46 protein-coding genes and 1 pseudogene are annotated in these 43,954 nt (G+C 69.1%); 21 read left to right on the top strand and 26 right to left on the bottom strand.

The window, feature by feature from the left end; genetic code table 11:
- A partial coding sequence (locus V6V89_RS31795; protein ID WP_334623236.1) for an ABC transporter permease occupies positions 1-763 on the top strand: 763 nt, incomplete at its 5' end.
- Positions 763-1,782, top strand: a complete 1,020-nt coding sequence (locus tag V6V89_RS31790) for an ABC transporter ATP-binding protein (protein WP_334623235.1) — start codon at positions 763-765, stop codon at positions 1,780-1,782. The genes V6V89_RS31795 and V6V89_RS31790, both read left to right, overlap by 1 nt.
- 41 nt (positions 1,783-1,823) lie before the next feature.
- Here V6V89_RS31790 and V6V89_RS31785 read toward each other — a convergent pair whose 3' ends face one another.
- From V6V89_RS31785 to V6V89_RS31770, 4 genes are all read right to left on the bottom strand, one after another.
- On the bottom strand, positions 1,824-2,114 hold the full coding sequence (locus V6V89_RS31785) for a DUF6582 domain-containing protein (protein ID WP_334623234.1): 291 nt from the start codon (positions 2,112-2,114) through the stop codon (positions 1,824-1,826).
- 89 nt (positions 2,115-2,203) lie between these two features.
- Complete coding sequence (locus V6V89_RS31780) at positions 2,204-2,980, bottom strand: ABC transporter permease subunit (RefSeq protein ID WP_334623233.1); 777 nt, start codon at positions 2,978-2,980, stop codon at positions 2,204-2,206.
- The gene (locus V6V89_RS31775; protein WP_334623232.1) at positions 2,977-4,506 is read right to left on the bottom strand and encodes an ABC transporter permease subunit; all 1,530 of its coding nucleotides are present in this window, start codon (positions 4,504-4,506) and stop codon (positions 2,977-2,979) included. The genes V6V89_RS31780 and V6V89_RS31775 overlap by 4 nt, the downstream gene beginning before the upstream one ends.
- The gene (locus V6V89_RS31770) at positions 4,503-5,438 is read right to left on the bottom strand and encodes an ATP-binding cassette domain-containing protein (protein ID WP_334623231.1); all 936 of its coding nucleotides are present in this window, start codon (positions 5,436-5,438) and stop codon (positions 4,503-4,505) included. Before V6V89_RS31770 ends, V6V89_RS31775 begins: the two co-directional genes overlap by 4 nt.
- Before the next feature lie 183 nt (positions 5,439-5,621).
- On the opposite strand from V6V89_RS31770, the gene V6V89_RS31765 reads away from it, so the two are divergent.
- The 4 genes from V6V89_RS31765 (at position 5,622) to helR (ending at position 10,043) form a co-directional block, all read left to right on the top strand.
- On the top strand, positions 5,622-6,284 hold the full coding sequence (locus V6V89_RS31765; protein ID WP_334623230.1) for a response regulator transcription factor: 663 nt from the start codon (positions 5,622-5,624) through the stop codon (positions 6,282-6,284).
- A complete protein-coding gene (locus V6V89_RS31760; protein ID WP_334623229.1) occupies positions 6,281-7,411 on the top strand; it encodes a sensor histidine kinase in 1,131 nt (376 codons plus the stop codon). Before V6V89_RS31765 ends, V6V89_RS31760 begins: the two co-directional genes overlap by 4 nt.
- Before the next feature lie 324 nt (positions 7,412-7,735).
- Positions 7,736-7,888, top strand: a complete 153-nt coding sequence (locus V6V89_RS31755; RefSeq protein ID WP_334623228.1) for a hypothetical protein — start codon at positions 7,736-7,738, stop codon at positions 7,886-7,888.
- Positions 7,889-7,898: 10 nt separating this feature from the next.
- On the top strand, positions 7,899-10,043 hold the full coding sequence (gene helR, locus V6V89_RS31750) for an RNA polymerase recycling motor ATPase HelR (RefSeq protein WP_334623239.1): 2,145 nt from the start codon (positions 7,899-7,901) through the stop codon (positions 10,041-10,043).
- A 108-nt stretch (positions 10,044-10,151) separates the two neighbouring features.
- Here the strand turns inward: helR and V6V89_RS31745 are convergent, their stop codons facing one another.
- The 6 genes from V6V89_RS31745 to V6V89_RS31720 form a co-directional block, all read right to left on the bottom strand.
- On the bottom strand, positions 10,152-11,756 hold the full coding sequence (locus tag V6V89_RS31745) for a cellulose binding domain-containing protein (RefSeq protein WP_334623227.1): 1,605 nt from the start codon (positions 11,754-11,756) through the stop codon (positions 10,152-10,154).
- Positions 11,757-11,899: 143 nt separating this feature from the next.
- Positions 11,900-12,460 carry a GNAT family N-acetyltransferase gene (locus tag V6V89_RS31740; protein WP_334623226.1) on the bottom strand — a complete coding sequence of 187 codons (561 nt, stop codon included), beginning with the start codon at positions 12,458-12,460 and terminating at the stop codon, positions 11,900-11,902.
- Positions 12,450-14,009, bottom strand: coding sequence for an ABC transporter ATP-binding protein (locus V6V89_RS31735; protein ID WP_334623225.1), 1,560 nt, complete (start codon positions 14,007-14,009; stop codon positions 12,450-12,452). The genes V6V89_RS31740 and V6V89_RS31735 overlap by 11 nt, the downstream gene beginning before the upstream one ends.
- Entirely contained in the window at positions 14,006-14,842 is an 837-nt protein-coding gene (locus V6V89_RS31730) for an ABC transporter permease (RefSeq protein WP_334623224.1), read from the bottom strand. Before V6V89_RS31730 ends, V6V89_RS31735 begins: the two co-directional genes overlap by 4 nt.
- Positions 14,839-15,825: an ABC transporter permease gene (locus V6V89_RS31725; protein ID WP_334623223.1), complete on the bottom strand. Its 987-nt coding sequence runs from the start codon at positions 15,823-15,825 to the stop codon at positions 14,839-14,841. Before V6V89_RS31725 ends, V6V89_RS31730 begins: the two co-directional genes overlap by 4 nt.
- A complete protein-coding gene (locus tag V6V89_RS31720) occupies positions 15,818-17,347 on the bottom strand; it encodes an ABC transporter substrate-binding protein (protein WP_334623222.1) in 1,530 nt (509 codons plus the stop codon). The genes V6V89_RS31725 and V6V89_RS31720 overlap by 8 nt, the downstream gene beginning before the upstream one ends.
- 242 nt (positions 17,348-17,589) lie before the next feature.
- Between V6V89_RS31720 and V6V89_RS31715 the strand changes: the two genes are divergently transcribed.
- Positions 17,590-18,303: an AbfB domain-containing protein gene (locus tag V6V89_RS31715; protein ID WP_334623221.1), complete on the top strand. Its 714-nt coding sequence runs from the start codon at positions 17,590-17,592 to the stop codon at positions 18,301-18,303.
- Here the strand turns inward: V6V89_RS31715 and V6V89_RS31710 are convergent.
- On the bottom strand, positions 18,293-18,835 hold the full coding sequence (locus tag V6V89_RS31710; RefSeq protein ID WP_334623220.1) for an SAM-dependent methyltransferase: 543 nt from the start codon (positions 18,833-18,835) through the stop codon (positions 18,293-18,295). The genes V6V89_RS31715 and V6V89_RS31710 overlap by 11 nt on opposite strands.
- A 32-nt stretch (positions 18,836-18,867) precedes the next feature.
- On the opposite strand from V6V89_RS31710, the gene V6V89_RS31705 reads away from it, so the two are divergent.
- Entirely contained in the window at positions 18,868-19,815 is a 948-nt protein-coding gene (locus V6V89_RS31705; protein WP_334623219.1) for a phosphotransferase family protein, read from the top strand.
- Between the two features lie 31 nt (positions 19,816-19,846).
- Here the strand turns inward: V6V89_RS31705 and V6V89_RS31700 are convergent, their stop codons facing one another.
- A complete protein-coding gene (locus V6V89_RS31700) occupies positions 19,847-20,467 on the bottom strand; it encodes an L-threonylcarbamoyladenylate synthase (RefSeq protein ID WP_334623218.1) in 621 nt (206 codons plus the stop codon).
- A gap of 147 nt (positions 20,468-20,614) precedes the next feature.
- On the opposite strand from V6V89_RS31700, the gene V6V89_RS31695 reads away from it, so the two are divergent.
- A complete protein-coding gene (locus V6V89_RS31695) occupies positions 20,615-21,202 on the top strand; it encodes an RNA polymerase sigma factor (RefSeq protein ID WP_334623217.1) in 588 nt (195 codons plus the stop codon).
- On the top strand, positions 21,199-22,377 hold the full coding sequence (locus tag V6V89_RS31690; RefSeq protein ID WP_334623216.1) for a CU044_5270 family protein: 1,179 nt from the start codon (positions 21,199-21,201) through the stop codon (positions 22,375-22,377). The genes V6V89_RS31695 and V6V89_RS31690 overlap by 4 nt, the downstream gene beginning before the upstream one ends.
- Before the next feature lie 37 nt (positions 22,378-22,414).
- Here the strand turns inward: V6V89_RS31690 and V6V89_RS31685 are convergent, their stop codons facing one another.
- Positions 22,415-22,774 carry a nuclear transport factor 2 family protein gene (locus tag V6V89_RS31685; RefSeq protein WP_334623215.1) on the bottom strand — a complete coding sequence of 120 codons (360 nt, stop codon included), beginning with the start codon at positions 22,772-22,774 and terminating at the stop codon, positions 22,415-22,417.
- A gap of 107 nt (positions 22,775-22,881) precedes the next feature.
- On the opposite strand from V6V89_RS31685, the gene V6V89_RS31680 reads away from it, so the two are divergent.
- Both V6V89_RS31680 and V6V89_RS31675 read left to right on the top strand, forming a co-directional pair.
- The gene (locus tag V6V89_RS31680; protein ID WP_334623214.1) at positions 22,882-23,946 is read left to right on the top strand and encodes an RNA polymerase subunit sigma-70; all 1,065 of its coding nucleotides are present in this window, start codon (positions 22,882-22,884) and stop codon (positions 23,944-23,946) included.
- A 301-nt stretch (positions 23,947-24,247) separates the two neighbouring features.
- Entirely contained in the window at positions 24,248-25,204 is a 957-nt protein-coding gene (locus V6V89_RS31675; protein WP_334623213.1) for a DUF3500 domain-containing protein, read from the top strand.
- A gap of 208 nt (positions 25,205-25,412) precedes the next feature.
- On the opposite strand, the gene V6V89_RS31670 is transcribed toward V6V89_RS31675, so the two are convergent.
- The gene (locus tag V6V89_RS31670; protein ID WP_334623212.1) at positions 25,413-26,357 is read right to left on the bottom strand and encodes a phosphotransferase family protein; all 945 of its coding nucleotides are present in this window, start codon (positions 26,355-26,357) and stop codon (positions 25,413-25,415) included.
- Positions 26,358-26,556: 199 nt separating this feature from the next.
- On the opposite strand from V6V89_RS31670, the gene V6V89_RS31665 reads away from it, so the two are divergent.
- The gene (locus tag V6V89_RS31665) at positions 26,557-27,258 is read left to right on the top strand and encodes a hypothetical protein (protein WP_334623211.1); all 702 of its coding nucleotides are present in this window, start codon (positions 26,557-26,559) and stop codon (positions 27,256-27,258) included.
- Between the two features lie 124 nt (positions 27,259-27,382).
- Here V6V89_RS31665 and V6V89_RS31660 read toward each other — a convergent pair whose 3' ends face one another.
- The 4 genes from V6V89_RS31660 to V6V89_RS31645 are packed head-to-tail and all read right to left on the bottom strand — an operon-like array spanning position 27,383 to position 31,416.
- Positions 27,383-28,036: a class I SAM-dependent methyltransferase gene (locus tag V6V89_RS31660; RefSeq protein WP_334623210.1), complete on the bottom strand. Its 654-nt coding sequence runs from the start codon at positions 28,034-28,036 to the stop codon at positions 27,383-27,385.
- Between the two features lie 22 nt (positions 28,037-28,058).
- Positions 28,059-28,691: a site-specific integrase gene (locus V6V89_RS31655; protein ID WP_334623238.1), complete on the bottom strand. Its 633-nt coding sequence runs from the start codon at positions 28,689-28,691 to the stop codon at positions 28,059-28,061.
- Positions 28,583-30,529 (bottom strand): hypothetical protein, encoded by a 1,947-nt coding sequence (locus tag V6V89_RS31650; protein ID WP_334623209.1) that lies wholly within the window; start codon positions 30,527-30,529, stop codon positions 28,583-28,585. Before V6V89_RS31650 ends, V6V89_RS31655 begins: the two co-directional genes overlap by 109 nt.
- Positions 30,526-31,416 (bottom strand): tyrosine-type recombinase/integrase, encoded by an 891-nt coding sequence (locus V6V89_RS31645; RefSeq protein ID WP_334623237.1) that lies wholly within the window; start codon positions 31,414-31,416, stop codon positions 30,526-30,528. Before V6V89_RS31645 ends, V6V89_RS31650 begins: the two co-directional genes overlap by 4 nt.
- Positions 31,417-31,877: 461 nt before the next feature.
- Here V6V89_RS31645 and V6V89_RS31640 point away from each other — a divergent pair, with 461 nt between their 5' ends.
- The 5 genes and pseudogenes from V6V89_RS31640 (at position 31,878) to V6V89_RS31620 (ending at position 34,394) form a co-directional block, all read left to right on the top strand.
- Positions 31,878-32,657, top strand: coding sequence for a Mu transposase domain-containing protein (locus V6V89_RS31640; protein ID WP_334623208.1), 780 nt, complete (start codon positions 31,878-31,880; stop codon positions 32,655-32,657).
- A pseudogene (locus V6V89_RS31635) lies at positions 32,654-32,986 on the top strand (ATP-binding protein); the annotation flags it as partial. The gene V6V89_RS31640 and the pseudogene V6V89_RS31635, both read left to right, overlap by 4 nt.
- A gap of 71 nt (positions 32,987-33,057) precedes the next feature.
- Entirely contained in the window at positions 33,058-33,450 is a 393-nt protein-coding gene (locus V6V89_RS31630) for an ATP-binding protein (RefSeq protein WP_334623207.1), read from the top strand.
- A 36-nt stretch (positions 33,451-33,486) separates the two neighbouring features.
- Positions 33,487-33,732 (top strand): hypothetical protein, encoded by a 246-nt coding sequence (locus V6V89_RS31625; protein WP_334623206.1) that lies wholly within the window; start codon positions 33,487-33,489, stop codon positions 33,730-33,732.
- Positions 33,729-34,394: a mycothiol-dependent nitroreductase Rv2466c family protein gene (locus V6V89_RS31620; protein ID WP_442935257.1), complete on the top strand. Its 666-nt coding sequence runs from the start codon at positions 33,729-33,731 to the stop codon at positions 34,392-34,394. The genes V6V89_RS31625 and V6V89_RS31620 overlap by 4 nt, the downstream gene beginning before the upstream one ends.
- Before the next feature lie 70 nt (positions 34,395-34,464).
- Here the strand turns inward: V6V89_RS31620 and V6V89_RS31615 are convergent, their stop codons facing one another.
- Entirely contained in the window at positions 34,465-34,596 is a 132-nt protein-coding gene (locus V6V89_RS31615; protein WP_334623203.1) for a hypothetical protein, read from the bottom strand.
- A 96-nt stretch (positions 34,597-34,692) separates the two neighbouring features.
- Between V6V89_RS31615 and V6V89_RS31610 the strand changes: the two genes are divergently transcribed.
- A complete protein-coding gene (locus V6V89_RS31610; RefSeq protein WP_334623202.1) occupies positions 34,693-34,947 on the top strand; it encodes a hypothetical protein in 255 nt (84 codons plus the stop codon).
- Positions 34,948-34,963: 16 nt separating this feature from the next.
- On the opposite strand, the gene V6V89_RS31605 is transcribed toward V6V89_RS31610, so the two are convergent.
- The 3 genes from V6V89_RS31605 to V6V89_RS31595 form a co-directional block, all read right to left on the bottom strand.
- Positions 34,964-36,343, bottom strand: a complete 1,380-nt coding sequence (locus V6V89_RS31605; protein WP_334623201.1) for a glycosyltransferase — start codon at positions 36,341-36,343, stop codon at positions 34,964-34,966.
- Positions 36,344-36,445: 102 nt separating this feature from the next.
- Complete coding sequence (locus V6V89_RS31600) at positions 36,446-37,210, bottom strand: hypothetical protein (RefSeq protein WP_334623200.1); 765 nt, start codon at positions 37,208-37,210, stop codon at positions 36,446-36,448.
- Positions 37,211-37,223: 13 nt separating this feature from the next.
- Positions 37,224-38,999: a lysophospholipid acyltransferase gene (locus tag V6V89_RS31595; protein ID WP_334623199.1), complete on the bottom strand. Its 1,776-nt coding sequence runs from the start codon at positions 38,997-38,999 to the stop codon at positions 37,224-37,226.
- A 528-nt stretch (positions 39,000-39,527) separates the two neighbouring features.
- Here V6V89_RS31595 and V6V89_RS31590 point away from each other — a divergent pair.
- Positions 39,528-40,283, top strand: coding sequence for an FHA domain-containing protein (locus V6V89_RS31590; RefSeq protein WP_334623198.1), 756 nt, complete (start codon positions 39,528-39,530; stop codon positions 40,281-40,283).
- 465 nt (positions 40,284-40,748) lie between these two features.
- On the opposite strand, the gene V6V89_RS31585 is transcribed toward V6V89_RS31590, so the two are convergent.
- Positions 40,749-41,612, bottom strand: coding sequence for a hypothetical protein (locus V6V89_RS31585; RefSeq protein WP_334623197.1), 864 nt, complete (start codon positions 41,610-41,612; stop codon positions 40,749-40,751).
- An 11-nt stretch (positions 41,613-41,623) separates the two neighbouring features.
- A complete protein-coding gene (locus tag V6V89_RS31580) occupies positions 41,624-42,532 on the bottom strand; it encodes a hypothetical protein (RefSeq protein WP_334623195.1) in 909 nt (302 codons plus the stop codon).
- 92 nt (positions 42,533-42,624) lie between these two features.
- Between V6V89_RS31580 and V6V89_RS31575 the strand changes: the two genes are divergently transcribed.
- A complete protein-coding gene (locus V6V89_RS31575; protein WP_334623194.1) occupies positions 42,625-42,840 on the top strand; it encodes a hypothetical protein in 216 nt (71 codons plus the stop codon).
- Between the two features lie 163 nt (positions 42,841-43,003).
- Here V6V89_RS31575 and V6V89_RS31570 read toward each other — a convergent pair whose 3' ends face one another.
- Both V6V89_RS31570 and V6V89_RS31565 read right to left on the bottom strand, forming a co-directional pair.
- Positions 43,004-43,129, bottom strand: a complete 126-nt coding sequence (locus V6V89_RS31570; protein ID WP_334623193.1) for a hypothetical protein — start codon at positions 43,127-43,129, stop codon at positions 43,004-43,006.
- Between the two features lie 228 nt (positions 43,130-43,357).
- Complete coding sequence (locus V6V89_RS31565) at positions 43,358-43,825, bottom strand: NUDIX hydrolase (protein WP_334623192.1); 468 nt, start codon at positions 43,823-43,825, stop codon at positions 43,358-43,360.
- Positions 43,826-43,954 lie beyond the last annotated feature (129 nt).

Below are 43,954 nucleotides of genomic sequence, written 5' to 3'. Positions count from 1 at the left end.
CGCCGGGCGGCCGCCGATCCGCCTCCCGCTGCGCGCGGCCCGCTGGCCGGCCGCGGCCGCGCTCGCCGCCGTCGCCGCGCTGGCCTTGGGGGTACCGGCGGCGAGTCTCGCGCGGCGGCTGGCCGAGGGTGTGTCGCGGCCCGGGTCGCTGACCGAGATCGCCACCGCCGCCGGCAACTCCCTGGCTGTCTCCCTGTCCGGCGCGCTGCTCACCATGGTGCTGGCCCTGCCCGTCGGGCTGCTGACCGCACGCGCACCCGGTCCGCTGGCGACGCTGCTCGACCGGCTGACCTACGTCGCGCACGCCCTGCCCGGCGTCGTCATCGGGCTGTCGCTGGTGTTCTTCGGCATCAACGTCGCGTACCCGCTGTACCAGAGCGTCTGGCTGCTCGCGCTGGCGTACGCGACGCTGTTCCTGCCCCTGGCCGTCGGCGCCGTCGCGGGCGCGGCGGCCCAGTCGCCGCCCGCCCTGGAGGAGGTCGCCCGATCGCTCGGCCGGGGCCCAGCCAGGGTCTTCCGCACGGTCACCCTGCCGCTGACCCTGCCCGGCATCGCCGCCGGCGCGGCGCTCGTGTTCCTCACCTGCATGAAGGAGCTGCCCGCGACGCTGCTGTTGCGCCCGACGGGCATGGACACCCTCGCCACCGAGCTGTGGACGCACACCTCCACCGCCTCGTACGCCGCCGCCGCGCCCTACGCCGCGCTGCTGGTCGGCCTCGCCGCGGTGCCCACCTGGTTCCTGAGCGTCCGGGGAGGCGTGTGATGCTGTCGGTCGCGGACCTGCGCAAGTCCTACGGAGACGTGGTCGCCCTCGACGGCGTCGACCTCGACGTCCCCGCCGGCACGCTGGTCGCCGTGCTCGGCCCGTCCGGCTGCGGCAAGACCACGCTGCTGCGCTCCGTCGCCGGTTTCGAGCACGTCCACGGTGGATCGATCGCCGTGAACGGCCGCCGGGTCGCCGGGGCCGGCCTGCACGTGCCGCCGCACCGCCGCCGCGTCGCGGTCGTGCCGCAGGAGGGCGCGCTGTTCCCGCACCTGAGCGTGGCGGCCAACGTCGGATTCGGGCTCGACCGCACGGCCCGCCGCTCCGGCCGGATCGACGAGGTACTGGAACTGGTCGGGCTGCCCGGATACGGCGACCGGATGCCACACCAGCTCTCCGGCGGCCAGCAGCAACGCGTCGCGGTGGCCCGCGCGCTCGCTCCGCGCCCGCCGCTGGTGCTGCTCGACGAGCCGTTCAGCGCCCTCGACGCCGGGCTGCGCGGCGACGTACGCCGCGACGTGCGGCAGGCCCTGCACGCCGACGGCGCCACCGCGCTGCTGGTCACCCACGACCAGGGCGAGGCGCTGTCGATGGCCGACCAGGTCGCCGTCATGAACGCCGGCCGGATCATCCAGTACGGGCCACCCGCCGCCGTGTACCGGGAACCCGCCAACCAGTGGGTTGCCGGCTTCGTCGGCGAGGCCGTACTGTTGCCGGCCACAGTGGACGATGCCGGGGCGGCGACCGCGCTGGGCCGGATCGCGCTGCGCGGCCCGGCGCGGGAGGGCCTCCACATCGTCCTGCTACGCCCCGAGCAGTTGCGGATATCGGCCAACGGCGGCGGCGTGGCGGCCACCGTGGTGCGGCACGACTTCCACGGCCACGACGCGCTCGTGCAGCTCCAGCTCTCCGACGGCACCCGGGTGACCGCCCGCGTCCTCGACACCACCCCCGCGGTTACCACGGGCGACGAGGTGACCGTCACCGTCCGTGGCCCGGCCCACACCTTCCCCGCCTGACGCCTACCGGAGACCGCGTCTGTTCGAGCGAAGGTTTGTCCCTACTGGGCGGAGTTCGGGGTATGGGGGCGCTTGCCCAGCTGGTGCCAGTCGGTCTCCGCGACGTCGACGTCGTAGTGCTTGGCGGCCGCCAGGATGTTGGCGAAGGCCAGATCGCGTTCGGCGTCGGTCACGTCCTGGACCTGATCGAACCTGGCGAGCGCGTTGCGCACGTGATCGGCGTCGGTAAGCGGTTCCTTACGCTTGTCCGGGAATGCGAACACCGAGTCCGGTAGGTCCGAACGCTGGGTGAGCTCGCCGTGCTTTTCCTTCGCTTTCCACGTGGTCCTCATGGTCGGAGACCTACCCGGCTCCGGCACGACGAAACCGTGCATCCCGCACATACCCATACCGGCTCCAGCGCTGGCGTCGCTGGGTAGCTCTAGGCGTCGCGCATGCGTAGCAGCAGGCCGCCGGCCACGAGCGCGGCCGCGGCCCACCCGGCGGTGACGCCAAGACCAGCCCACGGGCTGAGGGGCAGGCTGTGGAGATCGGTGGTGGCCTGGATGGCGAGCCCGGCGCTCATCGGTCCTATCTGCTCTAGCCGGCGCTGCCAGTGCGGATCGCCGATCACCTGGGAGACGATGGGGAGAAGGTAGAGCAGGCCGAGGATGATCCCGATGCTGGTCGCGGAGCTCCGGACGATGGCGGCGATGCCGAGGCTGAGCAGGGCGATCAGGGTCAGGTAGAGGATCGACCCAGCGGTCGCGCGCAGTGTTGGCCCGTCGGTGAGGGACAGGGCCGGGTGGCCGCGGGCAGCGGTGAAGCCGTGGCCGGGCAGGATGAGCCGCCCGGCCAGCAGCGATCCGAGAACCGCGGTGGTTCCGGCGACGGCTACGACGCCGGTGAGTGTGATGGCCTTGGCCGCGAAGACGGTGGTCCGATGCGGCATCGCCGTCAGAGTAGTGCGGATCATGCCTGAGCTGTACTCGCCGCTGATGACCAGCACGGCCACGATGGCGGCCAGCGCCTGGCCGAGCGTGACGCCGATGAGGCTGAGCTTGGTCATATCGCCGCCGCAGCCAGCGGGCACGCAGGTCACCACCGAGGTCGCCCCTGCGCTGAGGGCCACTGTCGCCGCGATCATGCCGAGCAGCAGCCACAAAGGACTGGCGACGGTCCGTATCTTCGTCCACTCCGCGTGCAGGGCTGATCTCATGCGTCCCTCCTGTGCATAAGGAAGGCTGCTACGGCCAGGCTGACCACCGCGTAGCCGGCCAGTACGGCGAGCCCGGCCCACGGCGCCAGCGGGTAGTAACCGTTGTACGGCGTGTAGGGGTTTGCGACCTGGGGGTACTGCACAAGCGTCTGCTGGACGGCGAAGGCCGCGGCCGGCGTTACCCGGGTCAGCCAGTTCGCCACGCTCACCGGCATGAACGGGTTGGCTATCAGGAGGTAGGGCAGCACGATGGCCACGATGACGGTGGTGACCGCGCTGGCGCTGTTCCGGATGATGGCGCCGACGGAAAGGGCCAGGATCGAGGCGGTCGCGAGCAGCGCCGCGGTTCCGAGTGCCACTCGCAGTTCGGTCGAGTAGGTCACCGGGAACAGGTACACGCCGTTGGCCCGGGAGAGCCGCTCGCCGAGCGGTACCGCGAGGACCGCTCCCGCCAGCCCGGCGACGAAGGTGACGGCTCCCAGCACGATTGCCTTGGCCAGCAGCACCCGGCCCCGTCTCGGGCTGGCGGCCAGGGTGACGTGGATCAGGTTCCTCCGGTATTCCGTGGTGATGAACAGCGCCCCCACGACGATCACCGCGATCAGCGCGGCGAACGTGCCGGTGAGGATGTCTTTGAGGGTGCCGGCAGCCGGCAAGGAATAGCGGGCGGCGGGCGCTATGTCGCCGGCGCCGGTCACCGTGAACCGGCCGCCGGACTGGGTGAACGAACCCGACCTATTGCCCGGGAAGCCGGCGAAGGTGGGTGAGTGGGCTCCGATCTGCTCACCGGTCCACTCGCCATCGGTCCAGCCCCCTTGGAGACGAAGGTCCCCGAAGGCGGCCGTCGACACGCTGCTGGTCGTGCCCCGGCCCTCCACGGCCTGCGGAGACGCGACGAACAGCCCGACCTGCACGGTCGATCCCAGCCCGCTCACCTCCGCGGCGCCCACCTTGGCCCAGTTCGTACCGTCGGTGGAGGCGTAGCCGGTGATCGTGTCGCCCGAGCGGTCCAGCCGCAGCCAACGGGGCGACTCGGCGGAGACCGGGCCGGGGGGTCCGGCCGTGTCGTTGACGTAGTTGTCCTGCATCCTTACGCCGTGGCCGCTGGTGGCCATAATCGCCGCGTAGGGTGATCCCGGACGGGTGCTCTGCTTGACGATGAGCCCGGCCTTCGCCCACGGCACGATGCCGGGCCGCAGGTCCTCGAGGCCCTTGGGGATGCTGCTTTCGAGCGCGGAAACGGCGACAGTGATGCTGCCGTCTTCGGCCAGCGGCTGGTGCACGAAGTAGAAACTGTCGGTAACCGGTTCACCGCCCGGTCCGATCGGAACGGGTGGTGAGCCCTTCTGATTGCTGCTGACCCCGGTGAGCAGGGCGACCAGCACCACCAGCAGTGCCGCCACCACCGTGCCGGTCACCCATCCCGGAACCGTCCGGAACTTGGTCCATTCCGCGTGCAGTAGCTGGAGGAAGCCGTCTCGCCCGACCCGTTGGCGGGGCCGGTGAGGCGTAACGGTCGGGGTCACCGTGATACCTCCGCGGGCGTCGCGGCGCGGAACTCGACCGCCTCGCGGGTGAGCTCCAGGTAGACGTCTTCCAGCGTGGCGCGGTGTGCTGACACCTCGGAGAACGGCACCGCGCTCTCGTTGAGCAGTGTCACGATCCGATCCGCGGGCAGGCCGGAAACGGTGATGGTGTCGCGGCCGGTGGCCGCCATGGTCGCGCCGGCGCGCGTGAGCACCGCCATCGCCTGGGTGCCGGCCGTGGTCCGCAGGGCCACCCGGCCCCCGGAGGCGGCCGCGATGAGGTCGGCCACTCCAGCGTCGGCGATGGCCTTGCCGCGCCCAACCACGACGAGATGATCGGCGGTGTCCTGCACTTCGCTCATCAGGTGGCTGGACACCAGGACAGCGCGGCCCTGAGCGGCCAGCGACCGCAGGAAGCCGCGCATCCAGATGATGCCATCCGGGTCCATGCCGTTGAACGGCTCATCGAGCATGATGATCGGCGGGTCGCCCAACAGGGCCGCGGCGATCCCGAGCCGCTGGCGCATGCCCAGCGAGTAGCCGCCGGCCTTGCGCCGGGCCGCCGAGGTCAGGCCGACCTGCTCGATCACCTGGTCTACCCGCCGCGCGGCCAGGCCCTGTGAATGCGCCAACCAGAGCAGGTGGTTACGAGCACTCCGGCTCGGGTGCAGCGCCGCCGCGTCCAGCAGTGAACCGACGTGGTTCAGCGGGTGCCGAAGGCGGTGGTAAGGCTTCCCGTCGATGAGCGCGGTGCCCTCATCGACCGCGTCCAGGCCAAGGATCACCCGCATCGTGGTGGACTTGCCGGCCCCGTTCGGCCCCACGAAGCCGGTCACCACAGCCGGACGGACGGTCAAGGACATGCCGTCGAGGGCCAGGGTGGCCCCGTACCGCTTGCGCAGTCCGGCGACGACGATCCCCGGGGCGCTCATCGCGGCGAGCTCACGCTTAGAAATGGACTCATGCCGGCAGTTGTACGCGGCACCCGGTTCCAGCCCGGTCGCAGCGGCTGCGACCCTGCTGCAACCTGGGGTCTGGCATCGTCAAGGCATGGCACCTCGTCCCGGCGGCCGGTTCGGCCCGCCCGCCCGCACAACGACCAGCGGTGACCGGCGGTGAGGGTCCTCGTCGTAGAGGACTTCGAAGTCCTCGCCCGCTCCATCGGAACCGGGCTGCGCCGCGAGGGCATGGCCGTCGACGTCGTCCTGGACGGGACCGACGCCCTCGACCGCCTGGCCGTCACCCGCTACGAGGTGGTGATCCTCGACCGCGACCTGCCCGGCGTCCACGGGGACGAGATCTGCCGACGACTCGCCAACGACCGCTGCGACGTCCGCGTGCTGATGCTGACCGCTGCCGACACGATCGAAGACCGCGTCAAGGGGCTCGGTCTCGGCGCGGATGACTACCTGCCCAAGCCGTTCGCCTTCGCCGAACTGGTCGCCCGGGTCCGGGCACTGGCCCGCCGGGCCACCCCGCCGCTTCCTCCCACCCTCTCCTGCGGGGACATCACCCTGGACCCGGCTCGCCGGGCGGCGTTTCGCGCCGGCCGGCGTCTCGAGCTCAGCCCGAAGGAGTTCGCGCTCCTCGAATGCTTACTGGGCTCGCCTGGCCTGGTCCTGCCCGCCGAGGAACTGCTCGAACGAGTCTGGGACGAAGCGGCCGACCCTTTCACGTCTGCGGTCAAGCACACCATGCACCGGCTGCGAGCCAAACTCGGCGACCCGCCAGTGATCGAGACCATCCGCGAAGGCGGCTACCGGATCGGGCCACTATGACCAACCCCCAGCCGCTCCCCAGACGATCCCTCCAGGCCCGGCTGGCGCTCTCCTATGCCGCGGGCATCTACGGCGCCGGGATCGTGGTTCTCGCCATCGTCACCGTCCCGCTGGCCGGCATCCAGTCAACCACTCCCGCCCACAGCTCAGCGCCAGCCACAGTCACCGGCACCGGGGACGGGATCGGCCCGCACCAGCTCCTCGTCGGCTCCGCCATCGCGCTCGCCATCCTCATCCCCATCGCCCTGGCTGCCGGTTGGTTCGTCGCCGGCCGCTTCCTCAGGCCCGTGCGGGCGATCACCGCCACCGCCACCGCCATCTCCGCCGGAAACCTGCACCAGCGCCTCAACCTTGGCGAGCCCGCCGACGAGCTGACGGAACTGGGTTACATCCTCGACGATCTCTTCGCCCGCCTCGAAGCCTCCTTCGACGCCCACCGACACTTCGTCGCCAACGCCTCCCACGAGCTACGCACTCCCCTGGCGGGCCTGCGTACCCTGCTCGAAGTCGCCCTCGCAGACCCCGACGCCGACGCCGACACTCTGCGCTCGGCCTGCCAGGAGGCCCTCGCTCTTGGCGAACACCAGGAACGGCTCATCCAAGCACTGCTCGCTCTGGCCACCAGCGAGCGCGGCCTCACCCGCAGGGACACCCTCGACCTCGCCCAAGTCGCCACGGGAGTGCTCGCTTCCCGCCGCGACCAAGCAACACGGCGAGGCATCGTCCTCACCGAACACCTAGCGCCCGTGGTGACGGCCGGGGACCCGAGGCTGATCGAAAGCCTCATCACCAACCTCATCGACAACGCCATCCGCCACAACTACCCAGACGGGCACGTAGAGATCACCACTCAAGCCTCCGGCACGGAGGCGACCCTCACGGTCATCAACAGCGGGCCAGTCATCCCCGACAACCAGATCCAGCGCCTCTTCCAACCCTTCCAGAAACTGGCGCCCGACCGTCACAGCCGCCGCGACGGCTACGGTCTCGGCCTCGCCATCGTCAACGCCGTCGCCCAAGCCCACCACGCCACCCTCACCACCAGCGCACGCCTCGAAGGGGGCCTGGCCATCACCGTGCGGTTCGCACACCCATCTCACCCAAACCCCCACTCTCACAGGCCCTAGCGAACGGTCTCCGCCATTCATCGGCTTGGTCCGCGCCTGCCAGATCCCGGCGAACGGCGTCGCTTGCGATGGCCTCTGCCTGGGAAGTCGGCCCCGTGGGGAGGTCGGCTCGTCGTGGCGTGCGCAGTCGTCTGCGGGCACTGTCTTTGGCCGAAATGGAAAAGAGGAAAGGAGATAAACACTTCCCTCCATTTAAAAGATATACCGCATCGTGGGGCTTGCGGCAAGACCCGGGTCGTGACGCAGAATCGTCGGCCTAGGCCAGGTAGCTGCGGAAATGTTTGCCGCACAATGGCCGCCCCGCCCCTTTACCAAGGAGAACTGATGACCGTTCGCCCCGCGCCGAGTACGGCCGGGACCCAGGCGGCGACCGCACCGGACGACAAGGTGCCGGTCGAGCAGCCCGGGCGGATGTCGCACGCCGAGGTGATCCAGGCGCTCTCCCGGGAAGCAAGCGACCTCACATCGGAGCGATGACGTGAATCACCTGACCGCCAGCGTGTTCGACCTTCCCGACAACCTCTCCCCCAAGGCCGACCCCGCGCTGATCGCCCGCGACGAGCAGCACTTCGCGGCGATCGCGGAGAGCATCGAGCAGGTGACGGCCGAGCTGTCCGACCGGCTCGATGCCGCGCGCAAGGCACCCGGCGGCAAAGGCCGACAGGCGCTGGACCGGGACCAGGAGGTCCGCCGGCTCACCGCTCGCCTGCGCACCCTGCGTCGCTTCAGCGTGGACCTGTGCCTCGGACGCATGGTCAGCGCGGACGCCCCGGAGCCCGTCTACATCGGACGGCTTGGTCTCACGGACAGTACGGGTCGTCGCCTCTTGCACGACTGGCGATCTCCCGCGGCTGAGCCGTTCTTCGCCGCGACCCACGCCAACCCGATGGGTCTTGTGAGCCGCCGCAGGTACCGCTGGACCCTCGGCCGGATCAGCGACTACTGGGACGAGGTATTCACCTCGGACGGGTTCGAAGGGCACGCCGCGCTCGACGACCAGTCCGCCTTCATCGCCAGCCTGGGCAGCAACCGGTCGACCCGGATGCGGGACGTGCTCGGAACCATCCAGGCCGACCAGGACGCCATCATCCGAGCGGGATCCCGAGGCGCTCTGGTCGTCGACGGCGGGCCGGGTACCGGAAAGACCGTCGTCGCCCTGCACCGCACCGCCTACCTGCTCTACTCCGACCCGCGTCTTGGTCACCGCCGGGGTGGCGTGCTGTTCGTCGGCCCTCACCAGCCCTACCTGGCCTACGTCGCCGACGTGCTTCCCAGCCTCGGTGAGGAGGACGTGCAGATCTGCACCCTACGGGACCTCGTCGCCGAGGGAGCCGCGGCCGCTGTCGAGACCGATCCGGAGGTGGCCGCGCTGAAGTCGTCGGCAGACCTGGTGCACGCCATCGAGGCGGCGGTCAGGTTCTACGAGGAGCCGCCCACCAAGGGCATGAGGCTCGCGACCGAGGAGTCCGACATCTGGCTGAGCGTCGACGACTGGGCCCAGGCCTTCGACGCGGCAGAACCCGGTGCCCCGCACAACGAGGCGCGCGACCTGATCTGGGAGGAGCTGCTCACGATCCTGTTGGACAAGCGCGGCGGTGACGAACCAGCTGACCTGCTGCGCATGTCGCTGCTGCGAAACAAGGAGCTACGCACGGCCTTCAACCGCGCGTGGCCGATACTCGAAGCTGCCGACCTCGTCGCAGACCTGTGGTCCGTGCCCGCGTACCTGCGCAAATGCGCTCCCTGGCTCGGCCCCGACGAGGTCCGGAAGCTACAGCGCGCGGACGCGCAGGCGTGGACTGTATCCGACCTGCCGCTGCTGGACGCGGCCCGGCAGCGGCTCGGAGACCCGGAGGCGTCACGGCGTCAGCGTCGGCGCGACGCCGCGCTCGCCACCCAACGCGCCTACATGGACAGGGTCGTCGACGACCTGCTCGAGGCCCATACTCATGACGACGGCGAAGGTCTGCTGATCATGTTGCACGGAAAGGACATGCGGGACTCCCTGGTCGACGAGACGGTATCGCCCGCCGCCGCGCCGGACCGACTCGCCGGCCCGTTCGCGCACGTCGTCGTGGACGAGGCTCAGGAGCTGACCGACGCCGAGTGGCAGATGCTGTTGCTCCGTTGTCCTTCCCGGAGCTTCACCATCGTCGGAGACCGCGCCCAGGCCAGGCACGGGTTCACGGACTCCTGGCAGGAACGGCTGGAACGGATCGGGATCGACCGGATCGACCTGGCCTCCTTGAGCATCAACTACCGGACACCGGCGGAGGTCATGGCGGAAGCCGAGCCGGTCATCCGGGCCGTGCTCCCGGACGCCAACGTGCCGACCTCGATCCGCAGTAGCGGCGTCCCCGTCGTATACGGATCCACTTTGGAGCTGAGCTCGATCCTCGACACCTGGCTCGCCGCCCACGCCGAGGGGATCGCCTGCGTCATCGGCGATCCCACGTTCCAGTCGACGTCCCGCGTCCGATCGCTGACGCCGGAGCTGTCGAAGGGGCTGGAGTTCGATCTGGTCGTCCTCGTCGACCCGGAGACGTTCGGAAACGGGATCGAAGCCGCGGTCGACCGCTATGTCGCGATGACCCGGGCGACCCAGCAACTCGTCATCCTCACAAGATCCTGAGGTGTGGTCACTAGCCCGACATCCGGATTTCATCGTCTGGGTGGTCGGGCTCACAACTGGCGCGTGGGGAGGTCGGCCCCGTGCCGACCTCCCCACGTCAGGGAGGTGTCAGGCGGTGCAGGTGATTGGCGATGGCACCGTGGGGGTGCCGGTGACGGTGGCCTGGAAGCCGACCGTGACGGTGCCGCCAGCCGGGATCGTGGCACCGAAGCCGGTGCCCGTAGCGGTGGCCGCCGTGCCCACCTTGGTGACGGTCACGCCCCAGCTGTTGTAGACATTCTCGTTACCGGTGAAGGTCCACTGCGCCGTCCAGCCATTGATCGGCGACGCGGTGGTGTTCTCCACGACCAGGTTGACCTGGACGTTGCCGGGCCAGGTGCTGGCGACCACGTAGTCGACCTCGCACGAGGCCGGGCTCGGGCCCGACGAACGATACGCGGCGATGCCGGCGGCCCTGGCTCCCATCACCGCGCTGTTGTTGCGGGAGCCGGCAATGCCGGTGGTCCAGCCGTTGACGGTCACGTTCGGGTTCGAGAAGTACGGAATCCGAGTACAGGTGGTGCACCCGTTGGCGGCGTTGGCGTACGCCATCACCGTGCGGAGGTTCTCGGCCGGCCCGACGTGGGCGAAGGCCTGCGCCCCGCACGGGTTCGACGTGACGTTGGCCGGGTCGTGGTGGGCGCACATGTTGTGCCCGACCTCGTGCGGGAAGGTCAGGTTGCTCACCGCGCAGGCGCCGTCGGTCAGCGAGTAGGCGTCCAGTTCGGCCGGGTTGCCGCTGGTCGGCAGGTAGCCGACGCCGCAGACCGACGTCGCGTCGGTGATGACCGAGACGAGGTCGGCGCTGTTGGCGTCCCGCTGGGTGTGCACGTTGTCCACGATGCCGTCGGTCTTGCCGCGGATCCTGGAAAGGTAGGTCTGCTCGTCGGTGGTGCCGTCGGTCGCGTTCGGCGTGTAGCCGAGATCGACGATGTTGGTCAGCGCCAGCTGCTGGTCGATCTGCGAGTTGGCGTAGGTCATGTTGCTGACGTTGACCATCTCGATGATCTCGGACTCGATGGCGGCCACGCTGCCGAACATGGCCTGCGCGGTCTCGTCGAAGGCGACCATGATGTCGATCACCGACGTCGCCAGCGTGCTCGAGCCGGCGGGAGCGGCCGCGGGTGCGTTCGCGGCCTTCCCGCCCTGTGACACCGGCAGGGCCTCGTTCGGGAACATGCGGCCGTCCTCGAACACGAGGTGCCGGCCGCCGCCCAACGGCTCAATGCCGTACTTGGCGGTGCCCTTCCAGAGGACCACGTGCATGTCGCCGCCGATGAGGGTGGCGACCGCCGCTCCGCTATCGCCACCGGCCGAGTAGGTGCTCGACGACCTACCACTGATCGCGGCGCCCTTGCTCAGCGCCACAGTGGTCTTCAGGTCCACGGTGACGTCGTCGAACAGCTCGATCGCCACCGACTCCGCGGCGAACGACGGGGAGAGCCCGGCGGCGTCGATGTCGACCGTCCGCACCCGCTTGGCGTCACGCACGATCTCCGCCAGGTACGGAGACAGCGGGGACGCCATCACCGACGCAGGGGCGTCGTCGAACGCGATTTCCGCCGACGTACCGGCGACGGGCTCCGCCCAGGTGGCGGCCGCTGGGGACGGAGCGGCCGCAGCGGGCCCGCTCAGGCCGACCAGACCGCTGCCGACCAGGGCGGCTCCCGTCATCGCGACGCACATTCGCCTGACCCTGTGTTTCTGGTTGGAAAGCAACCAACTACCTCCGGTCGAGTCGAGCCGTGGGACCGCTCCCATAGCTCTCACAACCGTGCCGTGTAAAGCTTGCAGAACTCTTACAAAGTGATTAACCGTCAGGTCCCCGCGTCGAGCGGAAGTTCGAAGTGGATGGTCTCGAAGCGCGGGTCCCGCTCGTTGGCGTCGCCGCGGGCGTCGTGAACCTCCACGACCGGCAGCGACCGCCAGAACGCCTCCGCCCCGGGGACGCGGGCATTGGTATGCAGGTAGACGGTGCGGTAGCCGCCGTCGCGGCGGGCGAAGTCGAGGCAGGCGGCGACGAGGCGGCGGGCCAGCCCGTGGCGGCGGTGTCCGGGCCGGGTCGCTACCCGCAGCAGCTGCGCGACGCGGGCACGGTCGGCGTACCGGGCGGCCAGCCAGGCGGCGTGCGGCGGGCTCTGGGGACCGCCGACGCGAACAGCCGCCGTGGCCACAACATCCGACGCTGTCACGGCGACGAACATGGCCTGCCGATCGTTGTCCACATAGGTCTCCAGCATGCGGTCCAGGTCCCAGTGCCACTGAGGCGTGTACCCGTACCCGAGGTCACGCTCGGCGACGTCGAGGACGAGGTCACGGGCGGCCTGGAGGTCCTCTCCGGTGACGGCGCGACGGACGAGGTAGCGGTCAGCGGTCATGCGGTTCCCCTGTCGGATGACATGCGATCAATGCTCGGGTGAGCGGGTGTGCTCCGTCGTCGCGTATCGCGGCCGCGGGCAGGTCCTCGACGATCCGGCCGGCGTCGAGCACCGCGATGCGGTGGCAGAGTGCCTCCAGAACGTAGAGGTCATGCGATATGACCAGCGCGGCCATGCCCTGCTCGCGCACCAGGTCGCCCAGGAGGTCGAGGATGCCCCGGCGCAGCGGCGCGTCCAGCGCGGTGACCGGTTCGTCCGCGACGAGCAGCCGGGGCCGCACCGCCAGGGCGCGCGCGATGGCGACCCGCTGGCACTGGCCGGTGCTCAGCTCACCCGGCCGCCGGTGCGCCAGCCCTGCCAGGCCGACCCGGTCCAGCAGCTCGTCGGCGCGCGCCCGCCGCTGCGCCCGGGTGCCGATCCGGTGGGCGTCGAGGGGGTCGGCGGCCAGCTCGCGGGCGGTTCGCCAGGGGTTCAGTGAGGCGCGCGGGTCCTGCGGCACGATCTGCACCAGGCGGCGCAGCGGGCGCCAGCGGGCCTCGGCCGGTGTCCGGCCGGCGATGCGCAGTTCGCCGCCGTCGGGTCGCTCCAGGCCGATCAGGCAGCGCAGCAGCGTGGTCTTGCCGGCGCCGCTGCGTCCGGCGATGCCGACCACCTCACTGTCGGCCACGTCCAGGTCGACACCGTCCAGCACGGGTCCGGTGCCGCGGTACCGCTTGCGCAGCCCGCGCACCGACAGCACGCCGGCACCGGTGCCCCGACGTGTCGCCGGGGCGGCGGCGGTCCGCGGACGGGCCCCGTCGACGAGCCGGCGGGTGGCCTCGTGTCGCGGCGCGGCGAGCACGTCCGCGGCCGAGCCGGCCTCGACGATCCGTCCATCGTGGAGCACGGTGACGTCGTCGGCGAGCCCGGTGGCCAGAGCCACGTCGTGGGTGACCAGGACGACCGCGGTTCCGCCGCCGGCCATCTCTCGAAGCGTCGCGGCGAGCCGCGCCCGGGCGATGCCGTCCAGGGCGGTGCTCGGCTCGTCCGCCAGCAGCACGCTCGGGCGAGGGGCCACGGCCAGGCCGACGCCGAGGCGTTGTGCCATTCCGCCGGACAGCTCGAAGCAGTACCGGGAGGCGACCGCGCCAGGATCGGCGAAGCCCGCCGCGCGCAGCACCTGCTCCATGCGTACCCGGTCGGGAGCACCGCCGGCCAACCGGTCCGCCTCCCGGACCAGGGAGGCGACCCGCCGCAGCGGGGTGAGCGCCTGCGCCGGATCCTGGGCGATCAGGCCGACGTGCCGGCCGTGTACCCGTCGCCACGCGTCCGGTGTGGACAGCTCGATCTCGCCGCCGGCGGTACGCAGCAGCAGCCGCCGCGCCGACACCCGCCCGGGCGCCGGAACCATGCCGATCAGGGCGCGCAGCAGGGTGGACTTGCCGGATCCGCTCGCACCGAGAACCACGTGCACCCGCCCGGCGCTCAGGTCGAGGTCGATGCCGTCGAGCACCGGACGCTCGGCGTAGGCGACGGTCAGCGCGGAGACCGACAGCACCGGGGCCGTCACTCGGGCACCGCCTGACCGGCGCGGTCCAGCATGTCCCGCAGCCCTTCGGCCATGCAGGTCAGGCCGAGCACGGTGGCCAGTACCGCGATGCCGGGCGCCAGCACCAGGTGCGGCGCCGACCACAGCGCGGCCCGCCCTTCCTGGAGCATGGCCCCCCACTCGGCACTGGGTGGCTGCGCGCCGAGCCCGAGAAAGCTCAACCCGGCCACCACACCGATCAGCTGGGCGGCCTCCACCGCTGCCAGTACCAGCACCGGTCCGCGCAGTCGCGGCCACACCTCGTACCGCAGCAGCCGCCAGCGGCCCGCGCCGAGTGCCCGCGCGGCCACCGCCGAGGGCTCGGACAGAGCCGTGCGCACCAACGATCGGGACAGCCGGGCGAACGGTGCCCACAGCACGATCAGCACGCCGGCCAGCGCGGTGCCCAGCGACGGCCCCCAGAGCCCGACCAGCGCCAGCGCCACCACCATCACCGGAAACGCGACCAGCAGGTCGAACAGCTGCCGCGCGAGCCGGTCCACGATCGACCCCAAAGCGGCGACGGCGGCGCCGACCAGAGTGCCGACCGACACCACGAGAGCCAGCGCGCCCGCCGTCGCCAGCAGTGTCGTCCGTCCACCGTGGAACACCCGGGCGGCAAGGTCGCGGCCGAACCGGTCGGTGCCGAGCCAGTGCTCGACGCTCGGTCCGGCCAGGGCCGGTCCGACGCCCTGCGTGGCCGGGTCGTAGCGGGAGATCAGCGGTGCGGCCACGGCCAGTGCGACCACGAGCCCGACCAGCACCACACCGACCGCGAACAGGCCGTACCCCGTGCCCCAGCGCGTTGCTCTCACGCCACGCCCTCCGCCGCGTGTGCCACGCGCGGGTCCAGCAGGTGCTGGAGCACGTCCACCGCCCGGTTGACGACCACCACGACCACGACCACGAGCAGCAGGTACGCCTGCACGACCGGATAGTCCTTGGCCGAGATGGCCGCCACCGCGTACTCCGAGACGCCCGGCCACGAGAAGATCACCTCCGTGATGACCGAGGCGGCCACCAGACTGGACAGGGTCAGCCCGGCGAGGGTCAGCAGCGGGGCGAACGCGGGCCGCGTCACGTGCCGGAACGTCAGCCGGGCCGGTGACGCGCCTCGGGCCCGTGCCGCGAGCGCGTACGGACGGCCGTACTCGCTGATCAGCGACGCCCGCAGCAGCCGCGCCACGACCGGCATCGCGCCCACTCCCAGCACCAGCGCGGGCAGCCACAACCGCCGCCAGGACGCCTCGCCGGCCACCGGGTATCCGACCCATTCGGCCGCGTACCGCAGGCCGAGGCTGCCCAGCAGGAACGTCGGCACCGCCGTCGCTGTCAGCGACAGCAGCCGCAGCGCGTGATCGACCGGACCGCCGGGTCGGCGGGCGGACAGCAACGCGACCAGCCAGGCGCCGGCGAAGGCGACCAGGAACCCGGCACCGCCGAGCGCCGCACTGGCCGCGAGCCGCTCGCCGATCTCGTCGACCACCGGCCGCCCGGTGCGAAACGACGTGCCCAGGTCCAACCGCACCACCCGCTCCAGCCAGCGCACGTACTGCTCCGGGACGCCGCGGTCCAAGCCGAGCTCTCGGGCTCGTTGCGCCCGCGCGACCGCCTCCTCCTCGGGGCTGAGCAGGGCGCTGGCTCCCGACTCGCCGAACTCGACGTCGACTGCGTCGCCGGGCGCGGCACGGACCAGCGCGAACACCAGCACGGAGGCGACCAGCAGCAGCCCGGCCGCGGTGGCTACGCCACGCGCGACGACGGCGGCCGCGCGGGTCCAGGCTCGCCGGTCAGCCAAGGGTCATCGTCGGCTGGACGATGTTCTCGTACTGCAACGGGTGCGCCACGAACCCCGTCACGTTGTCCGAGATGCCGGTCGCCAGTACCCGTGGGTGCACCGGGATCGACGGCGCCAGCTCGACCATGAGCTCGTTCAGCTCGTAGACGGCGGACGTGCGCTGCTCCTGCCCCGCCGCGCTCGCCGCCTGCGCCAGCAGTCCGGCGATCCGCGGATCGGTGTATGCGCCGTGGTTGGCCGCGCCGCCCGGCCCGATCTGCGCGGCGATCAGCTTCGCGGTGTCGCCGAGCGTGGTCCACGCCTGCGTCACCGCATCCCAGTCACCCTTCTCGATCGACTGGTTGATCAGTGAGCTCTCCACGTTGCGGACCTGCACGTCGATGCCGAGCCGCGCCCACTGCGCCTGCAACACCTCGCCGGAGGCGGCCTCCGCCCCGAAGGTCAGCAGCCGCAGGGCCAGCCGCTTGCCGGCCTTGGCGCGCTTGCCGTCCGACCCGACCGTCCAGCCCGCCTCGTCGAGGAGCCGCTCGGCCGTGGCCCTGTCGAACCGGACGTATCCCTGCGTGGCGGCGTCCGGAAACGCCGGGTTGGACGCCAGCCAGCTCGGTGCCGGCACGCTGAGCCCGTTGGTGGCCAGGTCGACCACCTCCTGCCGGTCCACGCCCCATGCGAGGGCCTGGCGGACCCGCCGGTCGGCCAGCGCCGGGGCGGCGGTCGAAGCCGGGTTGAGGTACACGGTGACGGTGTTGGCGGCCGGCTTGGCTATCAGTGACATGCCCGGCGCCGCCTCCAGCTCCTTGGCCCGGTCGGTCGGCAGGTCCTGCACGATCTCCGCCTGCCCCGAGAGCGCGATCTGCGCCCGCGCCTGCGGGTCGCCGACCTTGCGCACCTCGACCCGCGCCAGGCCGGGCGTGCCGCCCCACCACCGCTCGTTGCGCTCCAGCACCATCCGCCGGTCCGACTCGAAGCCGGTGATCCGGTAGGGGCCCGTCAGGTCCGCCGCGTCCGGGTAGCTGGACACGTTGTGGATGACCAGCTGGTAGTGGCTCAACGCGTACGGCAGGCTGTGCGACGGCTCCTTGGTGGTGAAGGTGACGGTCCGGTCGCCTGTCGCGGCGACGGTCACGTCCTTGAGCAGCCCGGCGGCGAGCGTGTTCTCGCTGCGGGCGCGCTCCATCGACGCCACCACGGCGGCGGCGTCCACGGCGCCGCCCTTCCAGAAGGTGACGTCCGGCCGCAGCGTGGCCGTCCACACCGCCGGCGAGGTCGCCTCGACCTTCTCGGCCAGTTCCGGCGCAACGGTGCCGTCGGCTCGGGTCCGCATCAGGCCCTCCGCCGCACCGACCGAGCGCAGGTACGAGGCGCTCAGCTCCGCCACTGGATCCACGCTGGCGGCCAACGCGCTGGTCGCGACCCGCAGCGTCCCGGAGCCGTCCTGGTCCGCGGCGGCCTCGTTGCCGCATCCAGCCAGCAGCAACGCCGCGGCCGCCGCCGCGCCAAGCTTCACCCTCGCACCCGTCATCGCCGAACTCCTCGCCCGCACTCGATCTCAGGGCACGAGGTATACCATCAGTTGGTAATGGTTTTCAATTGCAGGTCACGTTGATCACAAGCGGCAGAAGACGCGCGCCATGGCCGCGCCGATCGCGGCGCTGGCGGACACATCAACGCCGTCCCCGCCGCAGGGTCACGTAAGGGGATCTTGAGGATGCCCCGCGCCGCCTTCCTTCACTACACTTCTGGGTCCGGGAGGTGACGACACGGATGAGTACGGACCCGCCCGCGACCGGGACCGTCTACGGCCGCGGCGCCGCCACGGCGAGCAGCCAGGAGTTGGGGCTGCTCGAGCGGCTGCACCCTGCCATCACCGCGGCCATCGCCGCCGCGGTGATCGGTGTATCCGCGCTGGGCTACATGATGTGGCGAAGCGTGAGCGCCGCGGAGCCCTCGGCCGCCGCCGGACCGCCGACCCCCGGCGCGGCCCCGCCGCCGGCGCCGTCCGCATCACCGTCGCCTTCGCCTTCGCCGACCGGCGTGACGTTGAGCGCCGGTACGTGGTCCCTGGAGTCCGCCGACCAGTCCGGTTCGTATGTGAGCCGCGCGGATGGTCTGGCCGTCATCGACCCGGTCGACGCGGACAGCGACGCAGAGGATCGACGGGAAGCCTCCCTCGTCGTACTGGCTGGTCTCGCCGACTCGTCGTGCTTCACCTTCCGCACCGCCGACGGCCGGTACCTGCGTCACTACGACTTCCGCCTGAGGTTCGACGAATCGGACGACTCCGCCCTCTTCCGCGAGGACGCCACGTTCTGTGCCGGGACGGGATCCACCGCCGACGCGGTGACACTGCGCTCGCACAACTACCCGGACCGTGTCATCCGCCATCGGCAGTCCAAACTCTGGCTCGACCGACCCGACGGTTCCGAAGGCTTCGCCAGCGCCAGTTCGTTCACCGTCCGGTCCCCACTTACCTCCTGACGCTCGGGCGCGCTTCTGCCTTGAGGCACACCAGAGCCATGGAGCGGCTGGTCGTGGCCATCGACACGGTTGTCGTGAAGCCGTGCTCGTTGAGGAAGGGCGCGATCCGGTCGGCGATCGCGGCGGCTCGCGAGGAGTCCGGCGGCTCGTAGAAGAGGTACATGGCCCCGCCGGGCGTCAGCAGCCTCCTGACGCGGTCGAGCTCGGTCTTGGACGACCGCACCCAGAACAGGTTCACGTTGATCGCGAAGACCTTGTCGAACCGCTCACCATCGAGGTTTGCCGCGTCCAGGGCGGCGGCCTGGAATACCACTTTGCCGGCGGCGACGTTGGCCTCGTTGCGCTCCTCGGCGATCTTGATCATCGTGATGGACCGGTCTATCGCGGTGACACGACCACCGTCCAGCCGCTCGCAGATCAGCGACACCGCGCTGCCGCGACCGCAGCCAATCTCGAGTATCCGGTCGGTGGGGCGGATCCCCATCGTCTCGACGGCCCATCTGACGCGCTCTGGGATGACTTTGACCGGCACGAATCAAATCTACCGGCCGCTACCGTGGTGTGGTGACGGGGTTCGTGCAGGTCCACACGCCGCGATGGTTGAGTTACTTCGTGCAAAGCGGCTTCGCCGAGGCGGAGCCCTTGGCCTCCGGCGTCGAAGGCGCTGTCTACCGACTCGGCAACGGTGTGGTCGCCAAGGTGTGGGGCCGCCGACGCGAGCCCGAGTTACTGCTGGCTCAACGCTTCTACGCGGATGTGGCCGCCGCCGGTCTGCCGTTCGCCACCCCCGTTATCCTGCGGGTCGAGGAGATCGGTCAAACCGCCATAACCTACGAGCGCGAGCTGCACGGCACGCCTCTGCAACACCGGATGAACGACGCTCACCCCGCGCTTGACGCCTCGACGCTGAGCTGCCTGCTGCAGGTCGTCAAGGCGCTGGCGACGGTGCCGGCAACACCGGCGATGCGGCAGTTGCCGGTCCTGGGTGAGGATCGGCCGCTGTGGGCTGACGGGGACGACTTTCCGACCGCGCTGACCGCGCTGCTGCGCCGCCGGACGGCACGCTACGGCGAACTGCTGGCCCGCCACGTACCCGACTTCTTTCTCCGCTACGAACGGTTACTACAGAAGTTGGACGCTATCGATCGGATCCCGACGACGGTCGTACACGGCGACCTGTTCGGCGAGAACATCCTCGTCGACGACCATGGCCGGCCGACCGCGGTGCTCGACTTCGGGTTCCTCTCCACCGCCGGCGATCCTCGGATGGACGCCAGCATCACCGCGCTGATCACGGACATGTACGGTCCCCACGGACCGGCTCGAGTCGACGCACTGACCCACGAGTTCGCCACCGAGCTCGGCTACCCGCTCGACGTCATCCTGCTCTACCAGGCGGCGTACGCGATCGCGACCAGCAACGCCTTCACTGACGATGGCACGGATGGACACTTCGCGTGGTGCGTCGCTCAACTCAACCGGCCGGACCTGAACGGCGCGATAGACGAATGAGACCGCGCGTGACGGTCGCGGCTCGGTGAGGCTACTCGAACGGGGCCGGGTCGCCGGCTCCACGGCGCAGGATCACCGGCTCTGACTGTGACAGGTCGACCACGGTGGTCGGTTCGGTCCCGCACTCGCCCGCGTCGAGGATCGCGTCGAGGGCGTGGCCCAGACGCTCTCTGATGTCGCCGCCCCGGGTCATCGGCTCGTCTTCGCCGGGCAGGAGCAGGGTGCTCGACATGAGCGGCTCGCCAAGCTGCGCCACCAGCGCCTGTGTGACGGTGTGCCGTGGGATGCGTACACCGACCGTGCGCTTGCGGGGATGCATCATCCGGCGCGGCACCTGCGGTGTGGCCGGCAGGATGAACGTGTAGCTGCCGGGCGTACACGCCTTGACCATACGAAACACCGAGTTGCTGATGTGCACGAACTGGCCGAGCTGCGCGAAATCGTGGCACACCAGCGTGAAGTGGTGCCGCTCGTCCAGATGGCGGATCTTCCGGATCCGGTCCAGCCCGGCGCGGTTACCCAGCTGGCATCCGAGAGCGAAGCACGAATCCGTCGGGTACGCGATCAGCCCACCGTCGCGGACGAGGTCTACGACCTGGCGGATCGTGCGAGCCTGCGGGTTGTCCGGATGCGCCTCGAAGTATCGCGCCACACCCCCGAGCCTATGGGTCTGGCCGACCGGATCCGCGCGCCGCACCGTGAAGAGGAATCCACCGGCGCGCGTAGACAGGGGTGACGGCTCTGACGGGAGGTACGAAGTGATCGGGTACCACGATCGTCCGGGGGCGCGGTGACCGGGGTGACCACGGATACGGACGCTGACACCGATGCTGCGATCATCCAGGCGTCGCTGGCTGACCCGGACCAGTTCGCGGTGATCTATGACAGGTACGCGGCGATGCTGTACCGCTACGCCCACCAGCGCGTCGGCGCTGAAAGCGCCGACGATGTCGTCGCGGACGCGTTCCTGGCGGCGTTTCGTGGGCGCGAACAGTACGACCTGTCCCGACCGGACGCCCGCCCTTGGCTGTTCGGCATCCTGACCCGGAAGCTGGCCAGCCACCACCGCAAGGAGAAGGCCAGGTACCGCGCCATGGCTCGGGCCGCCCCGGACGGTGTCCTGGACGGCCCAGCCGACGAGGTGGCCACCCGGGTGGTCGCCGACGCCGCAAAGCGGCCACTGGCCGCGGCCCTGGCCGGGCTGTCGCGTGGTGACCGGGACGTGCTGCTACTGGTGGCCTGGGGCCAGCTCAGTTACGACGAGGTGGCCGCGGCCCTGAAGATCCCGCCCGGCACGGTCGGGTCCCGGCTCAACCGGGCCCGCCGCAGGGTCCGTGAGGCGCTGGGCGGGATGGACCCGTCCGGCACGTTCGAGGAGGAGCGATGACACCCGACCGCATGCCGTCCGATGAGCTCAGCTTGCTCGAAGAGTTCGGCGAGCCACTGAAGCCAGCGGGCACACACCCGCCGGCCGACCTGCGCCATCGGGTCATGCACGCGGTGCGACGCGACCGGTCCCGCGGCCGGCTGCTGCCCCGTACCGCGACCTGGCCGGCCGGCGCACGCTTGGCCTGGCGGGTCGGAGCACCGGCCGCCGTGGCCGCGACCATCGCGGCCGGCCTGATCGCCGGCAACACGGCCAACGTCGCCGGAAACGCGCCAGCGCCGCCGCCCGCCGACGCCGGTACGCCAACCCCGATGGGTACACCCGCGCCCGCGGGTGCCTCGGGGGTGCTGCAACTGGCCGCCCAGCACGCCGAGGCAACCCCGCCGGTCGACGCCCGGGACAACCAGTTCCTCTACGTCGAGTCGATGGAGGTGCGCTCGACGAGCGGCAAGGATGGCAAGGCACGGGTCGTCGGGCCGGTGCGGGTGCGGACCTGGCTGTCGGTGGACGGCACGCGCGACGGGCTGGTCACCGACGACACAGGCGCCCGCACCCGGCTCTCCGGCTGTCGCGACGGGCTGCGAGCCGAGACGATCGACCGGCCGGACACCACGCCCAAGGTGCCTTGCACGCCCGAACCGGCGTACCAGCACACCAACGTGCCCACCGACCCGGAGAAGCTGCTGGCCTACCTGTACGACCCGCGGGACAACCGAGACCACTACGTCTGGCTCCTCGAACCGGGCTCCCGGAAGGGCCGCTACGTCAAGATCTCCGAACACCAGCGGGCGTTCATGAAGCTGGCGGAGCTGCTCTGGCAGAACCACTCCCCCGCGGTACAGGCAGCGGCGTTCCGGGCGGCGGCACGGATCCCCGGCGTCGAGCTGCGCCCGGTCGTGACCGACGCCGCCGGACGAGCCGGCGCGGCCGCCACCCGCACCGAGATCGGCGTACGCGAGGAGCTGGTCTTCGCCCCGCAAACGTACGCCTTCCTCGGCCACAACTCGATCGTCGCCGAGTTCCACGTGACCGGCCCGGAGCACACCGGCCAACCGCCGGGGGCGGTGGACTCCATCCGCATCGAGACCGACCGGAGCAGGAAGCCAGGCGACGTCGTCCAGAAATGGGCGATCCTGAGCACCGCCATCGTGGATCGGGCCGGCCAGCGCCCTTGACACTAGGGATCGGGCGCGCAGGCGCGACCGCGTCCGCTCATGCCTGGGCGGCCTGGAATGGAGCGCGGTCGAACAGGAACCGACTGTAGGTGATCTTGCCGTCCTTGACGGTGACGCACTCGGCGCCCGGCGCACTCGGTACGGGCACGGTGGCCGTGTCGTACATGACCAGGGCGATCTCCTCATCACCAAATGCCGCGATCATCGTGGCGTCGTGGAGCATCTGCACGAACGGTGCCATGAAGGCGCGGTACGCCTCGGCACCCTCGATGCGACCAGCCGGCGCGTCACAGACGACGTCCTCAGCGATGTACGACATGGCCCGGTCCAGATCCTTGCCTGCCCATGCCTCGTGATAGGCGAGCGCGATCTGCAGGGCGGGACTCTTCTCGGTCACGGTATCTCCCTCTCATTCGAACCTTTCGCATGTTCCGACACCGCCGAAGGTCGGGACGGAACGCTGGGGCGGGAACGACATGACAAGATCTTTTCGCGAGCCGGACAGTGCTGGAGCGCGCCCGGGCCGGTGACCCGGACGCATTCCGTGACCTCACCGAGCCATACCGGCGTGAGCTGAGGCTGCACTGCTACCGCATCCTCGGCTCGCTGACCGACGCCGAGGATCTGTTGCAGGAGACGCTGGTCGCGGCATGGCGCGGACTGAAACAGTTCGAAGGACGGGCGTCGCTGCGCGGCTGGCTGTACCGGATCGCGACCAACCGCTGCCTCAACGCGTTGCGCGACGCCGGCCGGCGGATCCCAGCCGAGCCGGTGCCGCCGTTCCAGCCGCCCGAACCCAACCGCCGCGGCGAGGTCACCTGGCTTCAGCCCTACCCGGACACGCTGCTGGAACATCTGCCTGAGCCGGCGCCGGGGCCCGAGACGCGGTACGAGACCCGCGAGGCGGTCGAGCTCGCGTTCGTCGTCGCACTGCAACTGATGCCGCCGCGCCAGGCCGCGGCCCTCGTCCTGTGCGACGTGCTCGGTTACCCGCGCGGCGAGGTCGCCGCCATGCTGGGTACCACCGAGACCGCTGTGAAGGGTGCCCTGCAACGGGCCCGCGCCGCGCTCGACGCGCGGCCCGCGGGCGGCCGGCCGCCGGCGCCGCTAGCCGGATCCGGCGACGAGCAGCGACTGACTCGCCGCTTCGCCGAGGCGTTCATGGCCGCCGACATCGAGCGCGTCGTCGCCCTGCTGACCGACGACGCCTGGTTGAGCATGCCGCCGGCTCCACACGAGTACCACGGCATCCCCGCGGTCGCCGAATTCCTCCGGATCAGCATGGCGTATCCCGGCAACCGGCGAACGGTTCTGGTGCCGACGGGCGCCAACGGCCAGCCAGCGTTCGGTGTCTATCACGCCGAATCCGATGAGACGCCGGCCAGTCCGGCGGGACTGATCGTGCTCACCCTGACCGGCGGCCGGATCTGCGCCATCACCCGCTTTCACACCAACCATCTGTTCGCGCGCTTCCGGCTGCCCGAAAGCCACTCGGCTTCGCGGCCGGGTATGCCAGCCGCACCCCGCGCTGCCCAGCCGCCAGCTCGTAGCCGGCGTCGCTTGGAGTGAGGAGCTGGCCGTCGAGGCGGGCCGCTGTCGGCATCCCGGTGGGTCCGGACGGCGTCCGGTCGACGCCCTCGACCGGGCCGAGGCCGACGCGTTCGTGCTCACGCCGTCGCACCAGTGGCCCACCGGCGGAGTGCTGTCGGCCGCGGCGAGGGCCGACGTGATCCGCGTCGTTCGCCTGATCCACGGCAGCGCGTGGAGGTCCTGACCGACCTGGGTCACGGCCGCGCTGGCGAAGCCCAGGAGCTGCTCGCAGGGCTCGGGCCGCTGGCGTACGTTGTTGGTAGAGGCTGGGAGGGACTGCATGAAGACCGTCGCCGATGATGCCCGGCAATGCGCGCGGGCCCTCATCGCGAGCCTGGACGAGCAGCAGCGCCGCCTGGTCCGCGGCGACCTCACCGACCCCGACCTGCGGCAGTGGACCTATCTGCCCGGAAACCGGCCCGGCCTGTCGATGGAGCACCTCACCGCCGCCCAGCAGACACTCGCGACCGAGCTGCTCCTGTCCGCCCACTCCCCCGCCGGCGGCGATCTCGCCATCGGCGCCGTCGAGGTCGAGCGGGTGAGGCGGGAACTGGCGACCGGCTCACCGCCCAACGGTGACCGCTACTGGCTGCGGGTGCTTGGCGACCCGGACGGCGACGAGCCGTGGGGCTGGCGGATCAACGGCCACCACCTGGCCGTGCACGTCGTCGTAACGCCCGGCGGCACCACGTTCACGCCTCATTTCGTCGGTTCCGAACCGGCGGTCGTACCCTCCGGGCCGCACGCCGGCCGCCGTATCCTCGGCCCCGAGGAAGATCTGGCCCGCGAGCTGGCGTCGGGGCTCGACCCCGACCAGCGCGAGCTCGGCATCAGCGCCCACGTCGCTCCCGATGACATCCTCACCCGGGCCGACCCGGTGGCCGACCCCACCTTGCTGCCCGAAGGCATCGGCCGTGACCTGCTGCGTCCGGCTCAACAGGAGGTCCTCGACCAGTTGGTCCAGCGCTACCTCCACCGCGCGCCGACGCCGTACGCCCTGGCCTGCTGGCGCGACGCCGAGGAGGCGGGCCTCGACCGGATCCGGTTCGCGTGGGCCGGACCGACCACGCCCGGCGAGGGCCACTACTACTGCGTACAGACGCCGCAGTTTCTCATCGAGTACGACAACACCCAGGACGACGGCAATCACGCCCACTCCGTTTGGCGCCACCTGCGCGACGACTGGGGCGCCGACCTGCTTCGCGAGCACTACGCACGGCTGCACACCGCTTCCTGACCACTACGAGAGTCTTCCTGATCATCGAGATACGTTGGCGCCATGCCGCAAATGACTGCCAGGTTCTGGTTTGATCCAAGCTGCCCGTGGTTATCTCCGCGTTTCTGGACACCGTTTGAACGTCGCTTTGGACACCGCTTGATCGTCGGCGGATTTCGTGTCTGCGAGTTTCGACACCACGGTGCCGCGAGGTTGCCGGAACTCGCGGTTACCCGAGGCGCCGTAGCGCTGTTTCGATAGCGACCTCGACCCGGGAAGTCATGCCGGGCACATCGACGGGACGGCGCCCTGCGACCTGCCCACGGATCCACTTCGGCCCGCTGTCGTCATAGTGCAGCAGGGCATACAGGTCCCACCACGGATCGAGGGTCACCCCGGCGATCGACTCATAGAGCGACCGGAGCTGCTCTGCCCACTCGGGCGAGTAAAGCGCCGCCAGGTATCGCCGGCAGTGCCCGACGTCGATCGCACGCGACCCTCGATGGATGGAGTTCCAGTCGGTCAGCCCGGTAATCCTCCCGCGCGACCAGAGCAGGTTGACCGGTAGGAGATCGCAGTGCAGAAAGACGACCGGGTCCTTTGGCGGCGGCCCCGCCATGACACCGAACGCCGCCTTCCATACAGCCGGCTTCTGTGCGCCAGCCGGTATCTGAAACCCGTCCTGAGGAGCGATCCAGGAATCCGTCCACGGCCTGAAGATCTTCGCAGCGAGATCGAGGGAATGCAGCGATACGGCAATCTCTGCGATCCTCGTCATCCACGACCGAGGGTCCGCCGGATTGAGGTCCACATGCCCCGGCAAACGGGTCATCAGCAACGCGGGCGCGCCCCCGGTCGAAGCGCCGGTGACATCAGCAGCCAGGATGCGCGGAACCGGGAGCCCGCTTCCTTCCACAACACCAAGGTTGGCGATCTCCGTCTGCAGGGCTTCGTGGAGGCCGAGGTCGCCCGGGTACTGCCGCAGTACGACGAATGTTCGCCTTCCATGTCGTTCGACCGTCAGCCTATTCACGGCGGAGCAGACGCCACCGGTCAATCGGCGATAGCCGACGATGCGACTACCTCGACCCATCGACGCCGCAACCCAGGCGAGAGTTTCCGCGGAGGGCCGACGCTCCCTGAACCCGCCGTATCTCCAGTCGCCGTCGGTCATGAGCGCGAGCCTATTTGTCAGGGGCCCGAGGCGAAACGAGTTTTCTAACCCTCCAGCTGAGCGGCTCTGACGTGGGGTTTGTCCGTCAGTTCCGACACCACCGGAGGTGGACGCTCGATCGGATGGATTCGATGTCCGCGAGTTTCGACACCACCCGCGGCGGTGGGAGCATCGGCTGACCCGAGACGGAGGCCGGCCAATGCCGCGGATGTCGAAGATTGAGTTGTTCGCGGCGATCCGCCGCGATCTCGCGGCGGGGATGTCGGGCCGGACGATCGAGGAGAAATATCGGGTCGGCCGTCGGACGGTGAGCGCGGCCGCGGCGTCGGCGTTGCCGCCACCACGCAAAACGATGCCGCCACGCGGATCCAAGCTCGACCCCTTCAAGCCCGCGATCGATGACATCCTGCGCGCCGACCTGGACGCGCCCCGCAAGCAGCGGCACACCGTCCGGCGGATCTATCACCGGCTGCTCGACGAACACGGCATGGCTGATATCTCCTACCAGGTCGTCCGCACTTACGTCGCCGACCGCAAGCCGAAGATCAGGGCAGAGCCCGGCCGCGGCCCGATCAAGGTGTTCTTTCCGCAGACTCACCGGCCGGGCGCCGAGGCGGAGGTCGACTTCGGCAAGGTTGCTATCAATTTGCGCGGTGAACTTGTGACCTGCATGTTGTTCTCGTTCCGGATGTCGTGCTCTGGCAAGGCGATCCACCGGATCTTCGCCTCCGGCGGGCAGGAGGCGTTCTTCGAGGGACACGTCCATGCGCTGAAGAGGCTCGGCGGGGTGCCGACCGGCAAGGTCCGCTACGACAATCTGCGCTCGGCGGTCGCCAAGGTGCTGGGGTTCAGCCGGCAGCGCATCGAGACCCAGCGCTGGACCGCGTTCCGCTCGTACTAAACCCGTGTTGCCTGGACGTCTTCTATTGCCAGCCAGGCATCGAAGGGGCACACGAGAAAGGCGGCGTCGAGGGCCAGATCGGCTGGTTCCGCCGCAACCATCTCGTCCCAGTACCTTCTCTGAACTACTTGCCGAGCTTGCGACGTGCGAAGAGAACAGCCTGTGATACTTCGCCGTCTGGATTGTTGAGCAGGAGTTGAGCCTCGACCTCGAATCCGGTGTCACGCAGCCAGGCGCCCACCTTGTCTGGCTGCCGACGATGAACGTAAACCTTCATCGGGTGGCCGCCGTAGCCTTCGGTCAGGAGTCGCGACTCGTCGCCGGTGTGGAACAGCAGCTGCAACAGTCCGCCTGGGCGTAGGGATCGATGAAAGTGTTCGAGGACGGTTGGCACGTCTTCGTCGGGTATGTGGATCAACGACTGCCATGCGAGCAGACCGGCCAGTGAGGAGGCCGGGAGGCTTAGGTTTGTCATCGAGCCCACCTCGAACCGTAGGTGCGGGTGGTCGCGCCGGGCGACGGCGATCATCCCTGGTGACAGGTCGACACCGAAGGCATCGAGACCGAGTTCGTGCAGATGGGCGGTGATGTGTCCGGGCCCGCATCCGACGTCCGCTACTGGGCCGCCACCCGCGGCAAGCACGCCGTCGGCGAACAGCGTCAGAGCGGAGCGTAGGTACTGAAGCTCGGAGAGCGCGTTGCGGACTAGGTCGGCATAGTTGACGGCGACCGTGTCGTAGGAGGTTCGGGTATCGGCCAACCAGTTGTCCGTGCTCATGACCGGCCACGGTAGTCGATGATCAGGTTGTAACAGTGCGCGCCGCGACGTCACGGAAGCTAGGCATACCGAGCTCGACAGCAACGACCCGGCGTTGAAGGCTGGCGTCAGCGTGGGCCAGTTTCTCTTTAGCGGCGGCGAGGCTGACGCGGAGTCCATCGGCTTCACCGAGCCAGCCTTCGCGTTCTGCTTCGGCGATGCGGAAGGTGAGGTTGTCGCGGATGTCGATCAGGCGTTGCCGTTGGGCAGGGTCGACGCGAAGGAGTGGGCAGCGAACGCAGCTGTGTTCGTGGATGCAGTTGGTGCCGTATGCGCGTCCGCAGTCGCCAAGGGCGAGGCGGCGGCGCTCGAAGTGGCCGAGGAACTCGTCCCATTCCGTGTCGTTGGGGTGCCGGTATTCCTCGCTGGGCCGAAGGCCGCGGCGGCGGGCGATGAAGGCTCTATGGCCGTTGATGGCCTCCTCGGGATAGACGGCCTTGTAACCCATCGTGGTGTTGATGTCCTTGTGCCCCAGGAGGAGCTGAGCGATGTGAGGCGGCATTCCGTTCATGATGGCGTCGGTGGTGAAGATCCTGCGGAAGTCGTGGGGTGCGAAGTCCAGCGGTTTGCCGGTGATGTCGGTGAGCCCGGTGCGAGCAAGAGCGTTACTGACCAGGACTCGGATTCCGGAGATCGGGATGGGCCGGGTTTCCAGGGCGATGGTGCGTTGGAAAAGCAGAGGGATAGGTGGATTCCAGATCTTTCGTGGTGGTCGTAGGCGACCACGAGGGGGACGCTGCCGTCAGGGTTGCGGATCCGGCAGACGATCGCGGAGAGCACGTCTGCCAGTTCCGGTGAGATGACCAGCAGTCGTTCCTCATCGGTTTTCGAGGGCGGGATCTGCAGCAGCGGGATCAGTTCGCCGGTAGCTGGCGTCCGGTATTGGACCAGGCTGTGGTGGGACAGTTCGGTGAGTTCTTCGATCCGGATCCCGGTCATGCGCAGCACCTCGACCGCGGCCCAGGCCCAAAACGCGTTGTCTTCTTCGCGGATCAGGTCGCGGCGGCGTCCGGTGGTGGGTTCCTCGGCCCAGATGCGCGGTGAGTGACGGGCGAGCTGGGCGAGTCGCAAGGTGACGCCGTCGATGGTGAAGGTGTCGCCGGGCTGGGCGGCTCGGGCTGCTGCCAGCCGGCCGGCGGCGGCTTTGCGTTCGACGGCCTCGACGAGGGCTGGCAGGACCGGTAGCCGGTCGCGGGTGCGTTGATCCATGCGGGCTTTGCGCCGTGAGTTCATCTTCTTGTGCTGGATGTCGGTGGCCCGGATCGGACAAGGAACCGCCCACTGTCCCCAGCGGCCCGGGTCGTCGAGAGCCCATTGGGCCAGGTCGAGATAGAAGCTGCGCACGGTCGTGAGAGCGTCGGTGGCGGTGTCCCGTTCAACCGTCGTTTCGGTGATCTCGCCGTCGGCGCCGCGGGACCGGACAACCCTGGTGCGGATCCGCTGTTTCCAAGCGCTGGCGGTTTCCGGGCTCAGCCGCAGGGAGCCGATGCCGGGGTGATGGCGTTCGAGGTCCTTCCAGAACCAGAGCACCAGGGTGGTGGCAAGGGACGTGAGGGTGCCGTAGTCGATTGCGGGCTGCCGTTCACGAAGGTAGTCGACCATGAGATCCCGGACCGGGCGACAGGCCACCTGATACCGGTCGACGAGCTGCTCCACCGGGACCTGGCCGGCGAATACCGGGCTGAACATGCGGACCGTGGGCGGGGCGTCCGCGGGGAACAGGCCGGTCGAGTGCAGCAGCTGATAGAAGACCGGGCTGTGTCGGCCGGATCGAGTCGGTCCGGGGAAGACCTCTCTGCTGACCCTCATCAGCTCGAGGCAGTCGCCGATCGTCACGTTGCGAACCAGGCCACCCTTCGCGGCCATGACCAGCGCGATCTTCTCGATGGCGGGGATCATGGTCGAGTCGCCGACGGTGCTGGCCAGCCGGGCGGTCCGCAGTTCGGCGATGCCGTCGGGATCGCGGACCTTGGCCAACTCGTTGGCGATCCGCAGCGGAGACGTAGTGGCGATGAGCCAGCCGAGCGACGGCCGCAGGTAGTCGCCGCCGATCAGCTGAATCAGGCCCGTGCCGAGGATCTTGCGGACATAGCCTGGGTGCCCGTCCAGGAGCCCGGCCTCTGCAAGGTCGGCCGACACTTGGAGTCGCCAATCCCGGTGGCCGCCGCGGCCGGCGCCGGTGGCGTCCCACCGTTCCTGCCAGCTCTGACCGGGATAGAGCTCCAGCCAGTCGAGTACGGCCTGCAACGACGCCTTGCGATGGCAGCGGGACTGGGAATCATCGCCGCGGAACGGTGCCGCCGCCATCCGGTCCTCGAGAACTACCCGGCTCTCGCGAGTCCTGGGCCAGGCGCCGGGAACCGGGCGGGGCGGGTACTTCTCCATGAGCGCTTGGGCTTCACTGCTGACCTGCCAGGTCCGCGGTGTCTGCAGGCCGACGGTGGTTGTGGTCACGAGTTTCTCCGGCCGAACAACACGTCCAGGCTTTCCTTGCGATAGCCCAGCGGCTTGGGTTCCGCAGACGGCCGGGGCTCGGCTCGGCGCCGGTGATGGGCTACCACCGCGTCGATGACGTCCGCGGGGGTCGGAGTCGTATAGATCTGGGTGGTGGTCAACGACGCATGACCGAGAACCCATTGGATGTCGGTGATCGGCATACCCGGGTCGCGGGCCAGACGGTAGGCCGCCGTGTGTCGCAGGTCGTGCAGCGACCAGTTCGACCCCAGCAACGCGTTGGCTCGGACGAACATTGCCCTGGCCGCGTGATACGTCAGCGGCCGCAACGGCTTGCGCAGCGTCCACCACAACGGATCGTCCGGTCCCGCCGGCGCCAAACCGTGGAGTTGCTGCTGGTAGAGCCGCAGCCAGACGAACGCGTCCGGCGACGCCGGCAGCTGCTGCATCGCTCGAGATCCCTTCCGCACCACGGTGATCAGCTGCTGGCCCGGATCCGCGCCGCTGCGCAGCACGCCCAGCAGCTCCGCAGCCCGCGCCCCGGTCGACACCCAGAAGGCGACCAAGGCCCGGTCCCGGTCGCTGGATAACCGCGCGAACAGATCGTTGAACACCTCGTCCGGGATCTGCCGCGGGATCCGCTTGGGCTGTCGAGGCCGATACAGACCGGCACGCTGCGGTTCGAACCGATCCATCGGGTTGTGATGCGCGTGCGCTCGTTTGGCTCTGGCCAGCGGGAACGGATTCACCAACGGCCCGGTCCCGGCGTCCAGGTGAAAAGCATAGAAGCTGCGCAGCACCGTCTCGCAGTGCGCGATGGTCGAGGGCGCGTACCTTTCGCTGGGCGATCGTTTGCCGGTCACCGCGTTGAGCTGTTTCGGCTTCATCACCACGGGCTTGTCCGGCGCTCGCCAATGCGGACGGACCGGCTTCGCGCCGATCTGGATCCACCGGGAAAAGTCCCGGGCCTCGATCCGGGTCGCCTCCCGCCAGGCGACCTCTACCGCCCAGAGGAACCGGAACCAGCGCAGTAACGCCATCCCATACGAGCGCTGGGTTGTCGCCGGCCGCCCGGCGGCCTGCAACTCCCCGAAATACGCGGCTGCAGCCGCCACTGGCTCACCCGAGGAATCCAGCAGCCGATACGGCTCCCACGGATCACCGGTCGCCGCTAGCGACCCCGCCCGCGGCACGACCAGCGACCGCAGATCCCGAAACAGATTCTCACCTTCGACCACGGCCAGCGACCGTAGTCAACCTGATCTTCGACTGCACCCGAATCAGGAGCGATGCACCAAGTAGTTCAGTCAACAGGACACGCGTCGACTCATTCGATGAGCTCAACGCCATGATCGACCAGTGGGACGACCAGGACGACGCCCGGCGCATCGGCACCCGGGACCGCACCGTCGGCCAGGACTTCGCGGTCGAACAGCCGCTGCTGATGCGGCTGCCGGACGACGACTTCGAGACCGGCATCTGGCTGACACCCCGCGTCGATCGCTACAGCCAGGTCACCGTCCGCACGAACCGATACTCAGTGCCGGTGCGTCTGGTCGGCCGCCCCGTCCGGGTCCAGTTACATGCCTCCCACCTGGCCGTCTATGACGGCCGGGAACAGGTCGCCTGGCGCGAACGGCTGATGGCCAAGGGCGGCTCTCGGCTCGATCTCGACCACTATCTGGAAGGCCTGATCCGCAAACCCGGAGCACTGCCCGGCGCCACCGCCCTGGAACAAGCCCGCGCTGCAGGCAGGTTCACCCCCGTCCACGACGCCTGGTGGGCCGCTGCGCGCAAGGCCCACGGCGACGCCGCCGGAACCCGCGCGTTGATCGAGGTACTCCTGCTGCATCGGCACATGCCCCACGAGCACGTCGTTGCCGGCTTGGCCACCGCGGTCCTCTCGGGAGCACTGACCGCGGACGCCGTCGCCCTCGAGGCCCGTAAGTTCGCCGAAGCCGACGACCGCCCGTCCACATCATCGCCCGGACCGCGGACTCTGCCGGCCAACGTGATCTCTTTGACCGAGCGGCGGCTCGCGCAGCTGCCTGCCGACACCCGACCGCTGCCCACGGTCACCGCCTACGACCAGCTCCTGCGACGCCGCGCGGAAGGAACCGGATCATGACCAGCCGTCACCGAGGACTGACCGAGCAAGCCGCCGACGCAGCAGTCGACTCCGCCTGCCGGCTGCTGCGCCTGCCCACTATCCGAGCCCAGTTTACCGACCTCGCCGAAGCCGCCGCCCGCGACCAGATGACCTACCGTGGCTTCCTCGCCGAGCTACTCATGGCCGAGTGCGACGACCGGGGCCGCCGCCGCTCGGAACGCCGCATCAAAGCCGCCGCTTTCCCGCGTGACAAGGCCCTGCGAGCCTTCGACTTCGCCGCCAACCCGAACGTCGACCCCGCCGTCGTCCACACCCTCGCCAAATGCGACTGGGTCAAGAAAGGGTTACCGCTCTGCCTGATCGGTGACTCCGGCACCGGGAAATCGCACCTGCTCATCGCCCTAGGACCGGGGCAGCCATGGCCGGTCACCGTGTCCGCTACGTCCTGGCCACCAAGCTCGTCAACGAACTCGGCGAGGCCGCCGACGAGAAGATGCTGGCCAAGACGATCGCCCGTTACGGACGCGTCGATCTTCTGTGTATTGATGAGCTCGGCTATATGGAACTTGATCGGCGTGGCGCCGAGCTGCTCTTTCAGGTCTTGACCGAGCGCGAGGAGAAGGCCTCCGTTGCCATAGCTTCCAACGAAGCCTTTTCCGGGTGGACCAAGACTTTCACCGACCCGCGGCTCTGCGCCGCGATCGTCGACCGGCTCACCTTCGGCGGCAACATCATCGAGACCGGCACTGATTCCTACCGGCTCGCCCAAACCCGCGCCCGCACAGAGCGAACCACTCGCGCACAGGCGTGAACCTGACGACCGCTGCTCCAGCCCCGCGGAGGTCGAATGGACACTGGTGAATTCGACGACCTGCTACCGATGATCCTCACCATCTGCGAGGACTTCTTCGGCAGCGCAAGCCCGGCCGTCCACCGCGAGCTCGATGCAGTTCTGCGCGCCCGGAATGTCACCGGCGGCCCCGGCTGGCTGATCGACATGCTCGCGCTCACCCGACTACGCCTGCAAACCGCCCTCGAACGCAATCAATCCGCAACAGCGGAAGAAAGTGCGGTCAAGACTCGCGGAGATTGATCAACGACCAAACCGATCAATGGAGCCAAAAATCACGAACCGCTGGTGCCGCAACTCGTGAGCAGAGCCACTGCCCGTACACCTGGCTCATTTCACGCTGGATGCGCGAGGTCGAACAGGTCCGTCCGGTACGGGTCGTATGGCAGGTCATGAGCCTGTCCGTGCTGAACGAGGGCCGCGACGACGATCCGGAGAACGATCCTGACGGCTTCCTGTGGGGACCGGCTCGACTGTTCGCGGCGGTCCAGCACCGGCATGGCCCGCAGGCCGTTGGGCGCCTCTATGACCAGTACGGCGCGATGGCCCACAGCGGCGACTGGGGTCCGGTCGACCAGGTCCTGGCCGCGACCGGACTGCCCACGGAACTGGCGACCGCCTGGGACTCGCCTGACCACGACGCGGTGCTGCGTGCTTCCCACACAGCCGGCATCAGCCAGATCGGCGACCACGTCGGGACCCCCATTACCGTGGTCGAACCCGAGCCTGGCCGGTCGATCGCCTGGTTCGGGCCGGTGATCTCACGGGTGCAGCGCGGTGGGGCGGCTGGCCGGCTGTGGGACGGCACGCTCCTGGTCGCCGAGGCCGACGGATTCCACGAGCTCAAGGGCCGCCCGTACGAGCCGCCCGATGGTCCTGACGTTCTGGCGGCAACGGGCGCATGACGGATCGCTCGTAGCGCGGGACGCAGCCGCTTCATCCCTGACGCGATCAGGAGATGAACGATCACAGCGGTCAGTCGTGGTCCTGGGCCTTGGCCAGATCAACCCCGTCCAGCCGGGCGAGCACCATCGACTGGAACCGAGGGCACGCCTGGTAGTCCGGAGGCCGGCACCGCAATCCGTGCTCCAGTAGCTTCTCTGACACGGCCATCGACGTCGGCCGCGGCGCCGGCCGCGCCGTCGCCGAGCTCGCCCCTGCGCGGCGCCCGAGCCATCGGTGTGGACCTCGACCCGGCGATGCTTGCCGTCGCCCGCAGCCGTGCACGCCCGCGCCTACCGCAACCTGCTGCTCGACACCGGCTTCCACGACTTCCTGGACCTCGCCCAGGCACCGGCGCCGCTCCCAGACGGCGGCGGCCATCTCGTCAGGTTCCTCGCCGACCAACAGGGCTGCCTGTACTGGTACCTGCACGTGACCGAAGACGGCGCCGACCACGCCCCAACTCCCGACGTCGGCGCACGGTACATCGAGCTGTACCGCAGGAGGGCCAACTGAATCACAGGCTCCGCCGTCACCTCGACGTCAAGCGGTCGACCTCCTCGAGCAGCTTCGAAACCTGGCTCACCACACTGAAGTTCTCCGTGGCATAGGCCTCCGCGGTGGGGCCCTTGGAGCCTTTCCAGTCCTCGTCGACGGCGCGGATCACGGCGGCGGCGAGCGACGCCGCGAGATCCTGCCGATCGTCGGTCTCCGGCACGAGCAGGCCGACATCGGGGGTCACGAAGTCACGCGGGCCGCCGGAATCGGCGCCGATCACGGGAGTGCCACAGGCCATGCACTCGATGAACACCAGGCCAAAAGGCTCGCGATAGGACGGAAAGCAGCCGACATCGGCGCAGTTGAACAGCAGCGCCAACTCGTCCTGCGGTCGCGGGCCGACGAAGTAGGTCCGCCGGAGGCCGAGCTCGGCGGCAAGGTCGTGCATCTGGACCTGTGCCTCGACCGGTCCGGAGCCGATCACAAGTGTGAGGATTCGCAGCTCGTGCCGCTCGTAGATGGCCGCGGCGCGGAGCAGGGCGTCGAGCCGCTTCCAGTCGGCGAACTTGCCGCAGAACGCCACCACCGCGTCGAACCCGTCCGGAGGCGCCACCGGTTCGGGTTTCCTGTCACTGCCCTCGGGCGGCTGCGTCATGAAACCGGACAGCACGTTCGCGCGATCGGCGTACACGTCGGTCGGCTCGGTCAGCCTGCGGAAGACATCCTGGTTGTAGCCGTTCGGCGAGAGCATCACGCGGTCTCGCGCGAACTCCGGGAACACCGCGAGGAATGCCTCGACCTGCTCGGCCGAGATCGTCGCCACCAGGTCGATGCCGTGTGCCGGGCCGGCGTAGTCGAAGACCTTCTCGTCCCGCATGAACGGCAGGAAGCGCGACGGGAACTCGTCGGGTCGATCACCGCGCTGCTCGTTGGCGTACATCTTCAGCTCGGTGCCGTGAGTGAAGCAGAGCAGCGGCATCGTGCCCCGGCCCGCCTCGGCGCGGCGCCGGATCACGTCGCGCATCACGACCGTGTTCATGAAGGCGTGGTGAGCGATCGCGAGCTCGAACCGGTCGCCGGTCCTCGCCTCGATCTCGTCCATCCAGCTGGCGACCTCGTCGGTCAGCCGCTGCCGGTAGGCGGCGACCTCCGCCTCACTCATGCCGTGCCAGCGGTAGTTGCTGACCGGGGAGACGGATTCGCAGATCGGGATGTCGTGGTCGAGCGCGAATACCCGCACGTCCTCGTCCTGGAATCGCTGTCGCCGTGAGGGATACATCGAGTAGCACCGCAACCCGGGCAGAGCGTTGTACGCGTGGTGGTGCGCCTCGTGCAGGATTCCCGATCCCGGAGCGAACTCCCCACCACGTTGCCAGTTGTTGGTACCGAGCTGAAAGATCAGCCGGTCGCCCATCACGCCTCCCTGCCGCGCCTGCCCACTCTTCGACCCGCGATCATTTCCGGGTTTGGCGGAAAAGGGAAGTAGGCGGGGCCGGTGCTGCCTGGCGTGTCCACGTCAGGCGGCACCGGGCGACAGATTGAGGTGCTCGAACGACGGAGCCGCACCTTCGCCCCCTGGCCGGCCGTTCAGCGAGAACCGTAGCGATCCAGCATGTGGTGCGCGCAGCGACCGGTAACGGTGATGAACCAGCGTGATGTCGGCGAAGCTGAGCGTGATCGGATCGATGGACAGCCTCGCCACTTGGCCGACGAGTGCCTTGTAGTCGTCGCAAGGACGCTTCATGAAGCCCAGGCGCATGTGGACGAACCCATGCCGAGCTGGGTCGGTGTCCCACGCACGCCGACCCAGATTGAAGGATCTGGCCAGCCGCGTGTTCAGGCGGCGCAGCAACCTGGCTCTGCGTGCCACCGAGTCCCCGTCGGCGCAGGCGCCGGTCAGCTGGAAACCGTTGTCGGACAACTCCAACCGGTCGAGCGTGACCGTGATGGTGCCGAGTCCCTCCGTCTCACGCGCCAGGATGTCACACAGCTGTTGCGGGTCGGTACCTGGCTTCACGAAGTCAGCGAGGCGAACGGGTCCCCAGGCAGCGCTGCGGGTCAGGGTCAGGTGTGTGCAGTGCAGCTGTTCGACGTCGTAGAACTCGACCAAAGGCTCGTCTGGATCTGCGGCCAGATGGCCGTCCAGCAGCTTCTGAACGAGCTGCTGAAGCCGCAGAATCCGGGCTGCCGCCCCGCTCGGCGCGAACGAGACCAGGGTCAGCCCCCAGCGCCGCTCCAGATCCTTGACGGCGGCCGACGCAGAGAACTCGCTTCGTCCCACGGCACCAGGGATATCACGGTTTCTGCTGCGCCAGTTCGGCGACCACGGTCACCCGGCGGACCGTCTCGCGCAGCTCGTCGCGAAAGTCCGCGCGACGCTGCCGCAGATCTGATGCGCTCGAATCGAGCAGACCGCGGTGACGGGCCAGGTGCAGCGCCGGCTTGAACAGTTCCAGCGAAACCGACTCTTCGCTGGCCAGTCGCCCCTGCAACGCCCACTGCTTGCCGACTCGCAGGCACTCGTCGAGGAACCTGGGCTCGTCGACCTCCTCGTCCTCCCAGGCGGCGAGCCGATCGGCTACGAGGTGGTAGGCGTCGAGGTACGGCCGCAGCACCAGCGGGGCGACTAGCGGCTTGCCGTGCTCCAGCCAACGGCGCGCATTGGCCGGGGTGAACTCGTGCAGCCCGCCACCGCCCGGCTCGATGATCGCCAACTCCAGCGCCATCTGCTCCGCGAAGTCTCGGCGGCGGGCGAAGAAGAAGTCGAACTTCAGCAGGTCCCGCAGTCGCAGCGCTTCCTCGGTCGCCGTGGCCAGGCCGTCCGGACCGCCTTCCGTCGCGGCGACCAGCGCGAGTTCGCCGATCGCCCGGTCGACCAGCATGTGGATCGCCGTGTTGCGGTAGAACGCGGCCACCAGGTGTTGGCCCGGGCCGATCACCCACACCGTGTCGGTGCCGCCGTCGTAGCTGGTCAGCACGCCGGAGGCGACCAGCTCCTGCAACGTGCGGCGGACGGTGGCCCGGTCGGTGAGGTTTGCCGCGCCCGCCACGGGCCAGCGCCGGGACTCGATGTAGCCCGCCATCGGCGCGACGGTCTCAAGCACCCCGTCCAGGGTGAGCGCCCGGTCGGCGGCCAGCATCGCGAGGCACACGACCGCCGTGACGGTGACCGGGGTCGCCTGGTTGATGCGGTGCGACGTGTCGAGGGCGATCCGTTCGACGACGTGCCGCCCCTGCTGATCCGCGCCGCGGAGCTCGGCTATCCGCTCGCGCAGCGGCACTGGCTCGCCGAAGTCCAGGTAGGCCCGGCCGAGCCGGTTGGCCTGCAGCCGGGCGAAGTTGACCAGCCAGCGGATGTCCTCGGGCCGCTTTCTGGACCCGCGCGCCTCGGCGGTCATCGACCCGACCTCGTGCAACTGCTCGTACACGATGGACACGGGAACGATCAGGGCTTCGGTGTCCGGGGCGGCCTCGAGCGCGTCCACCACATAGCGCACGATGCCATACGTCGGTGGCCGCAGCTTGCCCGTGCGGGTCCGCCCGCCCTCGATCGACCAGCTGAGGTTCTTGCGGTTGCGGATCAGTTGGCCGATGTAGGCGCGCAACGCGAGCTTGTACACCGGCTGGTCGTGCGTCGACCGGCGAATGTAGACGATGCCGGAGCGGCGGGCCAGGTGGTTGACGGGGAAGAAGTTGAGGTTCGACCCGCCAAGGGTGTACGCCGGGCTCAACCCATGCCGGTCCAGTGCCACCGGCACCGCCGCACCGTCCAAATACGACCGATGGGAGAACAGGAACAGCAGCGAATACTTGCGGTCCAGCCGGTGCAGCCGGCGCGCGGCCTCCTCATCCACGAGCAGCTCGTGTGCGCGAAACATCCACCTCGTGAACCTGGACCAGGCGCTCATGGCGCGGGCGGTGTGCACCGCACCCATCTCGCGCAGGTAGCCGGCGGCCTCGGCGCTCACCTCGCCCGGGTCGCGACCGAGCGACCGGGCCAGCTCGGCCAGCCGGCCGGCGAACCCGTCATCGGCCAGTAGCTGGACGACCTCAGGGGTGTCCGAGGACATCAACCACCTCGCAGGTGCGTGTGATCACAGTGTGCCGTGGCCAGTCTGGAAGCCCAGACAGGGTTCCGTCAAACCAGGTCAAGCCACACGCGCATCGGCGTGGGTGAAGCGGTAGAGCATCTGGTACGTGCGCGGGCCGCCGGGTGCGGTCCAGGCGGCGAGCTGCGCCGGGGTGGTCCAGGCTTCGGCGGTCTGGCTGGCCGACCTGCCGAGCCGTTGCCGAGGACCGGCCGATGGCGGCAGTAGGCTGCCGCGGCCCGAGCCCCGCCGGCACCAGCGCGTTGGCGGACGCCCTGCCCGCGCCGACAGGATCGACCTATCGAACGTCGCGTCCACCGGTCGATGGACAAGCCCATCACCAAGACGTGTGTGGGCAGCTTCGAAAAAGCACCGCTGTCCCAACCTGGGCCGCTAGGCAATCTCGCGTGCCGGGCCCTACCCTCGACGCAGTCGGAACGACGGGTTGGGGGACGGATGCCAGAGCTGGCTGTGGTCGAAATGCGGGCGGAATCGTGGCACGAGCCAGCGATGGTGCTTTTGAAGGACCCGGAAAGTGACCGCTATCTGCCGCTCACCGCCACCGCGCCGGGGACGGCCCAGCGGTCCAGGGTGGGTGTGAGCGCCGGCCTGGTGCGTGACCTTCTGGACGCGGTGGGTGCACCGGCCCGGTACGTGGAGATCGGCGAGGCGGCGGCTGGCCCCGAGCGGGTGGTCCTGGTCGTCGGAAACGGCGTGCGGGTGCCCGCAGCACCGCTAGAGGCGGTGTCGCTCGCGCTGGAGGCCGGGTTGCCGATCCGCTGCGCCGACGCCGTGCTCGCCGCCGAAGGTGTGGCGGCCGAAGCGGCGGACAGCCTCAACACCCGGCGCAGTCTCGCCGACCCGGCCCCGACCTCGGCGTACCGGCTGGTCGACCCCGACGAGACGACGCAGATGGAAGCAATCCACATGAGTGCGGCCGACGACGGTGAGGCGCCGGCGGTGCAACCATCGGCCGGCGCTGCGACCCTGCAGATCCGCCAGGGTCCCGGGGCCGGCGCAGTGTTCGTGCTCGACGCGGAAATGGTCACCTGCGGACGCGACGGTGGCAACGAGATCGTTCTCGACGGTGCGACCGTGTCCCGCAAGCACGCCGACTTCCGCCGCCAAGAGGTCGGATACACCGTCTCCGACCTCGACAGTCTCAACGGGACATACGTCAACGGAGAGCGAGTTGAGACCACCGTGCTGGCGACGGGCGACGAGATCCGCATCGGACGATACCGGCTTACGTTCGTGGCCAGGTGACCGCAGCCAGCCCGTCCGATCCCGTACGCACCACCCGCCCGAGCGGTCAGCGCCACCACCAAACATGGCGCTAGGGTGAGCAGCCATGGGCGCACTGAAGCCGTGGCATCTTTCCATAGTCTGCTGTCTAATCACGACGATCGTTATCGTTGTTGGAGCGATCGTCTGGGCAAACACGCGCCGCCGATAGGCGCCTGTGCGTGCACAGATTCGCAGCATCCGCCGGCCGATGCGCTACGTCAGAACGGACGGGTCGCCGCCGGTGTCGATGCCCGGCGTCCAGGCGCGGTCCATTGTCATCCCCCGTGGATTCATGGAATCGAGTATTTCGCTCGCGGCGCGGCACCGCCACGGAGCTATCCAAGAATCGGCACAAGTACACCGATTCGCGCCTTCCGCGCCACGGCGGAGGGTGAGGCCGCGGGAGCAACGGCCTCACCCTCGACGGACGTCGCGGCAGCCCAATTAGGACTGGAGCTCCGCTACGGCCGCCGTGAGTAGCCCGTTCAGCGACCGTTGCGCGACCTCGTCGCGAAGCAGTTGGAAGTGCGGGTAGTAGTCCAGCATCCGGCCAGGATTGGCCGGATCGGGGAAGGCTTTGAACGCCCCCCAGTACCACAGCGCGTACTCGTGCCGCTGCGCCATCGCTCCATCATGGTGTTCCCCGCACACGAAGAAGCCGGGGATGTACAGCTCGGGGTAGACCTGCCAGACGTTCTCCTCGTCCGGGATCGGCAGGTAGAACCGGTCGAAGTACATGTGGCAGGACACCTGGAACGTGCTCAGCATCTTGTTGAAGACCGGGATCAGGTACTGCTCCAGTTGCGCGGTCTGAAGGCGGGCCTGCGCCCGCGCCGCCAGCGCGACCGGCCCCAGCGTGACCATGAGGACGGCGAGGTCGCGCAGGGCCGCGTAGTTGTAGTTCCCCGCGACCGCGTCGTAGCGGGCGTTGATGGCCGTGACACAGGCGGTGGCGTCCTGCGCGAATCGCTGCTTCAGGCTCAGCGAGAACTCCGGGCTCTCGACGAACTCCAGCATGGCGTGCTCAGCACAGCCGCGGACCTCGGCGACGGTCAGCGCGTCCATGTGGTTCTTGATCGCCTGCTCGGACCGGCGGACCTCGTTGATCATCATGCCGACCGCCAGTTCGAGCGTCAGCCCACCGCTCCTCGATTCGTTGTAGAGGTTGTACGCGGCGTAGGCGTACTGCGCTATCTGGATGAACGTGGCCGGGTCCACCGCCTGCGCCGGCCGCGGGGCGGTCGGCACCGCGATCCCGGTGACCGCCACCGTGGCGACCACCCCTCGCACCGCCAACCTCTTCAGCATGGCCTTCACGCTCAGATCCCTTCGTTTTCCATGCGTCGCAGGACGTCCTTGGCAATCGCCCAGCTGGAACTCGCGCCGGCCGTGGCCTTGAGCGTCTCCGGGGTGTACGGCCCTTCACGCCACACACCATCGACCTGGTAGTCCTGGAGGGTCACGATGCCGTTGGGCGTGACGCACTCGTACACCTGGTGGTAGATCGATGGGTGGTAGTCCATGTCACCTTCCCGCGGCCCGGTGCACCGCGGCTCCAGCCGATCGGCGATCGCCTTCATCGCCGCCTTGTAGTTCGGCATGAACGTGGTGCTCGTGTTGAGGTTGCCCCAGACCCGCGCTTCGAGCGCGACCGCGTAGAGCGAGGCGATGGCGAAGCCGAGACGGTCGGCCACGGCTTCGGAGGAAAGCTCGTCGAAGGTGGCCTTGGCCTGGCGCGCGTACAGGCTGATCTCCAGCGCGAACTCCTCCGCGTTGTCCTCGGTGAGGTCCGGCAGGGAAGGGACCTCCAGGATCGCGTGCTGGGCCGCGCCGACCCATTGAGCCGAGGCGACCGCGTCCATGTGCGAGATGATGGCGTCCTCCGCCTCGCCAACGATGTCGACGAACTGCCGCACCGCCGCGTAGAGCTGCTCGTCGGTCAGCTCGCCGCGGCGGTGTGCCATATACAGGCTGAAAGCCTCTTGGCCCATCCTCTTCACCTGGTCGAAGCCGACCGCCTGAGCCGGTACGGCCCCAGGCAGCGCCGCCACGACCGCCAGCACTGCCACGGCGGCGCCGCGCGACACGCTGGCCTTCACCTTGAGTCCCCAGGACTTCCCGTCCACATCACGCTCCTTGGTCTTCGAGACCTGGCCGGAACTGTGGGCGGCCCGCCCCTTGACGGGGTGGGCCTGCCATGACGGTGAGTATTGCGGACCAGACGTCACGTAAACATCAGTAGATTTACGCAACACATGCGCATTAGCTCACAGCCCTTCCGGAGGACGCCTTGGACTAACGCGCCCAGGTGCGGAACCGGATGACGTCGTCCTGGCCGCCGATACCCGGCGGGGCCCGGGCCGCCATCGAGCGGCACCGGGAGCGTGTCGTGGCGCGCGCGGCCCGGCTGGAGGAGATCGGCGAGCAGTTGGGAGCCGTACTGGCCGAGCCGCAGCGGTGTCGAGCTGGCTGGAGGTGTACGAGCGGCGCCGCGACGCGCAGCCCACCGCCCGCACCCTGGTGCGTACCTCGCTGAGCGGCCTGGCCGAGACGCTGTGCCCGGGTTCGCGCGGCTGTACGCCGGCCTGTGGAGAGCTTCGACAGCGGACTGAAGTGCATCTGAGCGTCCTGCCATAGCGGACGTGCACGGCTCCCAGGATCAACGTGGGAGCCGTGCACGTCGCGTGGGCACCTCGGACCTATGTGGACGGACCGATCCACTTGGTCAGGTTGAGCATGTTGCCGTCGGCGTCGAGCACCTTCTCGTAGAAGGCGCGCAGGCGTTTGAGGTCGGGCGTGCTGACAATGGGCTGTATCGAGGGCATGGTAAATCTCCTGAGCGGTCGGCTGTCATGTGGTACGACGAACCGGCCCACCCAAACTCATCGGGCAAGCGGCTCACGCGACGATCGGAAAAGAGAAGCGGATGACGGAGCCCCAGCCGAAGCGCACGACCTTCGAAGCCGCGAAGGGCGCCGAGACCCGCCAGCGACGCATAGAGAAAACCGTCGCCCTGTTCCGCAACGGCCAGAAGCGGTGAGGACCGCGCCGACTCAGTGCTGAATCAGACCACCGACCGCAACAGCAGCGACGTGTCCGGTTGCCGGAAGCGTCCGCGCCAGGGCAAGACCGACGTCGACCAGCGACGAGCGGCACAGAGCGGCGACGTCCGGTATCGGCGTCCAGACCGACTCGATCGTCACGCCGTTCGGCTCGGGCCGCAGGACGCCGCCGGTGATCCGGACCTGGTAGAAGATACCGACGTTCTGGTGCTCGATCCCTAACCGCGCCTCCGCGGCGGGAATCACCCGCGAGTCCACGCCCAGCAAGCGCTCGACCACCGCCTCGCTGCCCGTCTCCTCGGCGACCTCGCGCACCACCGCATCGAACGGATCCTCCGACTGCTCGACCCTACCGCCCGGAAGGGTCCAGCTTGTGTCCCCCGTCGGCGAAACACAGTGGGCGAGCAGTACGTGCCCATCCTCGATGCACACGGCATATGCCGCCAGCCGGAAACTCATCCACGCACCTCCCGATCAACCCTACCGACCCGGCGACACCACATTCATCTACGCTGCCGCCGCCGTGGGAGTGTAAAAAGATCGGTGTAACTCCTGATCAAGGAGAGAGCACCTGATGACGATCACGAC

Origin of the sequence: Micromonospora sp. CPCC 206061 (assembly GCF_036906915.1) — a bacterium.
Taxonomy (GTDB): domain Bacteria; phylum Actinomycetota; class Actinomycetes; order Mycobacteriales; family Micromonosporaceae; genus Phytohabitans.
This window is presented reverse-complemented; position numbering and strand designations above follow the sequence as displayed.

Coding starts and splice junctions, on each gene's coding strand:
- V6V89_RS31690 (WP_334623216.1), top strand. CDS start 21,199: ATGACACCCGACCGCATGCCGTCCGATGAGCTCAGCTTGCTCGAAGAG.
- V6V89_RS31745 (WP_334623227.1), bottom strand. CDS start 11,756: ATGACGGGAGCCGCCCTGGTCGGCAGCGGTCTGGTCGGCCTGAGCGGG.
- V6V89_RS31665 (WP_334623211.1), top strand. CDS start 26,557: ATGCCGCGGATGTCGAAGATTGAGTTGTTCGCGGCGATCCGCCGCGAT.
- V6V89_RS31585 (WP_334623197.1), bottom strand. CDS start 41,612: ATGCTGAAGAGGTTGGCGGTGCGAGGGGTGGTCGCCACGGTGGCGGTC.
- V6V89_RS31670 (WP_334623212.1), bottom strand. CDS start 26,357: ATGACCGACGGCGACTGGAGATACGGCGGGTTCAGGGAGCGTCGGCCC.
- V6V89_RS31790 (WP_334623235.1), top strand. CDS start 763: ATGCTGTCGGTCGCGGACCTGCGCAAGTCCTACGGAGACGTGGTCGCC.
- V6V89_RS31595 (WP_334623199.1), bottom strand. CDS start 38,999: ATGTCCTCGGACACCCCTGAGGTCGTCCAGCTACTGGCCGATGACGGG.
- V6V89_RS31785 (WP_334623234.1), bottom strand. CDS start 2,114: ATGAGGACCACGTGGAAAGCGAAGGAAAAGCACGGCGAGCTCACCCAG.
- V6V89_RS31605 (WP_334623201.1), bottom strand. CDS start 36,343: ATGGGCGACCGGCTGATCTTTCAGCTCGGTACCAACAACTGGCAACGT.
- V6V89_RS31590 (WP_334623198.1), top strand. CDS start 39,528: ATGGTGCTTTTGAAGGACCCGGAAAGTGACCGCTATCTGCCGCTCACC.
- V6V89_RS31640 (WP_334623208.1), top strand. CDS start 31,878: ATGATCGACCAGTGGGACGACCAGGACGACGCCCGGCGCATCGGCACC.
- V6V89_RS31720 (WP_334623222.1), bottom strand. CDS start 17,347: ATGACGGGTGCGAGGGTGAAGCTTGGCGCGGCGGCGGCCGCGGCGTTG.
- V6V89_RS31755 (WP_334623228.1), top strand. CDS start 7,736: ATGACCGTTCGCCCCGCGCCGAGTACGGCCGGGACCCAGGCGGCGACC.
- V6V89_RS31780 (WP_334623233.1), bottom strand. CDS start 2,980: ATGAGATCAGCCCTGCACGCGGAGTGGACGAAGATACGGACCGTCGCC.
- V6V89_RS31630 (WP_334623207.1), top strand. CDS start 33,058: ATGGCCGGTCACCGTGTCCGCTACGTCCTGGCCACCAAGCTCGTCAAC.
- V6V89_RS31675 (WP_334623213.1), top strand. CDS start 24,248: ATGAAGACCGTCGCCGATGATGCCCGGCAATGCGCGCGGGCCCTCATC.
- V6V89_RS31740 (WP_334623226.1), bottom strand. CDS start 12,460: ATGACCGCTGACCGCTACCTCGTCCGTCGCGCCGTCACCGGAGAGGAC.
- V6V89_RS31660 (WP_334623210.1), bottom strand. CDS start 28,036: ATGAGCACGGACAACTGGTTGGCCGATACCCGAACCTCCTACGACACG.
- V6V89_RS31715 (WP_334623221.1), top strand. CDS start 17,590: ATGAGTACGGACCCGCCCGCGACCGGGACCGTCTACGGCCGCGGCGCC.
- V6V89_RS31625 (WP_334623206.1), top strand. CDS start 33,487: ATGGACACTGGTGAATTCGACGACCTGCTACCGATGATCCTCACCATC.
- V6V89_RS31770 (WP_334623231.1), bottom strand. CDS start 5,438: ATGAGCGCCCCGGGGATCGTCGTCGCCGGACTGCGCAAGCGGTACGGG.
- V6V89_RS31645 (WP_334623237.1), bottom strand. CDS start 31,416: ATGAAGCCGAAACAGCTCAACGCGGTGACCGGCAAACGATCGCCCAGC.
- V6V89_RS31570 (WP_334623193.1), bottom strand. CDS start 43,129: ATGCCCTCGATACAGCCCATTGTCAGCACGCCCGACCTCAAACGCCTG.
- V6V89_RS31565 (WP_334623192.1), bottom strand. CDS start 43,825: ATGAGTTTCCGGCTGGCGGCATATGCCGTGTGCATCGAGGATGGGCAC.
- V6V89_RS31760 (WP_334623229.1), top strand. CDS start 6,281: ATGACCAACCCCCAGCCGCTCCCCAGACGATCCCTCCAGGCCCGGCTG.
- V6V89_RS31575 (WP_334623194.1), top strand. CDS start 42,625: ATGACGTCGTCCTGGCCGCCGATACCCGGCGGGGCCCGGGCCGCCATC.